The organism is Pseudomonas sp. A1230 (genome assembly GCF_044218825.1).
Classification (GTDB): Bacteria; Pseudomonadota; Gammaproteobacteria; order Pseudomonadales; family Pseudomonadaceae; genus Aquipseudomonas; species Aquipseudomonas iridis.
The window spans coordinates 912475-968629 of record NZ_CP162582.1 but is presented as its reverse complement, the minus strand read 5'-3'; the positions used below and the strand labels follow the sequence as shown (position 1 = coordinate 968629).

Sequence of the window (56155 nt, the reverse complement as noted above, 5' to 3'; positions counted from 1 at the left end):
ATCATGACCGTGCCCGAGCTGATCTACTTCGTGTTCACCTTCCCGGCGATCCTGCTGATTCTGGTGGGCTTCATGCTGGCGATGGGTCGTTATCGCGGTTACCGCCTGACCGAACTGGTGCGTTTCAAGGCGTTCCTGAAGAAGGCTGACAGCTGATGTTCGGTTTCTGGAAGACCTGGAAGGCCCTGGAAGCCCGGGGCATCATGGGCATCAATCGGCGTAACGCCGATTACGTGCTCAAGTACAACAAGCGCAGTCTGTACCCGATCGTCGATGACAAGATCATCACCAAGGAACGCGCAATCAAGGCCGGCATTCACGTACCGGAGTTGTATGGCGTGATTTCCACCGAGAAGGAAATCGACAAGCTCGGCGAGATCATCGGCGGACATAGCGACTTCGTGATCAAACCGGCCCAAGGCGCCGGCGGTGACGGCATCATCGTGGTGGCCGACCGCTTCGAGGGTCGTTATCGCACGGTCTCGGGCAAGATCATTGCCCACGAAGAGCTTGAGCATCACATCTCGAGCATCCTCACTGGCCTGTACTCACTGGGCGGCCACCGTGATCGCGCGCTGATCGAATACCGCGTGACCCCGGACCAGATCTTCAAAAGCATCAGTTATGAAGGGGTGCCGGACATCCGCATCATTGTGTTGATGGGGTATCCGGTAATGGCGATGTTGCGCCTGCCGACCCGTCAATCCGGCGGCAAGGCCAACCTGCATCAGGGCGCCATTGGCGTCGGCGTTGATCTGGCCACAGGCCTGACCCTGCGCGGCACCTGGCTGAACAACATCATCACCAAACACCCGGACACCACCAACGCAGTGGATGGCGTGCAACTGCCCTACTGGGACGGTTTCATGAAACTCGCTGCCGGTTGTTATGAGCTGTGTGGTCTGGGTTACATCGGCGTGGACATGGTGCTGGATCAGGAAAAGGGCCCGCTGATTCTTGAGCTGAATGCGCGGCCGGGGCTGAATATCCAGATCGCCAATGATTGCGGTCTGACGTTGCGTACCCATGCGGTGGAAGCGCGACTGGAAGAGCTCAAGGCACGTGGCGTGACTGAATCGGTTGAAGAGCGGGTGGCGTTTACTCAGGAAATGTTCGGGCATATTCCTGCGGTAGAGGGCTGAGCCGCTTAAGAGCCCCTCTCCCAGAGGGAGAAGGGACTCACCGAGGTGGATGTTCGAGTGACAGCGACCTGAAACACCGAGTCGAACTCAGGCCTTGAAAAGTTTGAAGATCTACTCCCTTTCCCCCTCGCCCCCTTGGGGGGGGTGAGGGGGTAGGCTTTTGACTTTGAACTGGCCGCCGAGAGGACTACAATCCCCACCCCGCTTCAACGGCCGATCTGCCCCGCCCATGTTGACCTGTTCCGTTCACCCGCTGCCCTACCGCGCCAATCCCGCCGACTACTTTGCGGCAATCCGCAACGCCCCCGGCGCTGTGCTGCTCGACAGCGGTCGGCCGAGTGCCGAGCGTGGCCGGTATGACTTGCTCAGCGCCTGGCCGCTGGAACAACTGGCCGTAATGCCGGATGAAAGCGGCAGCCTTTTCCTGCAACGTCTGCGCGATAACCTGAACCGTTTGGGTGAGGCTGATTTGCCAGTGGGCCTCGAGTTACCGTTCGCGGGCGGTCTGATCGGTTACCTGAGCTACGACTTCGGTCGACATCTGGAACACCTGCCAAGTCAGGCGCGGGATGATCTGCAATTGCCCGACGCACGATTTGGCCTGTACGCCTGGGCGCTGATCAGCGATCACCAGACCGCCACCAGCCAACTGGTTTTCCACCCATCCATCGTCGACAGCGAAAAGCAGCGCCTGATTGCGTTGTTCACTCAACTGCCTGCTGACTCGCTGGCCCCGTTCAAACTGAACAATCCGATGAGCGCCGACCTTTCGGCTGACGATTACCGCCAGGCCTTCGAACGCATCCAGCATTACATTCAGGCCGGTGACTGCTATCAGGTCAACTTCGCCCAGCGCTTCCGCGCTACCTGCCAGGGCGATCCATGGCTGGCCTATTGCGCCCTGCGCGAAGCCTGCCCGACGCCGTTTTCCGGATTCCAGAGCTTGCCGGACGGTGGCGCGGTGTTAAGCCTGTCGCCGGAACGCTTCGTCAAAGTCAGCCAGGGTCAGGTGGAAACCCGTCCGATCAAAGGCACCCGCCCGCGCGGCCTGACGCCGGCCGAAGACGCCGCCAATGCCGCAGAACTGCTGGCTAGCCCCAAGGATCGCGCGGAAAACCTGATGATCGTCGATCTGCTGCGCAACGATCTGGGACGCACCTGTCGCATCGGTTCGGTGCGGGTGCCGGAGTTGTTCAGTCTGGAGAGCTATCCCAACGTCCATCATCTGGTCAGCAGCGTGACCGGTGAACTGGCGCAGGATCGCGACGCGTTAGACCTGATCGCCGGCAGCTTCCCCGGCGGCTCGATCACCGGCGCGCCGAAGATTCGCGCGATGCAGATCATCGACGAACTGGAGCCGACGCGGCGCGGCTTGTATTGCGGCTCGTTGCTGTATCTGGACGTGCGCGGCGAGATGGACAGTTCCATCGCGATTCGCAGTCTGTTGGTCAAGGATGGGCAGGTGTGTTGCTGGGGGGGCGGCGGGATTGTTGCCGATTCGCACTGGCAAGCTGAATATCAGGAGTCGATTACCAAAGTGAAAATCCTCCTTCAAACCCTGCAAAATCTCTAAAGGCTTCGCGAGCAGGCTCGCTCCCACAATGGAATGCATTGCACATGTGGGAGCGAGCCTGCTCGCGAAAGCGTCCTTCCAGACGACTACAAACTCAGGTCGCGATTCGAGGCCTTGAGGAATTCCTGTTTCAGTTCAGCAAACGTGTGCACCGCCGGAAACTGCGGAAACTCGCGGATCACATTGTCCGGCGCATGGAACAGAATCCCCGCATCCGCCTCGCCCAGCATCGTCGTGTCGTTGTACGAATCACCCGCCGCAATCACCCGGTAATACAGGCTCTTGAAGGCCAGCACCGACTGACGTTTGGGATCCTTCTGACGCAACTGATAGCTGGTCACCCGACCGGTTTCATCTGTGATCAGGCGATGGCAAAGCAACGTCGGGAATCCCAACTGGCGCATCAAAGGCTGGGAGAATTCGTAGAAGGTGTCCGACAGAATCACCACCTGGAAGCGCTCGCGCAGCCAGTTGACGAATTCCACCGCGCCGTCCAGCGGCTTCAGCGTGGCGATCACTTCCTGAATGTCCGAGAGCTTCAGGCCGTGTTCATCGAGGATGCGCAGACGCTGCTTCATCAACACGTCGTAATCGGGAATGTCCCGGGTGGTGGCCTTGAGGGATTCGATCCCGGTTTTTTCGGCGAAAGCGATCCAGATTTCCGGTACCAACACCCCTTCAAGATCCAGGCAAGCAATTTCCACAAGACACTCCCGTTTGTATTGATTATTGAGTCGAGCGACGCCGAACTCTAGCGGCTCCACCACAGCCGTGCAACGCACAGCACGCGCCAACCGGCGCAGCTTTTTGTTACCATCGCCGCCATATAGAGCGCCCAGCGCCACCGACCTGTAGGAAGCCGCCCTGATGAGCCCAACGTTCGATATCGTGGAACTCGCCACGACCTATGCCAACAAATCCGCTCAGGACATCCTGAAACTCGCGTTCGCCGAGTTTGGCGATGAGTTGTGGATATCTTTCAGCGGCGCCGAGGATGTGGTGCTGGTGGACATGGCCTGGAAGCTGAACAAGAACGTCAAAGTGTTCAGCCTCGACACCGGCCGCCTGCACCCGGAAACCTATCGCTTCATCGAGCAAGTGCGCGAGCACTACAAGATCGACATCGAAATCGTCTCGCCGGATTACACGAAACTGGAACCGTTCGTGAAGGAAAAAGGCCTGTTCAGTTTCTACAAGGACGGCCATGGCGAATGCTGCGGCATCCGCAAGATCGAGCCACTGCGACGCAAACTCTCCAACGTCAAAGCCTGGGCCACCGGCCAGCGCCGCGACCAGAGTCCGGGCACGCGCAGTGCCGTTGCGGTAATGGAAATCGACAGCGCATTCTCGACACCGGAACGCACCCTGTACAAATTCAACCCGCTGGCACAGATGAGCAGTGAAGAGATTTGGGGCTACATCCGCATGCTTGAGCTGCCGTACAACAGCCTGCATGAACGCGGTTTTATCAGCATCGGTTGCGAACCTTGCACCCGCCCTGTCTTGCCGAACCAGCACGAGCGCGAAGGCCGCTGGTGGTGGGAAGAAGCAACCCAGAAGGAATGCGGGTTGCACGCGGGAAATATCATCAGCAAGGCTTGATTCTGCAGGCTAGCTCCCAAACAAGTCTGCGTCGCCCCAATAAAAACGTGTACACACGAATGTCACCATCGGTGCCATTTATGTGTGCACTTTTTTGTTTCTGCGCCCTGAAAAGTTACACGCCCTCCACCCCCTCCTTCTCTCTGGCGTCCGCCAAAATTCCTCAAAAAAAATAAATACCTGTTCGACCGGTCAATTTTTAATCAAATATTTTCAATAACTTAAGAATTTCCCATAACTTTTCGAAATGAGCGGTTCGTTTCATAGATGAGTAACTGGCACAAATCTGGCTTTAGTGCATGCATGTTTTGTATACAAAAACTCAAAACATAAACACACTTTCGATCCGCAAGCCTGAAGCGCCCTATCCCGTACAGGCTGCAGATGCCCCTAACCTGTGATGGTTTCACTGCCGCGACGAAGATTTGTCGAGCCTGACGGCTTATGCACAGTCATCGCGGCCTTGAACATCAGGAGCCTGCCGGAATGCGTACAAGTCTCTCGAATAACATCGCGCTGAATCTGCCCGCCTCTGCACTCGATCACCCCTCCCCCCACGACGGACTGGTCGAACCGCTGCAACTGAGCCCCCGCTTGCACAACAGCGACCTGGCACCGACCAAGGCCGAGGGTCGACGCTGGGGCAAGTACAGCATCTTCGCCCTGTGGACCAACGACGTGCACAACATCGCCAACTACTCGTTCGCCATTGGCTTGTATGCCTTGGGCCTGGGTGGCTGGCAGATTCTGTTGTCGCTGGGGATCGGCGCAGCGCTGGTGTATTTCTTCATGAACCTGTCCGGTTACATGGGGCAGAAAACCGGTGTGCCGTTTCCAGTCATCAGCCGGATCAGTTTCGGTATCCACGGAGCGCAAATTCCTGCGTTGATCCGGGCTGTTATCGCCATCGCCTGGTTCGGTATTCAGACGTATCTGGCGTCGGTGGTGTTTCGCGTTTTGCTCACGGCGGTTCATCCCGGATTCGCCGAGTACGACCACAACTCGATCCTCGGGCTGTCGACGTTGGGTTGGGTGTGTTTCGTGGTGATCTGGCTCGTGCAACTGGCGATTCTCGCCTACGGCATGGAAATGGTGCGCCGCTATGAAGCGTTTGCCGGACCGGTGATTCTGGTGACCGTCGCGGCCCTCGCCGCCTGGATGTACACGCAGGCCAACGCGACCATTGCCTGGTCGACTCGCGACCCGCTCACCGGTGGCGAGATGTGGCGCAACATCTTTGCCGGCGGCGCGTTGTGGCTGGCGATCTACGGCACGCTGATCCTCAATTTCTGCGACTTCGCCCGCTCCTCGCCGTGCCGGAAGACCATCAAGGTAGGAAATTTCTGGGGTTTGCCGGTAAACATTCTGGTATTCGCCGCGATTACCGTCCTGCTGTGTGGCGCGCAGTTTCAGATCAACGGCCGGATCATCGAAAGCCCGACCGAAATCATCGCCTCGATTCCCAATACTTTCTTTCTGGTTCTCGGTTGCCTGGCCTTCCTGATCGTCACGGTGGCGGTGAACATCATGGCCAACTTCGTCGCCCCGGCGTTCGTGCTCAGTAACCTGGCGCCGAAGTACCTGACCTTCCGCCGCGCCGGGCTGATCAGCGCGGCCATCGCCGTGTTGATCCTGCCGTGGAATCTCTACAACAGTCCGTTGGTGATCGTGTATTTCCTCTCCGGTCTCGGTGCTCTGCTCGGGCCGTTGTACGGCGTGATCATGGTCGACTACTGGCTGATCCGCAAAGGCCGGATCAATGTCCCGCAGCTCTACAGCGAGGATCCCAACGGCGCTTATTACTACAGCCACGGCGTCAATTTCCGTGCAGTGGCGGCGTTTATTCCTGCCGCGCTGATTGCCATCGTCCTGGCGCTGGTGCCGGGTTTCCACAGTGTCTCGCCGTTCTCTTGGCTGATTGGTGCCGGGATCGTCGGAATGCTCTATCTGATCATCGCCAAACGCCAGCCGGACTACGCCGACGTCAGCGGCGAATGCATCGCTGTCGACAACGTCTGCCATTAATTCCCTCGCGGCCCGGACTTCGGGCCGCAAACTGCCCGCTATAAGGACTCCCCATGCGCATTCTCGTGGTCAACGTCAACACCACCGAATCCATCACCGATGCCATCGCCCGCTCGGCGCAGGCTGTCGCGTCACCCGGTACGGAAATCGTCGGCCTGACGCCCTACTTCGGCGCCGACTCGATTGAAGGCAACTTCGAAAGCTATCTGGCGGCCATCGCCGTGATGGACCGGGTGATGGCCTACGACCAACCGTTCGACGCGGTGATTCAGGCCGGTTATGGCGAACACGGTCGCGAAGGTTTGCAGGAATTGCTCAACGTGCCGGTGGTGGACATCACCGATGCGGCGGCCAGCACCGCGATGTTTCTCGGCCATGCCTATTCGGTGGTGACCACGCTGGATCGCACCGTGCCGTTGATCGAGGATCGACTGAAACTGTCCGGGCTGTGGGATCGCTGCGCATCGGTGCGGGCCAGTGGCCTGGCCGTTCTGGAGCTGGAACACGAACCGCAACGGGCGCTGGAAGCCATCGTCCATCAGGCTGAACTGGCGGTGACGCAGGACAAGGCCGAGGTAATCTGCCTGGGTTGCGGTGGTATGGCCGGGCTTGATGAGCAGATTCGCCGGCGCACGGGCGTGCCAGTGGTGGATGGGGTCACGGCGGCGGTGACGATTGCGGAATCGCTGGTGCGGTTGCGGTTGTCGACGTCCAAGGTGCGGACGTATGCAACGCCGCGGCCGAAAACGATTATTGGCTGGCCGGGGCGGTTTGCACGCTGAGAACCGAGTCGACTTATTCGCGAGCAGGCTCGCTCACACAGGATCAGTGTTGGTTGCAAATATGTGGTCCGATACAAAATCTGTGGGAGCGAGCCTGCTCGCGAAGGGGGCAACCCGGCCCCAGGCCTTGCTCAAAAAGCACTGAACCGCCGAGCCAGGCCCTGCTCTACAAACTGCTCAATCACAAAATCGACAAACGCCCGAGTCTTGCCCGGCAACAATTTATGCTCGGCGTAGTAGATGGAAATGTTGCCGTCATCGACGAACCACTCCGGCAACACCCGCTGCAACGTGCCCGCCTCCAGATACCCCACCGCGAACGGCATGCTCACCAGTGCAATCCCCAGGCCTTGCGCAGCCGTGGCGCAGGCAGCCTCCGAATCGCTCATGGTCATTCGCGTCTTGAGGGTCAAGGCTCGACAGAGCTGACTGCCACTACTGATCAATTGCCAAGAGCGCACTCGACCGGTTTGTGGCGACCGAATCAGAATGCCATCGTGATATTGCAGGTCGTCCGGCTCGACGATCGCTTCGTGCTTTTGCAGATAGTCAGCAGACGCCACCAACACTCGATGCGCGGGTGCCAATTTGCGTGCGACGACGCCTTGGGGCAATTCAAATCCTCCGCCAATCGCTGCATCGAACCCCTGCCCGATTAGATCGACCTGACGGTTATCAAAATGCCAGTCAGGGTTGATCGCCGGAAACCGACGTAAAAACGCTTCCAGCAACGGCACGACGTACAACCGCCCGAACACGGTGCCCATACTGACTTTCAACGTTCCCGCTGGCAGACCTTCGACACTGGCCAGATTAGCCACCGCGTTCTGGATCGTGGTCAGACTGGCACTGACCTGACTCAAAAACAGCTGGCCCGCCTCGGTCAGCGCCAAGCTGCGGGTGCTGCGCTGGAACAACCGCACGCCCAGCCTCGTCTCAAGTTTCGCGACACTTTTACCGACCGCCGCCGGGGTCAGACTCAAGCGCCTTGCCGCTTCGGCGAAGCTGCCGACTTCGGCGCTGCGCACAAAGCATTCAATACTGCTGAAAGTTTCCATGATCGCCACTATAAACTTCTGGTTTACACAGACTATAGCAATCATGGGCTACACGGTTGTGGATCAGAGGTCGATACTCGGTTCCAACAACAAGGCAGTCCCGCCTTGAATAGTCTGGAGATCGAACATGACCACTCAACACCTCGGCGGCAAAGTCGCTCTGATTCAAGGCGGTTCCCGCGGTATCGGTGCCGCTATCGTCAAACGCCTGGCCGCTGAAGGCGCTGCAGTAGCGTTCACTTACGTGAGCTCCACCGCCAAAGCCGAAGAGCTGCAGAACAGCATCACCGCCAACGGTGGCAAAGCCCTGGCGATCAAAGCCGACAGCGCTGACGCCGCCGCTATCCGCCATGCCGTCAGCGCCACGGTCGAAGCCTTTGGACGTCTGGACATTCTGGTCAACAACGCTGGCGTACTGGCCGTCGCGCCGCTGGAAGACTTCACCCTGGAAGATTTCGACCAGACCCTGGCCATCAACGTGCGCAGCGTATTCATCGCCTCGCAGGAAGCGGCCAAGCACATGGGCGAAGGCGCACGCATCATCAACATCGGCAGCACCAACGCCGATCGCATGCCCTTCGCCGGTGGCGGTGTGTATGCGATGAGCAAATCGGCACTGGTCGGCCTGACCAAAGGCCTGGCACGCGACCTGGGCCCGCGTGGCATCACCATCAACAACGTGCAGCCCGGCCCGGTCGACACCGACATGAACCCGGCGCACGGTGACTTCGCTGATAGCCTGATCCCCCTGATGGCAGTGGGTCGCTACGGTAAAGCCGAAGAAATCGCCAGCTTCGTCGCCTACCTGGCGGGACCGGAAGCCGGCTACATCACCGGTGCCAGCCTGACCATCGACGGTGGTTTCGGCGCCTGATATTTCTCAGTCGACTGTACGAAAAACGCCGCCCCTCCTTTAACAGAGGGGCGGCGTTTTTTGGTTGATCGTGTTATCGCTCGATCAGGTCCATTCCAGTGCCGGCAGGCCACAGGCGCTCGGGACAAACCCTTTCAACGACCGGAGAATCGCGTCGGCGTGTGCGTATTTTTCATCGGCCATGGCCGCGTCGGGAATGGCGATGGCCGTCATGCCCGCCGCTTTCGCTGCGGTCACCCCAAATGGGGAATCCTCGAACACCAGACAATCTTCAGGCGCGACACCCAGACGCCGCGCCGCGGTCAGGAAAATATCCGGCGCGGGCTTGGCTGCGCCGACTTCAGGATCGTCCGCCGTGACAATGAAATCGAACAGCGCAAACCACTCGCGGTGCAACGTGGTCTTCTGACCGAACGACTGTCGTGACGAACTGGTGCCCACGGCGATTGGAATATTGTGGGCCTTGAGGTGACGAATCAGCTCTTCGGCGCCCGGCATCGCCTGCGCGGTGGGGAAACGCTCGCGCATCAACGGTTCGCGAATCACCAGAAACTCTTCGGCTGTGATCGGCAGATCCAGCGCTTGCACCACATAGTTCGCCAGATCGTTGGCACCGCGGCCAATGATGTTCTGCTTGACGCTCCAGTCGAAGGTGCGCCCGTAACGCTCGGCAATCATCGAGGTGACCTCGGTGTAAATGCCTTCGGTGTCCAGCAGCAAACCATCCATATCGAAAATCACGGCCTTGATCGGGCCGAACGCCTTCAGCGGTGCATTCATCATCGGATCCGTTATCAAAGACATCCCAGGCGGCGGGTAGCGCCGCTGCTCGGATCTGATTAATGGGTTCAGCAGCATAACGAGCACAGCCGACATTGAGCAACGGGCAATATTTGTTGAGGCGATGAACTACTCGCAGGCAAATAGCGAAACGCCCTACAGATATTGCCTACCTTCCTGACTTCTTTCCTTTTTGATCCCCCGCAAAGTCCGCGCACCTTTTTCACATGCGCGAGTGACTGCGAATGCTTCCACCCGATCGGCTTCTGCCCCTGAACAACAGCATCGGCCTGCTGGTGGTTGCCGCCCTTAATCCCGAGCACCCGGACTTCGAAACACTGATCCGGGAGTTCCGCCTGTGCCTGAACAATTACGAAGCCTGGGCCGAACAGTTCTGGATGGGCTCGGCGCTGGATATCGAGCAGGTGTTCAAAGTCGGCAACGACGTCAACCTCAGCGCGCCCGTCAACAGCCGTAAACCCATCAGTTCTTCAGTGTTCATGTGTCCGGCCAGCGGCCCCTTGACCCTGGTGCACATGTTCGAAGCCGCTCGTTTTGTACCGATCGGCAACACCCCGCTGACACTCGAGCCGGTGATTGCCGAAGTCGACGGCGTTATGACCTTCGGCGAACCGCAACATTATGAAATCGGCCCGAGCGGCATTCTGGAGTTGAGTGATTGCGACCGGGGCCAGCGTTATCGCATCACCTTCTTTCCTGATGTTTCCACCCGGCATGTCCGGGCGCTGTATGCCTCTTATGAAAGTGTCATCAGCGGCCTGGAAGACTGGTTACGCGATGAATGGGCAGGGTTTCAGCCGCTTTGGACGGAGTTTTCCAGCGCCGGATTTCTCGAGCGTTTCGGTCAACTGCAACAGGCCGATTGGCGCGGGTTCGAAAATGCCTTGCACGGCGTCTGGGATGACATCAAACAACTATTCGCCCTGCTCGCCGACTTGCAGGCCAACAGCGAAAAGCTTCTGGATTATCTGAGCGACATTGAGCTGGACGCTTTGCTGCAGGCTTCCCACGAGGCGATTGCCAACGGCCTGTTGATGCTCAGCGACGAGCCGCTTTTGTTCATTCATCTGGCGGCGTTCACCGGTTGGCTGAAGATGCTGCCGCCGCAATACCTGGCGGAAGTGGTCGCAGAAATCCGTGTCGAGTTGTTGATCAGTTTCCTGTTGATGCGCGTCTCTGGCGGCATGGGCGTGCAGCTGCGGTTGAGCAGCAAAGTGCTGGCGAAAATCAAATCGCCGCGCGCGCGGGAATGGCTGGCAGCTTCTGCTTTGCGCCTGGCTGAACTGAATTCCTCGCCTGATTTGACTCGCCATGCCGGCGCTTTGAAACCGCTGGTGCTCAATGTGCGTGATGTTGAGCTGAAACCGACGCCGTCGATTCCGGTGAACATTCGGCAGGCCGATTCCGTGATTTTGACGGTACCGAATCCGGCCCCACTCGCACGGGACAAGTCGCATGGCATGAGCCGGATGCAGCGTCATGAGACTCACGATGACGCGTCCGATCAGGCAAAAAACCCCAACGGCAACAGCGCCGATTGCGTACCGCAGACCTGTACCAACGGCTGCCCGGTGTCGATGGTTACCGGCGAGGAACTGCTGACCCTGAGCGATGGTGTGCTCGATGGGCTGCTGCCATTCGAGTTCACAAGGCTGTATCGCACCAGTGCCGCCGAAATCGATGTCGGGCTGGGGTTTGGCTGGAGTCATTCGCTGGCGCATCGGCTGGAGTTCGATCGCGACGGTGTTGTTTGGGTTGATCATGAAAACCGGCGTACGCGGTTTCCGTTGCCGAGTGTTGAGCGCCCGGCAATTCATAACAGCCTGTCGCGGGCGGCGATTTTTCTCGGGGATGAACCGGAAGAACTGATCCTCGCGCTGGCGGGGGATGCGGCACGGTTTTATCACTTTCGGGCCGGGCGTCTGACGGCGGTTAGTGATGCGTATGGCAATCGTCTGCGCATTGTTCGGGATCGGCAGGATCGGGTTCAGCGTCTGGACAACGGCGCGGGTCGGTCGCTGTTGTTGCGTTATGACCGCCAGCACTTGGTGGCCGTCGACTATCAGTCGTTTCAGCAGGATGAATGGGCGACTGAGCAAACCCTCGTCAGCTACCGCTACGACGCCTATCAGCGTCTGGTCGAGGCGCGTAACGCGGTTGACGACGGCGAGCGTTACGACTACGACGATCAGCACGTCATCCTCCAGCGGCAGCTCACGGGCGGCGCGAGCTTTTTCTGGGAGTGGGAGCGGTCAGGGAAATCGGCACGTTGCGTCAGACACTGGGCGTCGTTCTCGCAGATGGACACGCGCTACGTCTGGCATGACGACGGCAGTGTCGTCGTGCATTACGTCGATGGCACCGAAGAAACCTACGTCCACGATGACCGCGCACGGCTGGTGCGCAAGGTTGAGGCCGATGGCGGCGAACACCTCAAGGCCTACGACGGTTCGGGCCGCTTGGTGGCCGAGCAGGATCCCTTAGGCGCCGTCACAGAATACCGCTACGACGATGTTGGGCGGCTGATCGCGCTGCTTCCGCCAGACGATGTGCCAACGTCCTACGAGTACCGCAACGGTTTCCTGCACAGCCGTTCCCGTGGCGACGCGGTATGGACCTACCGGCGCAATGCTCAGGGCGATGTCACTGAGGCGGTCGATCCTGATGGTCAGGTCACGCATTACCACTACGACGCTCGCGGGCAGCTGCTGTCGATCCGTTACCCGGACACCAGTCGGCACGTGTTTGTCTGGAACACCCTTGGTCAGCTAGTTGAAGAAACCCTGCCCGATGGCGGTGTGCGACGCTTTTCCTACGATGCACTGGGGCGCAGGACTACCACAGCTGATGAACACGGTGCGGTCACGCGTCAGCATTGGGACGCCATTGGCCGACTGATCCAGACGACTTCTCCTACGGGCGCCACTCGCGCCTACAGTTATGGCGCTTACCACCAGGTCACCGCCGAGCGCGACGAACTCGGGCGCATCACCCGTTTCGAGTATGACGACGACCTGCACCTGGTCTCGCGTCGGATCAACCCCGACGGCACGCGGGTGCAGTACCGCTACGACCATGCGCAACTGCTGCTCACTGAAATCGAGAACGAGTCTGGCGAAAAGTATCGACTGGACTACACGCCGACCGGACTGATCCGACAGGAAACCGGCTTTGACGGGCGGCGTACGGCCTACGCCTATGACCTCAAGGGTCATCTGCTGGAAAAGACCGAATTCGGCGATGACGGCTCGGTGTTGGTCACGCACTACGAGCGCGATGCGGCCGGGCGCTTGCTGATCAAGACCTTGCCTGACGAGGTCAAGGTTATCTATCAGTACGACCGCCTCGGTCGGCTGACTGGCGTCGACGACGGCCAGAAACATCCGTTGGCCTTCGAATACGACCTGCAGGACCGGCTGATCACCGAGCATCAGGGCTGGGGCACGCTGCGTTATACCTACGACGCCTGCGGCCAGCTCAAACGCATGCGCCTGCCGGACAACAGCAAGCTCGATTATCAGTACGCCAAGGGCGGCGCACTGACCGCCATCCACCTCAACGGCGCGCCGCTGACGCAACACGTCTATCAGTCGGGCCGCGAACAACAACGTCAGCAAGGCCTGCTGCTCAGCGAATATGCCTACGACGATCAGGGCAGGCTGCTCGCCCACGCCGTAGGCCATCAGCACGATTCGCTGTACCGCCGCGATTATGCCTACAGCGCCAACGGCAATCTGGAGCACATCGCCGACACCCGTCACGGCCAACGCACCTATGGCTACGACGCTCTCGACCGTCTGATCCGGGTGCGCCACTCACGCGACGAACTGCCGGAATCCTTCGCCCACGATCCGGCCGGCAACCTGCTCATGCAGGAGCGCCCCGGCCCGACACACATCAAGGGCAACCGCCTGCTGATGCAGGGCGATCGCCACTACGACTACGACGCCTTCGGCAACCTGATCCGCGAACGCCGCGGCACCGCGCAGAAACTGGTCACCGAATATCGCTACGACTGCCAGCACCGCCTCATCGGCCTGACCCGTCCCGACGGCAAAACCGCGACCTACCAGTACGACGCCTTCGGCCGGCGGATCAGCAAAACCGTCGACGGCGAAAAAACCGAGTTCTTCTGGCAAGGCGACCACCTCGTCGCCGAAAGCAGCAAAACCCAGCACCGCAGCTACGTCTACGAACCCGGCACCTTCCGCCCGCTGGCACTGCTCGACGGCAAAGGCCCAAAAAAGGCCTGCCCGTTCTACTACCAACTAGACCACCTCGGCACCCCACAAGAACTCACCGACTACAGCGGCGAAATCGTCTGGTCGGCGCAATACGACGCCTACGGCAAAGTAGCCGCAATCACCCTGGCCGGCGAGGAATACCTGGATCAACCGCTGCGCTTTCAGGGGCAGTACTTCGACTCGGAAAGCGGCCTGCATTACAACCGGCATCGGTATTACGACCCAAGGCTTGGACGGTATCTGACGCCGGACCCGATCAAGTTGGCGGGTGGGTTGAATCAGTACCAGTACGTGCCGAGTCCGACGGGGTGGGTTGATCCGTTGGGGTTGAGTTCCAACTGTCCTCCGCCGGGTAAGCCGGGTTGTAAGGTGCCGGGTGCGACAAGTGATTCGGTTGTAGAAGAAGGTAACCCAGAGCTCCCAAAGCCGAAATCTCGCCCTCAAGACTTCGGAAGTGAAGAAAAACTTGTTGGTCATTATGAAAAGCATGGTGCAGAGTTCAAGGCCGTGAGCAAAGAACAATATCTAAATATCGCCAGAGAGGTAGTGAGTCAGGGCACACGTATCGAATATGAATACAAGGGGGAAACCCGATCAGGCTATCTACAACTTATGGGAAACAATCGGAAGGGAGAGGCAAAATTCGCTTTTGTAGGTACAAACCAAAACAATGAAATTACAACGCTTCATGCAAAAAGTGGAAAAGAGTTCTGGCGAACGATAAATGGCGACGGAAAAGACAAAACAGTGAGTCCCGCGGATGACTAAAAAATACCTTGCGCATGTTATTGAAATCGACCCGTACGTCGAAGACCTGATCGTACTTCGCGTGAACGATGTGACATTCAGAGGTTTTGCAAGCTACTGCCCTTTTGTCATTGACGTAGGAAAAACTTATGAAGTCGAGTTGGAAATGGTTTTACCCGAAGAGTTAGCCATCTCAAAGATAGAGAATGAAGAAGAACGCATCGAAATGCTCGGCAATGGTTTTTCGTGTGAAATTCATGGCCGCTTAGAAGGAGATATCTTTAAGTCATTTGTCGAGTTTTCGGATCAGGGGCTTCATTACGATTATCCACACCTCAACGAACAGTTCGTGAAAATAACAGCGGAAAGAATTGACGTGTCGTTCTGATGTAAAAAGATTCAATCATCTTTAGTGCGGTCTTCACCTGATTCATCGCCCTCCTCATCCTCCAGCGGCAAATCATCTCGCCCCAAAGGATCCGTAGGCGAAGGCAACGGATATTCAGGCGTATCATCGACCTCATCGCTCTTCAACTCACCACTCATTTCACACCTCTCAAAGGGCCTGAAAAACACAGGCCCTGAAGATTCGGATTTCACGCTGCCAACACGTTCATCCAACGAACTTCGGTCACTGCTCATCCTCCTCCTCGTCATACTCACCATCCAGTGCATCATCCGAATCATTTAGCGGCACCGTCGCATCGTCCATAACCGACCCCGGATCTTCATTTCCCGGATCGTTAATGAACGGCAGCCCGCTTGAACCTTTTTCTTCCTTGCCTTCAGTTTCGGGAGTCATGGCATACCTCGGAAATTCGGGGGAGTGTATGACGTTCGAAACGCCCTGCCGCCAATCGTTCCCGAGTCCATTCAGCAGAAACGAAAAACCCGGCACATGGCCGGGTTTCTGTTTAAACATCAATCAATGATGTTTGTTTTTATGCTTGTTCTTGTGTTTATGACCACCACCGGAATGAGACTTACCGCCATCGTCACCCAGGTTGTTGCCGACAGCACCACCTGCCGCGCCACCCAAGCCTGCACCGATGGCCGAACCGGTTGAGCCGCCCAGGCTATTGCCGACCACTGAACCGCCGGCGGCGCCGAGGCCGCCGCCAATAGCGGCTTCCGTGCGACTGCGTTTATCCGCCCCAACCGCACTGCCCGCCGCGCCGCCCAAACCGGCACCCACCGCAGCGCCAGTGCTACCACCAAGTTGTCCGCCAACCACATTGCCCAACGCACCACCCAAGCCACCACCGACGGCGGCAGTGCCGTCGCCGGCAGCCATCGCGCCTTGAGCAACCAGTAATCCGAAAAACAGTGCAGATAATGACAATCGCATTTGAACCTCACAGTTCCCGAAGCGGGACAGTCCGCCCGAACAAGGGCTTATAAGCTATTGGAGGCATTAGCGGGAAAAACGTTCAGCAACTGAAAAGCCCGACATCGAGTCGGGCTTTTCTGACACGCAATCAATCTCAGTGACGCTTGTGGCCTTTGGACAGGTTGCTGCCCACCGCACCGCCAGCTGCACCGCCCAAGCCCGCACCGATAGTCGCACCATTTCTGCCGCCGAGGCTGTTGCCAATCACCGAACCACCGGCCGCGCCGACACCGCCGCCAATGGCCGCTTTGGTCCGACTACCCTTGCGTGCCGCCACCGCACTGCCCGCTGCGCCTGCTACGCCCGCGCCAATCGCGGCACCGGTGCTGCCGCCCATTTTCTGACCGACCACATTCCCCAGCGCGCCGCCCAGTCCACCGCCCAATGCCGCAGTGCCATCGCCGGCAGCCATTGCTCCTTGAACAAAGAAGAGGCCAAGAACCAAAGCAGGGAGAGTTAAACGCATGACGAAACCTCAAAAACAGAGATGACAAAAAAGGGCCGGGATCTAATGTCGCCAGAGGGCGAACTTCCAGACGGAACCAAAGCACAGCGAGCACTTGGCGCCGATTTGACCGCGATTCTGAAAAAGGTTTTACGACAGGCAAAAAAAAGCCCGCTGGGGAGACGGGCTGGAGACTTGCTTTCTAACGGATGGCTTCACCCTACGCCGGACAACGTGAAAAGTTTGTGAAAGAAAACGCAATTCTTTAAACCATTTGTAGAACGTATCGGCGATCAGCGATCAGACGTAAAAAACCCCGCTCAATGACGGGGTTATGTCGAGAAAGCTTATTTTCTGGCCCTTGCCATCACCTTGGGAAGGAATTTCGCCTTAGGCCCTTTTGGTGCCGCGGATTTGATCTTGGCGTTCTGAATCGTGTCTTCGCCAAAGCCCGACTGGTACTCGCTCTGTCCGCAGCGTACGCAGTTGTTGAAGGAAAATTCAGCGCCATCGTCTTCAATATACGGTGCAGTCATGCCCTCTCCCCTTCGTAAAAGGTCGACACCGGCAAAACCATCTCGCCTGAAAAGTATCGACCACTCAGAATTTTGAGACTAGCCGGTCATTACTGGACTTGTTGTTCAGATCGGCCGACGCCCGACGAATGGCCTACAAAAATTCAACACCGCGGCCCGCTCAGCGCAACTTCACCGCTGTGCCCGTCACAAACACCACAACCATGCCGCCCTTACCCGCCGGCATGCTGATCTCGAAATCCAGCCCGACCACCGCATCTGCCTGCAAAGCACGCGCTCGTTCCTTGATCTCGTTGGTGGCCTGAATGCGCGCTTCTTTCAATGCTCTTTCCAGCGTTTGCGACCGACCACCAAAAAAGTCGCGCATACCGGCGAACATGTCACGGATCACATTGACGCCTTGCACCGACTCGGCACTGACAATGTCCAGATACGCGGTGATCTGCCGGCCTTCGATGGCGTGAGTGGTGGAGATGATCATGAACGTCGTCCTTTTACTGGCAATAAAACCGCGATTGTAATGCTCAAACCAGAATTCAGCCGACCACATCACCCACGTCGGCAAATTCCAGACACCAGAAACCACAAAACCCCTGACTTCTTTCGAAATCAGGGGTTTGTGTTTACTAATTTGGCGGTGAAGGAGAGATTCGAACTCTCGATACAGTTTCCTGTATACACACTTTCCAGGCGTGCTCCTTAAGCCACTCGGACACTTCACCGTATCTCTTCAAACATGTTCTGTCTGTCGAGGCGCGCTAATGTAGTCGAAAGCTTTTCTGATGGCAAACTTTTTTTCAGAATTTTCATGCGGTTAAGAGAAAAAGTGGTTTTTCCCGTCGGCGGACCATGGCAAAGCGGCCAATCTCCGGTGAGTGCGCGCCTTCTATATAGAAGCAGAATGGCTCACCACGCTGGCTGCACCGGGAAACGGTGACCAGCGGGTCAGTCACGGCGCTTTACCTGGCCTGCGGTGGTGGGTAACGTCTGCCCATCTTTCTTACAAGGAATAGCGTCATGAGTGAGTTGATTTCCTACCACCTCGAAGACGGTATCGCGACCCTGACCTTGAGCAATGGCAAGGTCAATGCCATTTCCCCGGACGTGATTGCGGCGTTCAACGCGGCGCTGGATCAGGCAGTGACTGATCGTGCCATCGTGATCATCACCGGTCAGCCAGGCATTTTGTCCGGCGGCTATGATCTGAAAGTGATGACCGCCGGCCCGAAAGAAGCCGTGGCGCTGGTCACTGCGGGGTCGACATTGGCTCGTCGTCTGCTTTCTCACCCGTTCCCGGTGATCGTTGCTTGCCCGGGTCATGCCGTGGCCAAAGGCGCGTTTATTCTGTTGTCTGCCGATTACCGCATCGGTGTCGATGGCCCGTTCAGCATTGGCCTGAACGAAGTGCAGATCGGCATGACCATGCACCACGCCGGTATCGAACTGGCTCGTGATCGCCTGCGTCGCTCGGCGTTCCACCGTTCGGTGATCAACGGTGAGATGTTCGATCCGCAAAGTGCTGTGGATGCCGGTTTCCTCGACAAGGTGGTTTCCGCCGAGGAACTGCAAGGCGCCGCCCTCGCCGCCGCACGTCAATTGAAGAAGATCAACATGACCGCGCACAAGAACACCAAACTGAAGGTGCGTAAGGCGCTGCTGGAAACCCTGGATAACGCGATCATCCAGGATCAGGAGCATCTGGGTTAAACCCGGCTCACGCGATGAAGAAAAGCCCGACCGTCGTGTCGGGCTTTTTCTTACACGCTGGGTTGAACATGCCTTGGCTGCTCTAGGACGCGTCTGACGACCGGCTTGGAAACATGCGCTTAAACATCGGCTATCTCCGGACTCTATAGTGGCAATTGCCGAAAACAGTGCACATCCGTACACTGCGCCACCTTTTGCGCCGGTGGGGCCTGAAAATGCTGTTTGTGTTTCGTATGTTGTTGATGGGCCTGCACTTTATTCTCGCGGGTGTGCTTGGGGTTATCCTCGGCCTGTGCCGTCCATTCAATCCGGACAACAGCCGTCTGTGCGCCCGCCTCTACGCTCTGCCGGCGATGTGCATTTTGCGTCTGCGAGTGAAGACCGACGTCAGCGGGTTGATGAACAAGCCCGACAGTTGCGTGATTATTGCGAACCACCAGTCCAACTATGATCTGTTCGTGTTCGGCAATGTCGTGCCGCGCCGTACCGTGTGCATCGGCAAGAAGAGCCTGAAATGGGTACCGTTGTTCGGGCAGTTGTTCTGGCTGGCGGGTAACGTGTTGATCGACCGAGGCAATGCGCAAAAAGCTCGCCAGTCGATGGTGACTACCACGAATACGTTGCAGAACGAAAAGACCTCGATCTGGGTGTTCCCCGAAGGCACGCGCAACCTCGGCGAAGATCTGCTGCCGTTCAAGAAAGGCGCGTTCCAGATGGCGATTGCTGCCGGTGTGCCGATCGTTCCGGTGTGTGTCAGCAGCTACGTCAAGCACATGCGTCTGAACCGCTGGCGCAGCGGGAAAATTCTCATACGCTCGCTGCCGGCAATTCCTACTGCCGGGCTGACCATGGACGACATGCCCATGCTCATCGAGCAGTGCCGCGAGCAGATGCGCGAATGCATCGACGCGATGGATCGCCAACTGCAAGCTGCCTGAAAAACAAACCCGCCCTGTGCGGGTTTTCTTTTGCCGGGTGAACTGTGCAGATTTCACTGACTCTCAAGCAGCGACAAGGCTAAGCTGAAGCCTGGTCTCCCAGTCATCTGCCAAGAAGAAGTGAATCACCACCATGGGTCGAGTTGTTGCTGCTGCGGTGTACAGCGAGGGCAAAAAAGTCACCAATATTACCCTTGATGAAGGCGCGGCCTGGGCCGCGAAGACCGGTCACTTTGTGTGGATCGGTCTGGAAGAGCCGGACGCTCAGGAACTGTCCAATTTGCAACGCCAATTCAACCTGCACGAATTGGCCATCGAAGATGCCTTGGAAAAACATAGCCGACCGAAGCTGGAAACCTTTGGCGACGCTTTGTTTATCGTCACCTACTCGCCCATTCGTGAACACGGGATCCTGCAGTTCATCGAAACCCATATCTTCGCCGGCAAGGGCTACATCATTACCGCCCGCAACGGTCACTCGGCGTCCTACGCCCATGTCCGCCAACGTTGTGAGGCGCGTCCGCTGTTGCTGGAGCATGGGGAAGATTTCGTACTTTATGCGCTGCTCGATTTTGTCATCGAAAACTATCAGCCCGTGGGCGAAGCGATCCACGCCGAGATTGATGAGCTGGAGCGCAACGTGCTGTGCAGTGCGTTGAACGAGCACGACATTCAGAAGCTTCACGGATTGCGCCGCGATGTCGTGCGTCTGCGCCGCTACGCCGCGCCGATGGTGGAGATCAGCGAGGAACTGCAAAAACTGAGCTTCCCGTTCATCGACAAGAACATGCGCCCGTATTTCCGCGACGTGCAGATCCATGTGACGCGGCAAATGGAAGACCTGACGACACTGGCGGACATTGCCAGCCAGACCATCGAGATTGGCGTGTTGCTGGAAGCGTCACGGCAGAGTGTGGTGCAGCGCAAGTTTGCCGCATGGGCGGCGATTCTGGCGTTTCCGACGGCGGTGGCGGGGATTTACGGGATGAATTTCCAGAACATGCCGGAGCTGAGCTGGCATTACGGCTATTTTGGCGTGCTGGGGTTTATCACGGTGGGTTGTGTGAGTTTGTGGGCGAGTTTCAAGAAATCGGGGTGGTTGTAACAGCAGAAGATCCCAGCCTTCGGCAGCTCCTACAGGTGTACTTGATCCCAATGTAGGAGCTGCCACAGGCTGCGATCTTTTGATCTGCAGTTAAGCAGTTTCAGGCTTGTGCGCCACAAACCGCATCATCCATTCCGCGACCGTAGCACCATGGTGTTCCTGTGCCAGGCTCGCCACGCCCGTGCTGTAAATCTGCGTACCCAAGGCTTCCTGACGCAAATCCAGCAACGCGCGCGAGTAGTCGTGGATAAATTCCGGATGCCCCTGGAAGCACAGCACCTGGTCATTGATGTGATACGCCGCAAACGGGCAGAAATCACTGGATGCGATCACCGTGGCGTTTTCCGGTAGTGCGGTGACCTGATCCTGATGACTGATCAACAGCGTCAGCTCTTCACGCACCGGGCTCATCCACGGAGCCTTTGCCGCGAGTTTGTAGTTGTGGGTGCCGACGCCCCAACCTTGCGTGGCGCGTTCGCTCTTGCCGCCCAGCAACAGCGCCAGCAGTTGATGGCCAAAGCACACGCCGAGCAGCTTGTCGCCACGCTCGTAGCGGTTCAGCAAGTATTCCCTGAGGGTTTCAATCCACGGGTCAGTGCCGAAGGAATCGGCCTTGCTGCCAGTGACCAGATACGCATCGAACGTCAGGTCGTCGCTCGGGTATTCGCCCTGCATCACGTTGTACACCGTGAACTCGGCGGCAATCGGTTGCTGCGAGAACAGGCGCTGAAACATCTGCCCGTAACCCTGATATTGATCGACCAGTTCTGGACGCAGGATGTCGGTTTCCAGAATGCAGATGCGTAGCGACATAAAAAATACCTGACACGTGATGGGAATAATGAACACCCCAGAGCCTGCCTTGAAACACCCTGGCAAGGCAAGCCCCGGAATGCTCGTCGCCCTTAGAACATCTCACCTTTTGCCGCTTTATCCAGCAGCAGCGCAGGCGGTGCGAAACGCTCGCCATACTGTTCGGCCAGATACTGCGCCCGGGCGACGAAATCCTTTACTCCGTACTGATTGATGTACTGCAACGCGCCGCCAGTCCACGCCGCAAAACCGATGCCGAAGATCGATCCTACGTTGGCATCCGCCGTCGAGGTCAGCACGCCCTCCTCCACACAGCGCACGGTTTCGATGGCCTGCACAAACAGCAACCTGTCACGCACGTCCTTCGGCGAAATCTGCCCGTCAGCCTTCTCGAAGCGCGTCTTCAATTCAGGCCACAAATGTTTCTGCCCACCGGCCGGGTATTCGTAGAAACCGCCACCTGCGGCTTTGCCCGGGCGCTTGTACTCGTTGAGCAGCAAGTCAATCACGGTAAACGCCGGGTGTTCAATCAGCGGTTTCCCTTCTGCCTGTAAGTCCTTGGCGGTTTGCTTACGGATATGGCTCATCAGGCTGAGGGAAACTTCGTCGGAGATTGCCAGAGGCCCGACTGGCATCCCGGCCTTGCGCGCTTCGGTCTCGATCATCGGCGCGCTCACACCTTCACCGAGCATGGCGATGCCTTCATTGGTGAACGTGCCGAACACCCGCGAGGTGAAGAAGCCGCGACTGTCGTTGACCACGATCGGCGTTTTCTTGATTTGCAGGACGAAATCAAACCCGCGAGCGAGGGTCTCGTCGCTGGTCTGCGCGCCTTTGATGATTTCCACCAACGGCATTTTTTCCACAGGGCTGAAGAAATGCAGGCCGATGAATTTGCTTTGATCCGGTACCGCCGTCGCCAGCCCCGTGATCGGCAAGGTCGAAGTGTTGGAGGCAATCACAGCATCGGCGCCGACCACTTTCTGCGCCGCCGAAGAGACCCTCGCCTTGAGTTCGCGATCTTCAAAAACCGCCTCGATGATCAAATCGCAACCGGACAGGTCAGCATCGTTTTCGCTGGTATGAATCCGCGCCAGCACTGCCTCACGCTGCGCGGCATCCATCTGACCACGAGCGACTTTCTTGTCCAGCAACGCCGCTGAATGCGCTTTGCCCTTTTCGGCAGCAGCCAGATTGATGTCCTTGAGCACCACTTCGATACCCGCCGAGGCGCTGACAAAAGCGATCCCCGCGCCCATCATCCCGGCGCCGAGCACACCGACCTTACGCGTAATGACCGGTGCAAAGCCCTGCGGCCGCGAGCCACCGGCATTGATTTCGTTGAGCTGAAACCAGAACGTGCCGATCAGGTTTTTCGAGATCTGGCCGGTGGTCAATTCTGTGAAGTAGCGGGTTTCAATCAAGTGCGCCGTATCGAAATCCACCTGCGCGCCTTCTACCGCCGCGCAGAGAATTTTCTCCGGCGCCGGCAACGTACCTTGGGTCTTGGTGCGCAGGATCGACGGCGCAATGGCCAACATCTGCGCGACTTTCGGATTCGACGGCGTGCCGCCAGGAATTTGATATCCCTTCACATCCCAACGTTGTACCGCCGTCGGATTGGCAACGATCCAGGCACGCGCCTTGGCCAGCAGCTCATCGCGATCGGCCGCCAGCTCATCGATCAATCCGGCCTGCAAAGCCTGTTGCGGACGGACCTTTTTGCCTTCGAGCAAATACGGCAGCGCCTTCTCGATGCCGAGCATGCGCACCATGCGCACCACCCCGCCGCCGCCCGGCAACAAGCCGAGGGTCACCTCCGGCAGACCAAGTTGCACCGACGCATCGTCCAGTGCCACCCGATGATGACACGCCAGACAGATTTCCCATCCGCCGCCGAGTGCCGCGCCGTTGATGGCCGCGACCACCGGCTTACCGAGGGTTTCCAGCGTGCGCAGTTGCCCTTTGAGGGTCAGCACCATGTCGTAGAAGGCTTTGGCTTCAGGCTTGCCAACCTTGATCAACTCATTAAGGTCGCCGCCGGCGAAGAAGGTTTTCTTCGCCGACGTGATGATGACCCCGGCAATGCTTTCTTTTTCAGCCACAAGCCGGGCGACGCAGGCGGCCATTGCCTCGCGGTACGCGGCGTTCATGGTGTTGGCGCTCTGGCCCGGCATGTCTATGGTGAGGACGATAATGCCGTCCTGACCTTTTTCGTAACGAATGGCTTCGCTCATAACAAGGTTCCTTTAATTCGGGGTTCAGAGGCGTTCGATGATGGTGGCAATGCCCATGCCGCCGCCGACGCACAGCGTCGCCAGGCCATAGCGCAGGCGCCGGGTTTCCAGTTCATCGAGCAAGGTGCCGAGGATCGCGCACCCGGTAGCGCCGAGCGGATGGCCCATCGCGATGGAGCCGCCGTTGACGTTGACCTTGTCCGGATCGACGGCCATGTCCTTGATGAACTTCAACACCACCGAAGCAAACGCTTCGTTGACCTCGAACAGGTCGATGTCTTCCACGCGCAGGCCGGCCTTCGCCAGCGCCTTGCGGGTGGCCGGCGCGGGGCCCGTGAGCATGATGGTTGGATCCGTGCTGGTCACCGCCGTGGCGACAATCCGCGCCCGTGGCTGCAAGCCCAGCGCCCGGCCCTTGGCCTCGGAACCGATCAGCATCAGCGCCGCTCCATCGACGATCCCGGAACTGTTGCCAGGTGTATGTACGTGATTGATCCGTTCAACATGGCTGTAAACCCGTAGCGCCGTCGCGTCGAAACCCATCTGCCCCATCATTTCAAAACTCGGCTTGAGCTTGGCCAAACCTTCCAGGGTCGACTCGGCACGAATGAATTCGTCGTGATCGAGCAGGATGATGCCGTTCTGATCCTGCACCGGCACCAGTGATTTGTTGAACGAGCCATCGGCCCGTGCCCGTGCCGCTTTCTGTTGCGAGTGCAGCGCGTAGGCATCGACATCCTGACGGCTGAAGCCTTCAAGGGTGGCGATCAGGTCGGCGCCGATACCTTGCGGAGTGAAGTGACCCTGCAGGTTGGTTTGCGGATCCAGCGCCCAGGCGCCGCCGTCGCTGCCCATCGGCACGCGTGACATCGACTCGACGCCGCCGACCACCACCAGATCTTCAAATCCCGAACGCACTTTCATCGCGCCGAGGTTCACCGCTTCCAGACCCGAGGCGCAGAAACGGTTGATCTGCACGCCCGCCACGCTGACGTCCCAATCGGCCACTTGCACGGCGGTTTTGGCGATGTCCGAGCCTTGATCGCCAATCGGCGTGACGCAGCCCAGTACCACGTCATCGACCTGGCTGGTGTCCAGCGCCGTGCGCTGTTGCAACGCAGTCAGCAGGCCGGCCACCAAAGTGACCGGTTTGACGCTGTGCAGGGCACCATCAGCCTTGCCTTTGCCGCGCGGCGTGCGTAATGCATCGAAAATCAAAGCTTGGGTCATGACGTCCTCGAACCTGTGCGGTGAGTGAATTCTTGTGCTCCCACTCTTGGCCTGCGCGCTCAAGGATTCAATGACCACAGCGCTCAATGGTGTTGACGCACACGCTCAGACGGACGGTCATCAGGCATCGGGTGAACCGGTTCAGGTCGGCGAGTTGTCTAGCAAGCGGGCGGCGACGGAGCTGGCAATACGCCTCATACCTTTTTAATCGCTGATAGCTGCAGCCCCATATTAAATGGATCTAAGCCAAGCGTGACGCGGGCCCTAAGGTAGAACATGTACGTCGTGGTCGTCGGGTTTTGCCGAGGCAGGCGTTCTTTAACAGGAAGTGCATCGCTTGCCGTCATGGATATGCAGGCAGGCATCAGGAAATAACAAAAAGGCGGTCAAGCCATGTTCAAACAACCGAAAGTTCGTCAAGCAGGGCTCATTCTTTTCGCCACGACACTGTTGCTGATTTTGCCGAATCTGACCAAGGTGATCGGCTGAATCAGGCGACAGCTGCTGGTTATCGCCACTGAAAAATGTCCCTGGCCCGCTACCCGGGCCAGCGTGGCTGTGCCAATCTCTGCACATTTGCACGGCATGGACGGCGATTATTTGAAAGCGCTCATTGTGTTTGGGGCCTTGCTGCTAAGCATGCCCTTGTCAGCCGCACAGCTGGATTTACAGCTGGGCGCAAACAGCCGCATCTGGCAGACCGAGGAGCTACTCAAGCATCCTCAGGTACAAACCCTCACGGTAAAAGACGATGTGTCCTACAAGAAGGACATGACGTATCGCGCCGTGCCCGTGGCGGCGTTGCTGGGCGGAATCAAACCTGAGGATCATCTGCAAGCGGTGGCGCTGGATGGCTTTGCCGCCGAGTTGGCAGCTGCGCCGCTGCTCAACACCCAAGGCTCGCGTGCCTGGCTGGCGATTGAAGACCCCGCGCATCCGTGGCCGCCATTGTCGGCGGGCAAGCACAGCGCCGGGCCGTTCTATCTGGTGTGGACCGATCCACAGGCCGGCAACATCAGCCCTGAGCAATGGCCGTTCGAGGTCGCGAGCATCAAGCGCATGGCGCCCGTGGCTGAGCGCTTCCCGGCCCTGTTGCCGGACCCTGCGTTGAAAGCAGATGACCCTGTGAATCAGGGGTTCGCGCTGTTTCAGAAGAACTGCCTGGCCTGCCACCGCTTGAACGGTGCGGGGGATGCGCAGTTTGGGCCGGATCTGAATATTCCGTACAACCCGACCGAGTATTTTGGTGCGGACTTCTTAAAGCGATACATCCGCGATCCGCAGAGTTTGCGCCAGTGGCCTCAGGCGAAGATGCCAGGGTTTTCGGCACAGGTGCTACCAGAGGAGGATTTGCAGATGTTAGTGGGGTATCTGAAACACATGGTGGGGCGCAAGGTTAAGCCTTGATACCTTGATCCTTGGGTGGTTATCACTGACCTCATCGCTGGCAAGCCAGCTCCCACAGGATCACCACTGACTCAAAGTCAGCGCATAACCTGTGGGAGCTGGCTTGCCAGCGATAGCGGTATCCCGAATCTACTGTTGTTGGACAGAGATCACCGGGGTCGGCGATACGAACACCTTCGCATGCATCTGCTCGCACCCGCCGCCCCGGCGCATCCCGCGCACCGGACAGGCATCCAGATAATCCAGACCCACTGCCAGCTTCAGGTGTCGCTCCGGTCGCGCCAGCTCATTGGTCACGTCAAAACTGTACCAGGCGTCATCCAGCCAGGCTTCGGCCCAGGCATGGCTGGCCAGGTGTTCGCAATCCTCGCTGTACAGATACCCCGACACATAACGCGAGGGAATCCCGAGACTGCGTGCGCACGCCAGAAACGCGTGGGTGTGATCCTGGCAGACGCCCGCCCGTCCGGCGAAGGCTTGCATGGCACTGGTGTCGACCGCGGTAGAACCGGGCGTATAGGTCATGTGCTGATTCAGACCGTGCATCAAATCGATGAGTGCCGTGCGGTCGCGGCGTTGCTTGCAGGATTTTTCCGCAAACCCGCGCAGTGCCTCGTCAGCCTCGGTCAACCGGGTAAAGCGCAGAAACGGTAGCGCCGACTGGCTCTCGTGTTCGGCCTCGCGCAATTCGTCGATATCAACCTGACCACGCGCACCGATGATGATCGCTTCATGTGGCTCGTCCATGGTCAGCACATGCAGGATGTTGCCGAACGGATCGAGTTGCGCGCGCACCGGGCGCGGCAGGTCGAGCTGCCAGCTCAGCACGTGTTGACGCTCGCTGTCGTGTGGGGTCAGCCGCAGGTACTGGATGCTCGCCCGCACCTGATCCTCGTAGTGATAGGTGGTCTCGTGGCTAATCGAAAGTCTCATGCAGCCTCCAGATAGGAACTGTGAATGGCGTTACCCAACTGGCGCACCAGCGGGATGAATTCGGTCAGCCAGGCGTGCAGGCCTTCCTCGAGAATTTCGTTGATGCCGGTGTAGCGAAGGCGCGCGTCCATTTCTGCGGCGAGGCGCTGGGCCGGTCGCCCGTTGGCACCGGGCAACTGCGCGAGAATCTGGTCGATCTCCTCGGTGCAGGCACGCAGCGAACGCGGTACGTCAGCACGCAACAGCAGCAGCTCGGCGACATGCCGGGCACCCGGGGCGTCACGATAGATTTCGGTGTAAGCCTCGAATGATGACAACGCTCGCAGCAACGCACTCCACTGGTAATACGCGTGGGCAGTGCCGTCACTGACGGCTTCGGCCTGATCGCCGGCCATTTCGTAGCGCGCATCGAGCAGCCGCAACGTGTTGTCCGCGCGCTCGATAAAGGTGCCCAGACGAATAAAACGAAACGCATCGTTACGCATGATCGTGCCGTAGGACGCACCGCGGAACAGGTGCGAACGCTCCTTGATCCACTCGCAGAAACGACTCATGCCATAACGGCTGAGACCCTGCTCGGCGATCCCGCGAATTTCCAGCCACGTGGCGTTGATGTTTTCCCACATGTCCGCAGTAATGCGCCCACGCACCGCATGAGCACTGGCCCGCGCCGCGCCGAGGCAGCTATAGATGCTCGCCGGATTGGCCGCATCAAGGGCGAAGAAGTGCAGCAGGCGTTCGGCATGCAGCGCGCCGTGACGCTCCAGATAATCGTCAAGCGTGCCGGTGATCAACAGTGGCATCGCCAGTTCGTGCAGACCATCGCCGCGACCGTCCTGCGGCATCAGCGACAGCGAATAACTGATGTCGAGCATCCGTGCGAGGTTTTCCGCCCGCTCCAGGTAACGCGACATCCAATACAGATCCGAGGCAGTTCTACTTAACATGGCAAGCTTCCTTCAATCCTCGACCACCCAGGTGTCCTTGGTTCCGCCGCCCTGGGAGGAATTCACCACCAGAGAGCCTTCACGCAGCGCGACACGGGTCAAACCACCGGGTACGACCCGGGTTTCGCGCCCTGACAAGACAAACGGGCGCAAGTCGATATGACGTGGCGCAATGCCGTTTTCGACAAAAGTCGGGCAAGTCGACAGTGACAGCGTCGGTTGTGCGATATACGCGTGAGGTTTGGCCTTGATCCGCTCACGAAAGGCGTCAATTTCCGCCTTCGTCGACGCCGGCCCCACCAACATCCCGTAACCACCGGAGCCCTGGGTTTCCTTGACCACCAGATCTGGAAGATTGGCCAGCACGTGGGAAAGTTCAGACGGGTTGCGGCATTGCCAGGTCGGCACGTTTTTCAGGATCGGTTCTTCATCGAGATAAAAACGGATCATGTCGGTAACAAACGGGTAGACCGATTTGTCATCCGCCACGCCAGTGCCGATGGCGTTAGCCAGCACCACATTGCCGGAGCGATAGGACGACAGCAGCCCCGGCACACCGAGCATCGAGTCCGGGTTGAACGCCAGCGGATCCAGAAACGCATCGTCGAGACGGCGGTAAATCACGTCCACGGCTTTCGGGCCGTCGGTAGTGCGCATGAAGACCTTGTCGTCACGCACGAACAGATCCGCGCCCTCCACCAGTTCAACACCCATTTCCCTGGCCAGAAACGCATGCTCGAAAAACGCACTGTTGAAGCGCCCGGGCGTCAGCACCACCACGCTGGGGTCGTCGATGGGGCTGGAGCTTTTCAGGGTGTCGAGCAACAGGTTCGGATAATGGTCGATCGGCGCAATGCGCTGAGCGGCGAACAGTTCCGGGAACAGGCGCATCATCATTTTGCGGTCTTCGAGCATGTAGCTCACGCCGCTCGGGGTGCGCAAATTGTCTTCGAGCACGTAATAGGTGCCGTCGCCATCGCGCACCAGATCGACGCCGGAGATATGCGAGTAGATGTCTCGGTGCAGATCCAGCCCCTGCATCGCCAACTGATACTGCTCGTTGGCCAGCACCTGCTCGGCGGGAATGATTCCGGCCTTGATGATGCGCTGCTCGTGATAGAGATCGGCGAGGAACATGTTCAACGCCTTGACCCGCTGAATGCAGCCGCGCTCGACGATCCGCCATTCGCTGGCGGGAATGCTGCGCGGAATGGTGTCGAAAGGAATCAGGCGCTCAGTGCCCTGCTCGTCCCCATAGAGCGTGAAAGTAATCCCGGCGCGATGGAACAGCAGATCGGCCTCGCGTCGCCGTTGTGCCAGCAGCTCATCAGGCGTGTCGGCCAGCCAACGGGCAAATTCCCGGTAATGCGGGCGAACCTGGCCGCCGGCATCGTACATCTCATCAAAATAGGTGCGGATCATGCCGTACTCCTTGTCACCCGGACCTACAGGCCTTCGCAAGGCCCGTGCCATCGGCATAAACGCTTTGATATCAATCGGTTGGATATTCACGTCGCAGGCGCCGCACCATTCCTGTGCGGCAAATGCCCCCACCTGATCGCCCCCGCTTCATTGCGACGCACTGCATCGCCTATCACCAGCATAGTCAGAGTTGATTTCACTGCTCGGCGTCAGCTACGGATAATCCGCGCATTCGCTGAACAAACTTCTACGCAGAAGTCTTCAGCCCCACTGATCCGCACTGCCAACGCAGCCCGCAAAGCCTTAACCCTGACCGGTTTCCTCTCCTTATCGGTCTTCCCTTTAGCCACCCTCTCCGGTGGCTTTTTTTTGCCTGTTTGAAACGTTTTGAAAGCAAAAGCAAAAGATCGCAGCCTTCGGCAGCTCCTACAGGTGATGGGTTGCAGGAGCTGCCGAAGGCTGCGATCTTTTGATTTTCAAAAACAACAACGGCCGACCCAAAGGCCAGCCGTTGCTTACGTTCAGGCAAGAGATCAGTTCAGACGGTAGCGACTGCGCACCTCCTGCTTCACGCCCCAGCCCTCGATGATGCCGCCCAATGGCTCGACCACGGCAGAAAAGCCCTGCTCGAAATCGCCAATATCGTCATAGGTTGCGTACATCACTTTGCTTAACTCCAGAGACCACGCACCGTCGTCGCGCGCGCTGACCTGGGCATTGATGGATTCACCGCGAAATTTTCCTGCTGCCCTGCGCGCCCGCTCCTCGTCCGGGAAAATCGCGTAGAACTCGATGGGATGGAATCGGGAAAAATCGAAACCGCCTTCTTTCATGCGGCGCAGAACATTGCTGCTGATGTCTTCTTGATAGGCTGTGCTCATGAATCGTCCCCCTCGGATAGATGGATAGACTTTCCGTATTCCCGCCCCGGGCCTGACAGGCCAAAGCACTACTGCAACGTGGTTGCTGCGGGAAACAAGCATGTAGCTGACAAGACCAGACCTTAGCGATCCGTTCGCTGATCTCGCTTGCAGAGTAGCCCCAAGATAGAGCCGCTGCCAAGGCCTGGTGATTGAAGTGACAGGAAATTTTCAGACGGGTGTGATGCTGATGATTTCTATACCGTTCTGGGTTTTGAGGCTTTTGACGGCCGCATCGGGCGTACGCCCCTCCAGATCGTTGAGATCCAGTTTGGCGGCGACGGGCAGGAACCGTTCCTTGATGAGCTTGGCGGCGTGCTCGTGATTCGGGCATTCCTCGCACTCGAAGACTTCGTCGACTGATTCACCATGATCATCCACGAAAGTGACTTTCCACTTTTGCATCGGAGCCTCCTCGATCAAACCCGCGAATGGGCTTACCTCTATCTCGACTTTCGGCGTGATTGATCGTTCAAAAGGATGCAGCGCGCGACCATAAAAAAACATCATTGACGGTGCAGATAAGCTGTTGTGGGAGCGAGCCGGCTCGCGAAGGCGATTGTCCATCCAGCAAAAGTGTTGGCTGACAGTGCGCTTTCGCGAGCAGGCTCGCTCCCACAGGGGTTTTGCCGTGTTCTATTAGTCGTTGCTTGGCTTGTTGATCGCCTGCAATACGTATTGAGGCATTGCAAACGCGCCAATGTGGATTTCCGGGTTGTAGTAGCGGGTGACGATGCCGCTGCCGATGAAGCGCTGTTGCAGGGTTTCGCGGCTCAGCTTGCGGTACGACGTGTTGGTCGAGCCCCAGGCGAAGGTCATCGAACCGCCGATGTAGGTCGGCACCGCCGCTTGATAGAAATGCCAGTCCGGGAACAGGCTGCGCAGGCGACCGGCAGTGGTTTTGACTTCTTCGATCTGCATGAACGGCGTGCCGTTCTGGGTCACGAGGATGCCGCCTTCGTTCAGGCAACGGTGGCAGGCCTGGTAGAAGTTTTCCGAGAACAGCACTTCGCCCGGGCCGATCGGGTCGGTGGAGTCGGAAATGATCACGTCGAATTTTTCGGTGGTAGTGGCGACGAAGCGCATGCCGTCATCGATCACCAGGTTCAGCCGAGGATCGTCGTAAGCACCCTTGGAGTGCTCCGGCAGAAACTCTTTGCACATCTCGACCACGGTGCCGTCGATCTCGACCATGGTGATGTGCTCGACGCCAGCGTGCTTGGTCACTTCGCGCAGCATGCCACCGTCACCACCACCGATGATCAGCACGCGCTTGGCGGCGCCGTGGGCGAGGATCGGTACGTGGGTGAGCATTTCGTGGTAGATGAATTCGTCGGCTTCGGTGGTCTGGATCACACCGTCAAGCGCCATGACACGGCCCATGCGCGGGTTCTGGAAGATCACCAGGTGCTGGTGTTCGGTGCGCACTTCGTGCAGCAGTTTTTCCATGCGAAAACGCTGGCCGTAGCCTTCGTACAGGGTTTCCAGGTATTCGCTGGTTTTGGTGACGGTCATGGTCAAGTGCTCCGATGAATGCGCGGGCGTGGATCGTGGAGACGATTGCCCGGGAAAGGCGCGCATTCTACGTTGCCGAAGATGACAGGTCGAACCTCACTTTATCTGCAAACCAAAGAACCCTGTGGGAGCTGGCTTGCCAGCTCCCACAGGGTTCGGGATGGTTTCGAATGTAGCGGTCAGATCCGGACGTTGCCCCGTGGCCCGGCGATTGCCCAGATGATCAGGCCCAGCACTGGCAGGAGGATGATCAGCAGCACCCAGACGATTTTCATCCCGGTGGAGACGCCGCTTTTCAGCACATTGATGATGGCCCAGATATCGAGGGCAAGAATGATCAGGCCAATCAGACCGTTGAACGTGGAACCCATGGTGTCGCTCCAGAATAGTGGCATGCACTTTTAGGATAGACGGTCGCGTGCAGGGTTCCCTTTTATTGTGCTCAAACGTGAACGGCGACCTTCAAGGCTTCCAGCGAAGGCGCAGCGGCGATGCCAATTTGTGCACACAACTCGAGGACTCGCGGCACGTCGTTGCCGTAGACCAGCACCATTTGCAGCTCATCGTCGAGCAACTGGCTGAAGTTCATCAGCGTGTAACCGCCGTTTTCCTTGTTCAGGCTGCTCATCTGCACCTGAATGCGATTAAGGGCGGTCAGCGCTTCGGTTTTGGCCAGTTGCTTGGGCTTGAGGTTGAAGTCCACGGTCGGGCCGAACGAGGCGACGATCTGAGCGAACAGGTCGACGTAGGTGTCAGCCTGGAACAACACGGTCTCCGGCAGGCTGCCGACCACAACCCACTCACCCAGTGTGATCGGGAAAGTGTCGTCGTAGTTGATGTCCGGGTTGGCAGCCAGAAAAGCGTCGGCATCGGCGTAGGCCTGCGCGGCTTCGTCGGCCACCTTCAGGATCTCGTCCTCGCCCATGCAGCCGGAGCTGATTTTGCTGATGAGTTCGACGAGCGCGGCTTTCATGAGGGCGGATCCTGTGGCGAAGATGGTTTTTGAGGGCGCGGAGGATAGCGCACAAAGTAAAAGATCGTCAGCCCAGCAATTTTTCCAGCTGCGCCGTGGTATCCACTGCACCCATGGTCCGGGCAGCGTCGAGCGCAGTAACGCCATTGGCATCCTTGGCTTTCGGGTCGGCGCCCTTGCTGATCAGGTAGTCAACGATTTCAACACGGTTGAACATCGCCGCCATCATCAGTGCAGTCCGGCCATCAAAGGACGAGCCTTCGATTTCAGCGCCCGCTTCAACCAGTGCCTTGACCACCGCAAGATCGCCCTTGAACGCCGCACCGGCAATCGGGCTCTGGCCGTTGGCATTGCGCAACTCGGGATCAGCCTTGTGTTTAAGCAGCACCTGCACGGCATCGACATGGCCGTAATAGCTGGCAAGCATCAGCAAGGTATCGCCCTTGCTGTTTTTCAGGTTCACCGGCAAACCGGCGCTGACCAGTCGATCGAGCATCAGTGCATCACCGTCGCGCGCCTTGTTGAAAACCTGCTCGGTGAATTCGGCAGCTTCCTCAGGGGTCATCTGGCGGCTTTGGTCGGACATGGGGCAACTCCACTTCGGTCTATCGGAAAGTCGACAGTTTCCCGAGCCCGACGATAGCTGTCACCCCCTTTTTCTGAAAATTGCCCATAGCCAGAATCAATAACGGTATTTGCCCTGATGGATTTCAGCCAACACTTCATCGGTAACCTGCACGTAGGTTTGCGTGCCGGGTAGCCAGGCGAAAATCGGATCGTCGCCTGTCTGGCCTGGGTCGAAGCCTTCGTTTTTCAGGCGCGTTTTCTGATATTTGAACGTGCCGGTGGTTTCCATTTTCACCTTCACCCGCAAAAACAACGGCACCGCATAGGCCGGCAGGCGTTGCCGTGCGAATGCCAGCAATTCGGCGAAATCCAGTGTCGCCAAGGATTCAGCCGGGGTAATCGCCGCCATTCCGGCGCGGCCGTTGGTGTTGTGGATTTCCACGCCATACGCCACAGCTTCGCAAATCTGCGGATGTTGCAGCAGCAGGTTTTCGACTTCTGTGGTCGAGACGTTTTCGCCCTTCCAGCGGTAGGTGTCGCCCAGGCGATCAACAAACTGGGCATGACCGAAACCGATGTTGCGCAGCAGGTCGCCGGTGTTGAAAAAACGATCGCCTTTGCTAAACACATCGTGCAGCACAACCTTGGCGGTCTTCTGTGGATCGGTATAACCGTCCAGTGGCGCCTTTTCGTCGATCCGCGCCAACAACAAGCCCTGCTCGCCCTTGCCGACCTTGCGCATGAAACCGTCAGCACTGCGCACCGGCTGGCCGCTGTCATGGTCGTAAGCCACCAGTTCCCAGGCCATCAGCGAAAAACCGATGGTGTTGTCGAAGTTGAGAATATTGGTGAAACCGATATTGCCGTCGCTCGCCGCATACAGCTCGCAGATGTGCTCGACGGCAAAGCGTGTCTTGAACTCGGCCCATGCGCCGGGGCGCAAGCCGTTGCCGATCATCTTGCGCACGCCGTGACGGTTGTCGTCGGCGCTGGCCGGTTGATCGACCAGATAGCGGCACAACTCACCGACGTAACCAATGGTGGTCGCGCGATAGCGGCGCACGTCGCTCCAAAACTGACTGGCGCTGAATTTACGGCGTATCGCAAAACCCGATGCGCCGTTGATCGCCGAGCCCCAGCACACACACAGGCCCGTGGCGTGGTACAGCGGCAAGGTGCAGTAGACGACATCGTCGGGGCGCATGTTCAGCGCGATCATGCCGAAGCTGGTCGAACTGCGCATCCAGCGACCATGCTTGAACACCCCGGCCTTGGGCAGGCCGGTGGTGCCGGAGGTGTAGATGTAGAAACACGGGTCGTCGAAAAATACCTGTTGGCTGCTTGGCGGATTTTCACTGGAGGCATCGACACTGGCGCTGATCAGGTTGACGTAGCCTTCGGGCGCAATGCCCGGATGGTTGCAGGTGTCCTGATCGGCAACAAACCAGCTGCGTTGCGGCGCAATCGAGACCTGATCGCGCACCGCAGCGAACGCCGGCAGCAGTTCTTCGCCGACCACAATCGCCACCGGCGCGACCAGATTCACGCTGTGAATCAGCGTGTCACGGGTCAGCGAAGTATTGAGCAGCGCGCTGACGGCACCGAGCTTGGCCAGTGCCAGAATCGTCACCAGCAACTCCGGGCGATTCTCGATAAAAACCGCGACCACATCGCCCTTGCCGATGCCCTGCTCGCTCAGATAGTGGGCGATGCGATTGGCCCACTGGTTGACCTGCGAATAGCTCAACGAAACCTCGCCCTGCAATAGCGCCGGGCCATCGGGGTTGCGCAGAGTCGCTTGTTCGAACGTCCAGCCAAGGCCACAGCTTTGGGTCGGATCCGTGACGTTGGCGACCTTCATGCCCTTGACCACTCGGGGAATGGCCTTGGCAATCATCGGCAGCTTGCGGAGCATCATGCCCCAGGTAATCGTGTCGCTTGGCGCGTGACTCATGGAAGCTCCCCGTTCGACCTTGGCGTGGTGGCCGATGTTTTTTTATTGTCGGGCTAATGCAACCGTCGCATTCGAGCGAGGGTCGAGACTGAAAGTACGTCAGCGCTTCTCAGGCTGTACACGCGGTTTTTGCAATGTTTTGTATCCGCCCGGGCGGCGGCGATGTCGATGATTCAGAAAAGCCCGATTGGTTCCGTTAATTGCTCAATGATCCCGCAAAATGCAGGATGCACGATGGCCATTCATGCAGTTTGCACGACATCTCAAAATCATCTTATTTTTAAGCTATTGATTTATAACGATTTTATTTTTATCCGGTGCTGGCACAATCACTGCAACCTCCTATGCATGCTTGCCATTCAAGTGCATACGGAGCTGAAAAACATGAGCCTGATTCAAGAAAAATTTACCTCCCTGTTCTCCAACTTCGACGTCACCACCTCGCCGCGTCCCGATGGCGGGATTTTGCTGACCCTGCGTAGTGCCGACGGCAAAGTGTTCAAACGTGCACTGTCGTATCAGCAACTGCATGCCGGCGACCAACTGTCTTGGGCAATCAGTGCGATTCGCCGTGACCTGGCCGAACAGGCCAGCGAGTTGCCGCAAATTGCGATGCTGCAGAGCCAGCAGCGCTTTGCCCTGCCTACGTATCACTCGCTGTAAACGCTTAAGAACTCGTTAAACAAAACAGGCCGTGGAGCTTTCGCTTCACGGCCTGTTTTTTTGTGCCCGGATCTATGCAGGGTTTTGCGTAAAAGTTAGAACGCTTCCGGTTCGATGCCGGTGAAGCTGTCGACGGTAACGTGGCCCGCCAGTTCTCCGCCATCGCGGGCCAGACCGCAGGTTTTCAGGCCCGCTGACTGAGCGGCATCGAGCTCTTCGACGATGTCCGACAGAAACAGGATCTGCGCAGGTTCAACCGCGATCGCCTGTTGAATGTTCGTGTAAGACTGCGCCTCTCGTTTTGGTCCCGACGTGGTGTCGAAATAGCCGCTGAACAGCGGCGTCAGATCCCCAGCTTCCGAGCAGCCGAAGATCAGCTTCTGTGCCTGGATCGAGCCCGACGAGTACACAAACAGTTGATAACCCGCCGCGTGCCAGCGTTGAAGTGCTTCAACAGCATCCGGATAAACATGCCCCTTCAACTGCCCGGCCTGATAACCCTGCTCCCAGACCATGCCTTGCAACGCTTTAAGCGGCGTGGCTTTACGGTCTTCGGCAATCCAGCTCAAAAGGATTTCAACAACCCGTTCAACGTCGGCCTGCGGCTCGTTGCTGTCACGGCGTACGGCGTCGAGCTGCTCTGCGACATCGGCACGCTCAGCGTTCTGGCGTACGAAATCCGGCAGGTGTCTGGCCGCGTAAGGAAACAGTACGTCGAAGACGAAACTGACGGCGCTGGTGGTGCCTTCGATGTCGGTGAGGATGACTTTGATCGACATGGGCTCAGTCCTCCAGACGCGGGAATCGGCCGGCGATGTCTTCGCCGGTGAAATTGGCAACCCAGCCGTCCGGGTTGTTAAACAGACGGATCGCGACAAAGTGCGGATGCTCACCCATGTCGAACCAGTGCTTGGTGCCAGCCGGAACGGAGATCAGATCGTTCTTCTCGCAGAGTACGGCGTACACGTAATCGTCGATGTGCAGGGTAAACAGCCCACGACCGGCGACGAAAAATCTGACTTCGTCTTCGCCGTGGCGGTGTTCTTCGAGGAACTTGGCGCGCAGTTCGGCTTTTTGCGGGTGGTCGCTGTTAAGGCTGATGACGTCGACGGTGACGTAACCGCGCTCGGTCATCAGTTTGTCGATCTGCTCCTGGTAAGCGCTGATCACCTCTTCCTGCGTGGCGCCGGGCTGGATCTTCGCGGTGGCTTGCCAGCGGTCGAAGCGCACACCTTGCTCGGCCAGAGTCGAGGCGATGTCTTCGAAATGGGTCAGCACCTTGTTCGGAATGTCAGGGCTGGAAACGTGATAGACGGACAGGCTGCTCATTGGGGCAATTCCTCGGTATCGGCCTTGCCGTCCGGTTCTTGCAGACCGGTCGGGCACAGCATTTCATCAGGCAAATGGGCGACTTCGGGTGAAGTCAGCCCTGGCGGTTCATGACGCTGCGGGTTTTCAACTCGCATTCAAACAGGAATTCAAAGGCTTCGATCTGGCGCAACGCGTCGTTCATCTGCGCGCCCCAGGTGTAGAGGCCGTGACCGCGAATCAGATAACCGACGCAATCGGGATGGGCGTCGAGCCAAGGCTGCACCTTGGCGGCGAGCCGCGCAATATCCTGGTCGTTGTCGAAAATCGGCACGCGCACCCGGGATTCATGGGTCGAGATGCCGCTGAAGGCTTTTTGCAGTTCGTAGTCTTCGAACTCGATAAAGTCTTGCGGCGTCAGCCGCGACAGCACCGTGGCATTGACCGAGTGAGTGTGCAGCACCGCACCGATCTCCGGGCGCCAACTGTAGAGCTGGGTGTGCAGCAGAGTTTCGGCGGACGGCTTTTTGCCCGGTTCCAGGCTGTTACCGGCAAGGTCGGTGGCGAGCACATCGTCCACACCCAACTGGCCCTTGTGCTTGCCGGACACGGTCAACAACGCTTCGCTGGCCGACAGGCGCGTCGAATAATTGCTGCTGGTGGCCGGCGACCAGCCGCGACCATAAAGGAAACGCCCGGCGTCGACGATTTGCTGGGCGAGTTGTTCACGCGTAAGGCTCATGGCCTGTCCTCTTGCATACGTGTGGCAATGATAACGGCAGCAGCAAGCGCCGCGAGACTGGCAATACTAAAGGTCAATGTCGCGCCGAGGGCATTCCAGCTGTAGCCGGAATACAACGCGCCCAGCGCGCCGCCGGTGCCGGCCAGTGCCGCATACAGCGCCTGGCCCTGCCCCTGTTGGCGCGCACCGAAGCTACGTTGCACGAACTGGATGGCAGCGGCGTGAAAACTGCCGAAAGTCGCCGCATGGAGAATCTGTGCGAACAGCAGCACCCAGAGAAACTCGGCGAACGAACCTAGCAGCAACCAGCGCAGGGCCGCCAGCAGAAAACTGGCCAGCAGCACCCGGCGTACTGAGAACCGCGCCAGAATCCGGCTCATGGCCATGAACATCAGCACTTCGGCGACCACACCGACCGCCCAGAGCATGCCGATCACGCCTCGTGTGTAACCGAGTTTTTCCAGGTGCAAAGTCAAAAACGTGTAATACGGGCCGTGGCTCATTTGCATCAGCGCCACGCAGCCGTAAAACGCCAACACACCGGGGCTGCGCAATTGCTTGAGAAAGCCCTCCCCGCCCGGTCGGTTGCCCAGCGCCGGTTGCGCGTTCGGCACCCACAAGCTGCTGACGACAATGCCGGCCATGATCAACACCAGCGCCGCTGGGTAGATGTCGAGGCTGAGCCATTCGAACAGGCGCCCCAAAGCGACCACAGTGATGATGAAACCAATCGAGCCCCACAGGCGGATCTGGCTGTAACGCGAAGTCTGGCCCTGCAGATGCGCCAGCGTAATGACTTCGAACTGCGGCAACACCGCGTGCCAGAAGAACGCATGCAGCGCCATGACCATCGCCAACCAGGCGTAGCTCTTGCTGACGAAAATCAACGAGAACGTGAGCAACGTGCACACCGCGCCGAAACGTACGATGGCCAGGCGTTTGCCGGTGTAGTCGCCCAGCCAGCCCCAGATGTTCGGCGCCATACAGCGCATCAACATCGGGATTGCCACCAGTTCGCCGATGCGCGCGGCGCTGAATCCGAGGTGATCGAAGTACAGCGCCAGAAACGGCGCCGTCGAACCGAGCAAGGCGAAATAGAACAGATAAAAACTGGACAGCCGCCAGTAAGGAAGCGCCGCCACGCCCGTCAAGCCGCAGCGGCTTTGATATCTGCCATCAAAGCTGACGCAGCACCGGCGTGCTCACGCGCACATCGGCGTTCTGCCCACGGTGACGCAACAGGTGATCCATCAGCACGATGGCCATCATCGCCTCGGCAATCGGTGTGGCGCGGATTCCCACGCACGGGTCGTGACGGCCCTTGGTGATGACATCGACCGGGTTGCCATCGACATCAATCGAACGGCCCGGGGTGGTGATGCTCGACGTTGGCTTCAACGCCAGATGCGCAACGATCGGCTGACCGGACGAGATACCGCCAAGGATGCCGCCAGCGTTGTTGCTGAGGAAACCTAGCGGTGTCATTTCATCACGATGCTCGGTGCCGCGCTGGGCAACGCAGGCAAAACCGGCGCCGATTTCCACGCCTTTGACCGCATTGATGCTCATCAGCGCGTGGGCCAGTTCGGCGTCGAGACGATCGAAAATCGGCTCGCCCAGACCCGGCATCACACCTTCAGCGACCACGGTGATTTTCGCTCCGACCGAGTCCTGATCACGGCGCAGCTGGTCCATGTAGGCTTCCAGCTCGGGGACTTTGTCCGGGTCGGGGCTGAAGAAAGCGTTCTCCTCAACCGAATCCCAGGTCTTGAACGGGATTTCGATCGGGCCGAGCTGGCTCATGTAGCCACGAATGACGATGCCCTGAGTGGCGAGGAATTTCTTCGCAATCGCCCCCGCCGCCACACGCATCGCGGTCTCGCGTGCCGAGCTGCGGCCACCGCCACGGTAGTCGCGCTCGCCGTATTTGTGGTGGTAGGTGTAGTCGGCGTGGGCCGGGCGGAACAGATCCTTGATCGCCGAGTAGTCCTTGGACTTCTGGTCAGTGTTGCGGATCAGCAGGCCAATCGAGCAACCGGTGGTGCGCCCCTCGAACACGCCGGAAAGGATTTCGACTTCGTCGGGCTCTTGGCGCTGGGTGGTGTGGCGGCTGGTGCCGGGCTTGCGGCGATCAAGGTCGCGCTGCAAGTCTTCGACAGAAATCTCCAGGCCCGGCGGGCAGCCGTCGACAATGGCGACCAACGCCGGACCATGGCTTTCGCCAGCGGTGGTGACAGAGAACAACTTGCCGTAGGTATTGCCGGACATGCAGGACGCTCCGTGAAATCAAACCCAAATTCGTGATGCGCGCCAGTATACGCAGGCTAACCGAGTAGTTCATCCTCGAACCTTAGTGGTGCTGGCGAGTCCAACCGGCATCTTGGCGAATGATGGCGTGATGATGCTGCGAGTTCTGATCTTGAGTCTTACCCTATTTACTGGCTTTGCCCAGGCGACTGTCCTACAGCGCCCGATGTCTCTGGACACCGGCAGCGGCGAACTTTTCGGCTCGCTGTTGCTGCCAAAATCCGACAAGCCTGTACCGGTTGTCCTGATCATTTCTGGCTCAGGTCCTACGGATCGTGACGGAAACAACCCCGACGGCGGGCGCAACGACAGTCTCAAACGGCTGGCATGGGTGCTGGCCAAACACAACATCGCCAGCGTGCGTTACGACAAGCGCGGCGTGGCCGCGAGCCTGGCCGCGACCCCGGATGAGCGCAATCTGTCAGTCGAGGCCTACGCGGCCGACGCGGTGGCGTGGGGACAAAAGCTCAAGGCGGATCCGCGTTTCGGTCAACTGATACTGCTCGGTCACAGTGAAGGCGCGCTGATCGCCACCCTCGCTGCGCCAAAGGTAGACGCGGCAGCGGTGATTTCCTTGTCCGGCAGTGCCCGCCCGGTCGATCAGGTAATTCGTGAGCAACTGGCCCGCAGCCTGCCGCCGCCCCTGATGCTGCGCAGCAATGAACTGCTCGACAGCCTCAAGGCCGGTCACGTCGATGACAACGTACCGGCGCAGCTGCAAGTGATATTCCGTCCGAGCGTGCAGCCGTATCTGATTTCGCTGTTCCGTCAGGATCCCGCGAAAGCGTTCGCGCAATTGCCAATGCCGGCGCTGATTGTCCAGGGCAGCAATGACATGCAGGTCGGTACCGAAGACGCGAAATTGCTCAAGGCTGCCAAACCGGACGCCAAACTGGTGGTGATCGAAGGCATGAACCATGTCTTGCGCATCGTGCACAACGACATGAAGCGGCAACTGGCCTCCTACAAGGACCCGAATTTGCCACTGGCGGCAGAACTCGGTTCGCAAATCATCGACTTTATTGACGGACTTCGCGCCCGTTAAGCCTCAACTGGGGGCGTTTCAGGCAGTTTTCCAGCCTGATACCCCTCCAGTCCTGAAGAAAACGGCCGATAAGCCTTTGTCGCCAGCGCAATCGCTGGGGCAAGCAGGGCTTGGACAGGATCTCGCCGTTATGACAGATACGCAGACTTCACCCGACACCACCGCTGAAAAAGACGTACCGCCAGCGGTCGAGCTGCCGTGGGCGGATGTCCACGCCGAGCACCACAAGATGCTCCGCCTGGCCCCGCTACAGACTGATCGCCACACCGGTGGCCGGCCGCTGCGCTTTGTCGAATTCGGTTACGCCGAGCGCAACAGCAAAGAGCAAAGCCTGATGCGCATGGCGATCAAACTGCCTGGCCAGCGCGTGCGCAAAGAACAGAATCACCTCGACGTATGGGTCAATCACACCACCAAGCGTGTGCATTTTGGCCCGGACAGCGGCTTGCAGATCGAACCGTTGAACCGTGGCATCGGCCGTTTCGTCGCTGCGCAAGGCATCAACTGGGCGAAAAAACGCTGGCCCACCTACACCGTCGACGGCATGGACTTGAACAACAAGGACGCGTTGAACGAGGACACTCGCCTGCGTCGCGATCATTTCCTGCGCGTGCATGGTTTTGACGTGGCGTACGCCGATGCGCAGCATTTGAAGGGCAGCGTCAAGGAGGTGCAGGTCGCAGACTTGCTCGGTGACTGGAACAGCGAAAAGCTGCAAGTCGTCGAAATTCTTGAAGCGGCGCAGATGCTTCAGCAGGCTGAGCAGAATCTGGCCGAGCAGGAAGTGAAGCTCAAAAAGCAGGAAGACAAGGTCAGCAAGTTCAAGCGCGAAGACGCCGGGCTGCGGTTCACCATTACTTGCCTGGTGGCGTTTGCGGTGTTTCAGGCGGGGTTGTTGATCTGGATTGCGACACACCGCTGATGGCTTGATACCGCAGTGCGGCCTTTCGCGAGCAGGCTCGCTCCCACAGGAAAATGCATTCCAAAGGTGGGAGCGAGCCTGCTCCGGACGGCGTTCCGACGAAGCTTTTAGCGGGTTAAACGCGGGATGCGAACAGCGCCTGATGATCGCGGCACTGCTCCGCGGTCAGCATGAACACGCCATGCCCGCCGCGCGCGAATTCCAGCCAGGCAAAATCGACTTCCGGGTACAGCGCCTCAACGTGCACCTGGCTATTGCCGACTTCAACAATCAGCAAACCCTTCTCGGTCAAATGATCCGCCGCTTCGGCGAGCATCCGTCGTACCAGGTTCAGACCGTCATCACCGCAGGCCAGGCCCAACTCCGGTTCGTGTTGATATTCGTCCGGCATGTCGGCGAAATCTTCGGCATCCACGTAAGGCGGGTTCGACACGATCAGGTCGAAACGCTGACCCGGCAATCCATCAAAGCCATCGCCCTGCACCGTGTACACACGCTCATCGACGCCGTGACGCTCGATATTCTGATTGGCCACCTCTAGCGCTTCAAACGACAGATCCGCCAGCACGACTTCAGCGTTCTGGAACTCGTAAGCGCAAGCGATACCGATGCAACCGGAGCCGGTGCACAGGTCAAGAATTCGCGCCGGCTCGTCGCCGAACCACGGCGCAAAACGGTTTTCGATCAGCTCGCCAATCGGCGAACGCGGAATCAACACACGCTCATCGACAATGAAGGACATGCCGCAGAACCACGCTTCACCCAACAGGTATGCGGTTGGAATGCGCTCTTCGATGCGGCGTTTGAGCATGCGTTGCAGATTAACCAGTTCATCGTCTTCCAGCGCACAGTCCAGATAGCTGTCGGCGATCTCCCACGGCAGGTGCAGAGCGCCCAACACCAACTGGCGGGCTTCATCCCACGCGTTGTCGGTGCCATGGCCGAAAAACAGATCCTCCCCATGGAAGCGGCTGACGGCCCAACGGATATGGTCGCGCAGGGTACGAAGTCGGGAAGTGATCACGGGGCAGAACTCCAGAAAAAACGACTGGGGATTCTACCAGCCAAAACGCCTCGCGACGACGCAGGAAAAACACCGGGCCGACCGTAGGACTGTTCTGTTTTTCTTATCAGCTATTGAACAGAACGTGTAACTTGACAAGGCTGCAGGCCAATAACGACGGTGCCTACGATGGTAGCGATTCACAGAACCGCTCAGCCAGAGGACAATGCCGCAAAAGCCCCACCCCAAGGAGCCCCAGAATGTCCGTTCCAAAAACGATGTTTCAACTCAGCGGTCGCGGTTACGCAGCGGCCACACTGAGCCATGCGACCGTGGTCATCATCGATGCCCAGAAAGAATATCTCAGTGGCCCGTTGGCCCTGAGCGGCATGGACGCGGCCGTCGCAAACATCAAACAAGTGGTCGCCGCCGCCCGTGCCGCCGGTCGGCCTATCGTGCATGTGCGTCACCTCGGCACCGTCGGTGGCCTGTTCGACCCGCAAGGCGAACGTGGCGAATTCATCCCCGGCCTCGAGCCGCAGGGTGACGAAACCATCATCGGCAAACTGCTGCCGAGCGCATTTCACGGCACCGAATTGCTCGATCGCCTGCAAAACCTTGGCTCGCTGGATCTGATCGTTTGCGGCTTCATGAGCCATTCCAGCGTCAGTACCACCGTGCGTGCAGCGAAGAACCTGGGTTTCCGCTGCACCCTGGTTGAAGATGCCTGCGCCACCCGTGACTTGCCCTTCAAGGGCCGTGTACTGAGCGCCGAACGCGTGCAGGAGGCGGAAATGGCGATCATGGCCGACAACTTCGCCACCCTCGCCTTGACTCAAGACCTGATCTGATCGCCGCTTGATGAGCGGCTCATGCCGCCGCTCATCCGCAAAAGCCTCTCATTTGCCGCAAATGCCATAGCCTCCGGAACAACCCGGTCAACTCCCGGTCGAAGGGCCGATACCCATTGAGGAAGGTCGGAATGAAGTTATCCGATGGATTTGACGCACGCCGCTTGCGGCCCAAAGGCCAAAGCAACTGGCGTTTTCGTTTTGGTGCAGCGTTCGCCGCCATTCTGGCGACGTTTGGCGTGCTGCTGGCGATGGCCGGTGCTGCCAGCCTGCTGGGACGCCCGCCGGCGCTCGGTGACTTGAACGCAACGCCCATGGGCTCGGCGATCATTCTGGCGGTCGGTTTGCTGTTTCTGTATTTCGGTGTCGCCCTGTGGCGTCGCTGCCGCCGTCGCGCACGGCAATCGAGGGAACTGAACATGTCCCCGCACCTGATGAAAAAACACGACTGATCGACGGCCTGGCTTTTTGCCGGGCCGTTTTGTTTCGACTTGGGTAAACTGGCCGCCCTTCGCGGAGGCTGACATGCAAGACGACGATTTTTCCCTGTTCAAAAACGAGCTGCGCGGCGTCAAGCCGATCAAGCACGATCGCGCCGACACCGGCAAACCCAAGACTGACCGCGCACAGATCGCCAAGCTGCGCCAATCGGCCACCGTGCGCACCGACCAGGCGACCGTTGACGGTCTGTCGGATCAGTTCGTGATCGATGTAGGTCCGGAAGACGAGTTGATGTGGTCCCGGGACGGGGTTCAGGAAAGTCAGATGCGTAAGCTCAAGGTCGGGCAGATCCCGTTCGAAGGCAGCCTCGACCTGCACGGCATGAACGTGGAAAAGGCCCGGGAAACGCTATGGGCGTTTCTCGCCGAAGCGACCAAATTCGAAATTCGCTGCGTGCGCGTCACCCACGGCAAGGCTGTGCGGCTGGACGGCAAGCGGCCGATGATCAAAAGCCACGTCAACACCTGGTTGCGCCAGCACGCGCAAGTGCTGGGTTTCTGCTCGTGCCAGGCCAAACATGGCGGCGCCGGCGCGGTTTACGTGATGCTCAAACGCACCATGATGGAAGGCCGCGACGAATAATCGCGTTACACCGAACTTGCAGGGGCGTGTCCGCCACCGCACCCTTGCTCTTTGCGAAAATCCCCACAGGTAGTTTCATGTCCCTGGAACAGATTTACACCGCGATGTTTAGGGTTTTAAACAGGGTCTCAGGGTCAATGAAATCAGAGGCTTAGCACCGAAGAAAACTCTGGATTCCATGCTAATACACGGTTATTGCTACAGAAATTGGTAAGGGATCACTGTCCCAAATATATCGAAAAAGCCCCGTATCGCTTAAAACGATGCGGGGCTTTTTTCATTGTTGAATGATGGTTTGACAGTAAGCGGCTTCCTGGCAGGGGCGCAGTGGCCGAAAGCCGACTGACCAGGCGCCCTACTGCTGTGTGCGCTGCCATCCAGACGGAGGAGTTCCGTTCCCAGTCGCAACGAAAATCTTCAAAGGGCGATAGATTTGCCCACTGGTACTGGCCAGCAGAGCTTCAAACCAGATCAACTTGCAATCCGATATGAAGATGCCGGCCAGACGTCGTAGAGTGGCTAACTCAGACTTTTCTTGTATGGATCGTCACCTGCAATCCCAGCGGACCGGGCCTGTCGCAGACCAATGTCATCGTCTCGATGGGGTGATGCTCCAACAATTGAAGCAGTTGAGTCGGGCGCAGACCCACTCGCACATGCGCCAGCAATTCGCGAGTCTGGCGACCCAGCGCTTGCAGTATCGACGCGGGATCATCGACCTGAAGATGCAGCCATTTACGTGGTGCCGCCGTGTCCGGCAAGTCGAACCCATCGATGCCTGCCTGGACCAGTTCCCCATTTTCGATTTGCACGGTTGAAGCAGCAGGCGTAATACCCAGGCCCTGTAGCAGCAATTTCAGTTGGGCCGCCCCACCGCTGGCGCTAACGGCATTCATGGCAGAGAACGCGTATTTGACGTGATTACCCGAAGTCTGCAATACCACTTGCTCAAGGAAGGCCGTGCGCTTGGGTGCGATTTCCCACGCCTGCGTTGCTTCGTTCTCGCAGGGCTGCATGGAGTGCCTTTGAGCGGCAGTCTGATAAAACGGATGCTCGCAAAGTGGCTGCATGGCTTCGGACAGACGTGTGGTCAACCCGGTATCGAGAAAACTTAAATACGCCTCAAAGGTCTGGTTGGACAGCGCGTCCGGCCAAAGTCCGCGATAAGCCCTGAGCGCGTCACAGGCTTTCGGGTCGAACGCCTGCGGCAGGATCATCGGTCCCAGATCCCGGGATTGTCCGCTTTGGCTCAATGTAGCGGCGTAGTCCATCAGCAACTCGCCCTGGTCGACCCATTGAATGCCATAGTCTCGCCCGCGGCGCTGCCAAAGACTGCGTTGCTGCTCATCATGGGAAAACAACATGGCCGTCGTCTGTCCCGGGATGCATTGCGCCAGAAAGTCTTCAGTGGTCATCAACTTGATGTCATCAACGGCATCCATCAGTACCTTGTCATGTACCAGTGCCACCGGTTCCCAAGGGAAGTTCCGATCTTGCAGAGCGCGTTTGAAAGGCACCGAACGCGGCGTAGCGTAATCCCAACCGATAAAGTAGAGTTTTTTACGAACAGTCATGCCGGGCTCACTGTGGTTTTTGAAAGTAAAAGGTTTGTGTATCGCCAATACGGCCTGCGACCAAAGCGCCGCTATGCGGGCTGAAATAATTGCCCGCGACCACCTTCCCACTCGGGTTGACCAACGTGCAGTCGGCGCCCAACCATGTCATCAACTTCAATCCATGCCGCTCGCCCAGGCTCAGAAACTCTTCCACCGTGTAATGCTTGTAGTGCCATGCGTAAGGGTTTTTGGTCAGGTCGACAACCTGCGAGTTGGGCGCAGAGATAATCAATCGGCCACCCGGTTTTAATGCGTGGACCAACAGCCCAAAGAATGCTTCACCTTGCTCAACGTGTTCAATGGACTCGATCGACACGATGAAATCAAAATGGTTGGCCGGAAGCGAAAACGGGAAAAACTTCTGGCTGAACAGCGTATTCACGTCAACGTAATTGCGATTGGCCAAGTCAATTGACTCTGCCGAGCCGTCGATACCGTGTATGAAGCACGGCAACGATTGCGCCAGCAGGTGGGTGCCATAACCATTGCCGCAAAAAATATCGGCACCAATGAGCGGTCCCGGCAAATCGGCGAGGACCTCGCATGCGAACTCATAGCGAGCGATAGCATCGGGTGGGAGTGCATCTACATGCAGCGCGGTGAGTCGCTCACCACTGTTCAAATTAAAATCTCTATCAAGCAATCCCATAAACACCTCGGCACCCAGTGCCCAGACTCCAGACACCATGAATAAATGATTAGTACTTGAACACCCTGGGGTATCAGCTCGTCATAAAACTGTTGTCAGGTGCCTGCCGCGCAGGTGCAGTAGCCAGGGCGCAAGGTCAAAAAGAAAGAGGTCCGCCGATACCAGGCTCGATTCGATGGCGATCGGGCCTACAGATCATCTTGTTCGGCTTCTCGCGAGTAATACATCTTGCGGCTCGTCCACCAAGACTCCGTAATCGTATCGGTCAATTGAGTGATTTCTTGAGGCGCGTTCAGTTCGCCGCGAAGCGCGAGCCATCCCGCCGTCTGCCCTCCCCTCAGCCCCTTTAGCCCCGTTCCCTTTGCCCCTTGGTTCGGTATGAGCCGTAGGCAAGATGAGGGATTAGTTAACCATCACGTCATCCAGAGCCTGCTCGAGGGTTCTGACCGTGCGCTCGAAAGCCGTTTTTTTTCATCGGATCAAATCGTTGCCTTGGGGATACGCAGGCGGCGTTGTTATCAGCATTCACAATTTCGCATTGATGTCTGGTGTCATGCCCAGTGACCTGGATCAGACCACGCCCGCGATAGCTGGCTATCACTATCCGCCTTCGAGGTGTTGCCCAGCTTCGCGGCAACATTCCCGGTGTCGTATTTGTTGATTTTTGGATTGAAGAAGGCGATCCCAATCGGGTGAGTCAAGGCCGACCTTGAAGCACTAGGCATTGATCGAGCGCTCGGCGAGCAAATCAGCGCGCCCTACAGCCTCCAGGCCGGACTGACCGAATTAGACATTCGCGTCAGCGGGCAATACAACTGCCGACACACTTACGCTACCATGTGCCTTATGGCGGGTATGATCCCTGCGTTCATTGCCATTCAGCTCGGTCATAGCGTTCAGATGTTGCTATCGACCTACGCCCGATGGATAAACTCCAGCACCGACTGGGGTGAGCTCGGGAAGCTCGAAAACAGCTTGATTGGTACAAAATTGGTACAGGCAGAAACAGTACCCCTCTGAAACCCTTATGGAATCAGCCCCTGTGACACTGGAACAGAACTACACCGCGATTCTCGGCCAATTGGGCGAAGACGTCTCCCGCGAGGGCCTGCTCGACACGCCAAAGCGTGCCGCCAAAGCCATGCAGTACCTCTGCCGCGGTTACGAACAGACGCTTGAAGAGGTCACCAACGGTGCTCTCTTCAGCTCCGACAACAGCGAAATGGTGCTGGTCAAGGACATCGAGTTGTACTCGCTGTGCGAACATCACTTGCTGCCGTTTATCGGCAAGGCTCACGTCGCGTATATCCCGAGCGGCAAAGTGCTGGGCCTGTCGAAGGTTGCGCGCATTGTCGACATGTACGCCCGTCGCCTGCAGATTCAGGAAAACCTCAGCCGCCAGATCGCCGACGCGGTGCAGCAAGTCACAGGCGCCCTAGGCGTTGCAGTGGTGATCGAGGCCAAGCACATGTGCATGATGATGCGCGGTGTCGAGAAACAGAATTCGTCGATGATCACTTCGGTGATGCTCGGTGAGTTCCGTGAAAACGCAGCGACTCGCAGCGAATTCCTCAGCCTGATCAAGTAACTCGTCACACAAAAAAACCGGCGTTGATCGCCGGTTTTTTTTCGGCCGTGAAAAATCGGGTAAGCTGCGCGCCTTTCTCTAAGTGCACCGTGAGGCTTTCAACGTGTTCGTCAAAGCGCTTCGTGTCGGCCTCGGCCAACTGGTTATTTTCGTCGACTTCATCACCCGTCCGGGCAAGAAACAGCGCCCTGCCGCTGCTCAGGCGCAAGTCGATGCGGCTGCCAAAGACCTGACCCTGTACCAATTCCACGCCTGCCCGTTCTGTGTAAAAACCCGTCGCACCCTGCGTCGTTTGAACGTGCCGGTGGCGTTGAAGGATGCGAAGAACAACGAGCAGGATCGCCAGACGCTGCTGGAACAGGGCGGCCGGATCAAAGTGCCGTGCCTGCGCATTGAAGAGAATGGGCAGACGACCTGGATGTATGAGTCCAAGGTGATTATTGATTATCTGGACAAGCGGTTTGCAGCGGTCTGATGGATTTTGGTGTCGCTGATGGCCTCATCGCTGGCAAGCCAGCTCCCACAGGTTCTGTGAACGCCACATATCACTGTGGGAGCTGGCTTGCCAGCGATGGGGCAAGTTAAGACACCGCAAACTTCAGACAAAAATAAACCGGCCCTCGAGCCGGTTTATTTGTTTTTCAGGCCGCTTTTTCTATCTGCGCCTGGCGCACCACCGCCGCCAATCGCTTCAGCCCTTCATCCAGTCGCGCCGGATCGATGTGGCTGAAATTCAAACGCAAATGCCCATGATGATTGTCCGGCTCCGGGAAGAACGGCTCGCCCGGCATAAACGCCACGTCATTGGCTAACGCTTGGTTGAGCAACGTGCGCGTGTCCAGCGGTTGTTTCAACGTCAGCCAGAAAAACAGCCCACCCTGGGGCACATCCCAGTCGGCCAGATCGGCAAAGTGCCTTTGCAGCGCCGCTTGAAAGCCATCGCGACGCTCACGGTAGAAGCCACGCAACTCACTTAAATGCTGCTGATATTTCTCGCTGCCGATCCACTGCAACGCCTGCCACTGGCCGATGCGATTGGTGTGCAGGTCCGCTGATTGCTTGAGCTTGAGCAGATGCGGGAACAGGTCGGGGCTGGCGATCAGGTAGCCCACGCGCAAACCCGGCAGGAGCGTTTTCGACACGGTGCCGGTGTAAATCCAGCTGGAGGTCTTCAGGCGTGCGGCGATCGGCTTGGCGCTGCCGCCGTCGAACGTCAGTTCGCGGTAAGGCTCGTCTTCGATCAGGGTCACGCCGAATTCGTCGAGCAAAGCGGCGACCGCTGCGCGTTTGGCTTCGCTGTAGCGCACGGCAGACGGGTTCTGGAACGTCGGGATCAGGTAGATGAACGCCGGACGATGCTGTTCCAGGCGAGTGCGCAGTTGCGCAAGGTTCGGACCGTCGGCCTCCTGCTGCACAGTCAGGCAATCAGCGCCGAACAGCTGGAAGATCTGCAATGCCGCCAGGTAAGTCGGCGCCTCCAGCAGAATCTCGGTGCCTTTGTCGATGTACAGCTTTGCCGCCAGATCCAGCGTTTGCTGAGAGCCGCTGACCACCAGCACCTGACTTGCGTCGCAGGCCAATCCCAACGCCCTCGCCTCTGCCGCCAAGGCTTCACGCAATGCTGGCTCGCCCTCGCTCATACCGTACTGACCGAGCGACAGGGGCATGTCGGCCCATTCGACTTTCGGCAACATCGCTTCTGCCGGCAGGCCGCCGGCGAACGACATCACTTCCGGGCGCTGGGCTGCGGCGAGGATTTCACGGATCAGAGAACTTTTAAGGCGCGAGACACGTTCGGAAAAAGCCATGGAGGTCACCGGTAGCAAGGCGTGTGAAAAATGAGTCAAACTTGTTGACTGAAACTACGACAGCTTGAGCGAGTACGTCAACATGCTTGACCTTAAAAACCCCAGCAGTCAGCAGCAGGCCATGGAAGCGTTTTTCTTCGGTTATCAGGCGTTCACCGCCAAGGCTGACGAAATGCTCGAGCGCCGAGGCTTGTCACGGGTGCATCAGCGCATTGTGTTTTTCATCGCCCGCTACCCGAATTTGAGCGTCAAGGAACTGCTGGCCTTGCTGGGCGTGAGCAAGCAGGCGCTGAACATGCCGTTGCGCCAGTTGCAGGAAATGCATCTGGTGGACAGCGTCGCATCAGAGACGGATAAGCGTAAGCGCCTGCTGGCGTTGACCGCCGAAGGCGCGAAGTTTGAACAGGCGTTACGGCGAGAGCAGGTGAAGTTGCTGGAGCGGGTGTTTGCCGAGGCTGGGGAGGCTGCGGTGAATGGCTGGTTGGCGGTGAATCTGGCGTTGGGGGACAGTCGGGCGGCTTTTGATTGACTGTCCTGGCCTCATCGCTGGCAAGCCAGCTCCCACAGGGTTCGAGTCGTTTGCACATTTGTGTAAACCCCGATCATCGCGGGAGCTGACTTGCCTGCGATGAGGTCGAAAAAGTCGATATATCCCTATCGACGGACTTCTCGCAAACAAAATCAAAAACAATATTTGCTTTATTTGTACACAAAAGCATAATCCACAGCGTGCGAGTTCCTGACCGCATGGTCAACAAATTCGCGTATGCCTCAAAGGGCCGCTGCCACCCCTCATGGGTCCGGCTCTGGAAATAACAATAAAACTCTTGAGGAGTACTCGCTGTGGAAAGCCGCAAATCCGAAGCATCGACGCTGGATCTCTCGCCGCCGTTACGCAATGGCTTGCTTGAGCGCCTGTTTAAACTCAGCTTGCATGGCACCACGGTGAAGACCGAGCTGATTGCCGGTCTGACAACCTTCATCACCATGGCTTACATCATCTTCGTCAACCCCAACATCATGGCCGATGCCGGGATTGACCACGGTGCAGCCTTCGTCGCCACCTGTATCGCCGCTGCACTGGGCTGCCTGCTGATGGGCCTGTATGCCAACTGGCCGGTGGGTCTGGCACCGGGCATGGGCCTCAACGCGTTTTTCACTTACACCGTGGTCGGCACCATGGGCTACAACTGGGAAACCGCCCTCGGTGCGGTGTTTGTCTCGGGTGTGTTGTTCATGATTCTGACCTTCTCGCGGATTCGCGAATGGCTGCTCAACAGCATTCCGGTCAGCCTGCGCCACGCGATGGGTGCCGGTGTCGGTTTGTTTCTCGGGCTGATCGGTTTGAAAACCGCTGGCATCGTTGTCGATAGCCCGGCGACTCTGCTCAAACTGGGCTCCCTGCATGAAGCTGGCCCACTGCTCGCCGCGGTCTGCTTCCTGATGATCGCAATTCTCAGCTACCACCGCGTATTTGGCGCGATCCTCATCAGCATCATCACCGTCACCTTGGCCGGCTGGGGTCTGGGCCTTGTGCACTATCAAGGCATCATGTCCGCCCCTCCAAGCCTGGCACCGACCTGGATGGCGATGAATGTGGCCGGTGTATTCAACGTCAGCATGATCAGCGTGGTCCTCGCTTTCCTCTTCGTGCACATGTTTGACACCGCCGGCACCCTGATGGGTGTTGCCCAGCGTGCCAATCTGGTGAACGCTGACGGCCGCATCGAAAACCTCTCCCGTGCCATGAAAGCCGACAGTGCTTCCAGTGTATTCGGCGCAGTGGTGGGTGTTCCGCCCGTCACCAGTTATGTGGAAAGTGCCGCTGGCGTGGCCGCTGGTGGTCGGACTGGTCTTACCGCCGTCACCGTAGGTATGCTATTTATAGCGGCGATGTTTTTTGCACCGCTGGCCGGCATGATTCCCGCCTACGCCACCGCTGGTGCACTGATCTACGTTGCAATGCTGATGATGGGCAGCATGGCCCACATCGAGTGGGACGAAGCCACCGATGCCATTCCGGCCATCGTCACCGCGATCATGATGCCGCTGACGTTTTCGGTCGCCGACGGTATCGCGCTGGGCTTCATCACCTATGTGGCGCTGAAGGCCGGCACCGGCAAGTTCAAGGAAATCTCCGTGAGCCTGTGGGTGCTCTGCGCGATCTTCTTCGCCAAGTTCATCTTCCTGTAAGCGGCACGCGGTTCAAGCTTCAAAACGGCCTCACCCTCGCGGGTGGGGCTTTTGCACATTCGTGAATACAACAAAAAGGAGCAAATGATGAGTCTGGAAACCTGGCTGCTGTTCAGCGGCGCGGCGCTGGTGGTGATCCTTATTCCGGGGCCACTGTCGTTGCTGATGATCAGCAACAGCCTGAATTACGGTTTGCGTCGTTCCTACCCGGCGTTTCTCGGCGGCGTGTTTGCCTCGATCTGTTTGCTCAGTGCTTCTGCGCTGGGTCTGGGCGCCCTGCTGCTGGCATCGGAAAAACTTTTCAGCGCGCTGAAAATCGTCGGCGCGATCTATCTGTTCTACCTCGCCTGGCAGAGCTGGCAGCAATCGCGTCAGCCCTCGGTGGCCACCGAAGTGCCGCAAGCCGCGCCGGTTCCCAGATTCCGCGCCTTGTTCGGTCGCGCCTTCGTACTGGGCGCCAGCAACCCGAAAGACATTCTGTTCTTTGCCGCCTTCCTCCCGCAGTTCCTCAGCGCCGAGCAAGCGTTTCTCCCGCAACTGCTGGTCATGATCGCGACCTGGACGGTGCTGGATCTGCTGTGCAAATTGGCCTACGGATTGAGTGCCCACGGTGCAGCTCGATACCTGCGCAGCGGCAAGGGACAGAGCTGGTTCAACCGGATCAGCGCAGGATTGTTCGGCGGAGCGGGCGCGGCGTCCCTGCTTGGCAGCCATTCCTGAGAACGGCAATCGGGTGACGGGTTTGGCACTGCTGTTGATCCGTGTGCACGGATTGCAGCAGTGACAACCGTGAATGAATCAAACTAAATCAGTTTAAAAAGTTACATCATTTCATCCCGCACAATTCGCAACACCAGGCAACAACACTTCGATATACACCCATCAAACTCCCTCTCTAATATAGCCGCGCAACTGACCATCAACGCCAGAACAAGGAAGTTCTATATGGCCCAGCGTCTACACATCCGCACGATTAAAACCGACTCCGAAATCCCGGCAACCAACGCTTGTTTGGCCGCCGACATTTGCTCGCCCCTATTCCTCTGTCCCTAGCGCTCTCGGCCGGCCTGTATTCCAGCGCAGCCCGACCGATCGCCGCTACCAAACCGCATAACACCCGACGCACGCCCGTTGCGATGTGTCGTGGTCGCCCTGCGCGCCAAACACTACAAACCTGTTTATCAACCAACATTAATAATTAAACCCGAAGTGTATAAATGTTAAAGCCGACGAAAAAAATCAACACCTCAAACATCGACAATACTTCCAGCGCAAGTAAAGCGGCGAACAGTTCAAACGCCGCTACCCGCGCTCACAATCAGCTTGCGGACTTATCTATCAATACTCCCGATGCTGATGCTGCCCGACGCGCCAGCCCTGACACTCTGATTGAAACACCACACTCTTCAGCGGTCATCATCACGGACATTCCGGGATCGCCTGCGCGAGCTGCGACCCTCACCGTCGAATCGGCAATCAATATGATCACGTGGCCGAAAGAGCGCCTCGACGAACTGGTTCCATTCAGAGGCAATTCAGGGTTGTTCACCAGCAACGACGGCACCCTGTTTGCCGATTTGAAAGGCCTGGGCAAGACAATGGTCGAGCGCAACAGCCAAGGCGAATATCAGGTGCCCTTCCCCTTCGTGCCCGGCGTGCCAGGGCCGATTCTGGCCAGGATCGACGGTGAACCGCATTGGCGCATCGAGCGTCCTGGCTGGGTAAGAAAAGCCGCGCAGACACCGCCTCGCGAAATTGCGCCAGCGTTCGAATTTCTATCCCCCGAACTGGCGAAACTGCTGGAGCCCGCACGGCCGCAGGATGGCCTTCGTTACGACAAAACCGGCAGGACCTACGCAGATATTGCGGACGAAGGTACGGTGCTGATCCGCAAGAACAGCGACGGTGAATATCAGGCCAGCGACTTCAACGAGCGGTTTGCCTCAGGCCCGTCGGTGGAGCGCATCCCCGGCACGGATCTTTGGCGGCGAATCCCCGAACGGCAATCGTCCCCGCAGAGCCCGCGACTGTATATCCACGAGTCGCCCGACACCGATACAGACACCGGCACCCGCCCGGCCAAACGTCCCCGGCTGGAGGAGAGTGCCGAGCCATCCGGACCGGCTGAAGGCTTGGACACCGCACCGCGAGTGTCCCGAGAGACCGTTGAAAGTCCTTATTACTGGATGCAGTGGGGACATTACGACGGCCCGCCTCCAGGCCCGTCCACAAAGCTGGGCGGATTTGACTACGCGATCGTGCCACCAGGCTCGGCTGCCGATCGCTTGCCCCGAATGATTTTTTTGCAAAACCCCGAATCTCCAATCAGCCGATTCGACGAATTCGAACGCGTGATGCGAGCGACGCCGGCCCTCCAGCCGGCAGCCATCTACCGCTACAGCAACGACCCGCTGGAAGTGCGACCGGCGCAGAAGCTCTTCCACAAACCCTTGTCGCAATCAGTCGCCGAGCGCTTCACAGATTTTTCCG

Annotated in this window: 56 protein-coding genes, 1 tRNA gene and 2 pseudogenes (2 of these 59 running past the window's edge); 26 read left to right on the top strand and 33 right to left on the bottom strand. The window is 58.2% G+C overall.

Translation table 11 applies throughout. The annotated features are described in order from the left end of the window. The 3 genes from AB4P97_RS04585 to pabB all read left to right on the top strand — a co-directional run. Positions 1–156 carry the end of an inactive transglutaminase family protein gene (locus tag AB4P97_RS04585; RefSeq protein ID WP_042558486.1) on the top strand. 1380 nt of this gene lie to the left of the window's left edge, so the window shows 156 of its 1536 coding nt (coding positions 1381–1536); the start codon falls outside the window, past its left edge; its stop codon occupies positions 154–156. After that, positions 156–1142: an alpha-L-glutamate ligase-like protein gene (locus AB4P97_RS04580; protein WP_042558485.1), complete on the top strand. Its 987-nt coding sequence runs from the start codon at positions 156–158 to the stop codon at positions 1140–1142. The genes AB4P97_RS04585 and AB4P97_RS04580 overlap by 1 nt, the downstream gene beginning before the upstream one ends. Before the next feature lie 229 nt (positions 1143–1371). Then, positions 1372–2715, top strand: a complete 1344-nt coding sequence (pabB, locus tag AB4P97_RS04575) for an aminodeoxychorismate synthase component I (RefSeq protein WP_200610588.1) — start codon at positions 1372–1374, stop codon at positions 2713–2715. 86 nt (positions 2716–2801) lie between these two features. Here pabB and thrH read toward each other — a convergent pair whose 3' ends face one another. Next, positions 2802–3419: a bifunctional phosphoserine phosphatase/homoserine phosphotransferase ThrH gene (thrH, locus tag AB4P97_RS04570; RefSeq protein ID WP_042558482.1), complete on the bottom strand. Its 618-nt coding sequence runs from the start codon at positions 3417–3419 to the stop codon at positions 2802–2804. A gap of 163 nt (positions 3420–3582) precedes the next feature. Here thrH and AB4P97_RS04565 point away from each other — a divergent pair, with 163 nt between their 5' ends. The 3 genes from AB4P97_RS04565 (at position 3583) to AB4P97_RS04555 (ending at position 7124) form a co-directional block, all read left to right on the top strand. Beyond that, the gene (locus AB4P97_RS04565; protein WP_395602106.1) at positions 3583–4317 is read left to right on the top strand and encodes a phosphoadenylyl-sulfate reductase; all 735 of its coding nucleotides are present in this window, start codon (positions 3583–3585) and stop codon (positions 4315–4317) included. A 486-nt stretch (positions 4318–4803) separates the two neighbouring features. Further along, positions 4804–6342: an NCS1 family nucleobase:cation symporter-1 gene (locus AB4P97_RS04560; protein ID WP_395602105.1), complete on the top strand. Its 1539-nt coding sequence runs from the start codon at positions 4804–4806 to the stop codon at positions 6340–6342. A 53-nt stretch (positions 6343–6395) separates the two neighbouring features. Continuing rightward, a complete protein-coding gene (locus tag AB4P97_RS04555; RefSeq protein WP_042558479.1) occupies positions 6396–7124 on the top strand; it encodes an aspartate/glutamate racemase family protein in 729 nt (242 codons plus the stop codon). A gap of 131 nt (positions 7125–7255) precedes the next feature. On the opposite strand, the gene AB4P97_RS04550 is transcribed toward AB4P97_RS04555, so the two are convergent. Then, positions 7256–8182 carry a LysR family transcriptional regulator gene (locus tag AB4P97_RS04550; RefSeq protein WP_042562009.1) on the bottom strand — a complete coding sequence of 309 codons (927 nt, stop codon included), beginning with the start codon at positions 8180–8182 and terminating at the stop codon, positions 7256–7258. Between the two features lie 127 nt (positions 8183–8309). Here AB4P97_RS04550 and AB4P97_RS04545 point away from each other — a divergent pair, with 127 nt between their 5' ends. Continuing rightward, positions 8310–9056, top strand: coding sequence for a 3-oxoacyl-ACP reductase family protein (locus AB4P97_RS04545; protein ID WP_042558478.1), 747 nt, complete (start codon positions 8310–8312; stop codon positions 9054–9056). 84 nt (positions 9057–9140) lie between these two features. Here AB4P97_RS04545 and AB4P97_RS04540 read toward each other — a convergent pair whose 3' ends face one another. Continuing rightward, complete coding sequence (locus tag AB4P97_RS04540; RefSeq protein ID WP_395602104.1) at positions 9141–9836, bottom strand: HAD-IA family hydrolase; 696 nt, start codon at positions 9834–9836, stop codon at positions 9141–9143. 245 nt (positions 9837–10081) lie between these two features. On the opposite strand from AB4P97_RS04540, the gene AB4P97_RS04535 reads away from it, so the two are divergent. Both AB4P97_RS04535 and AB4P97_RS04530 read left to right on the top strand, forming a co-directional pair. Next, on the top strand, positions 10082–14869 hold the full coding sequence (locus tag AB4P97_RS04535; RefSeq protein WP_395602103.1) for an RHS repeat-associated core domain-containing protein: 4788 nt from the start codon (positions 10082–10084) through the stop codon (positions 14867–14869). Then, complete coding sequence (locus AB4P97_RS04530; protein ID WP_042558475.1) at positions 14862–15236, top strand: hypothetical protein; 375 nt, start codon at positions 14862–14864, stop codon at positions 15234–15236. The genes AB4P97_RS04535 and AB4P97_RS04530 overlap by 8 nt, the downstream gene beginning before the upstream one ends. Before the next feature lie 11 nt (positions 15237–15247). On the opposite strand, the gene AB4P97_RS04525 is transcribed toward AB4P97_RS04530, so the two are convergent. The 7 genes from AB4P97_RS04525 to AB4P97_RS04495 form a co-directional block, all read right to left on the bottom strand. Next, complete coding sequence (locus tag AB4P97_RS04525; RefSeq protein WP_042558474.1) at positions 15248–15490, bottom strand: hypothetical protein; 243 nt, start codon at positions 15488–15490, stop codon at positions 15248–15250. Continuing rightward, a complete protein-coding gene (locus AB4P97_RS04520) occupies positions 15480–15650 on the bottom strand; it encodes a hypothetical protein (RefSeq protein ID WP_164488108.1) in 171 nt (56 codons plus the stop codon). The genes AB4P97_RS04525 and AB4P97_RS04520 overlap by 11 nt, the downstream gene beginning before the upstream one ends. A gap of 123 nt (positions 15651–15773) precedes the next feature. After that, positions 15774–16196: a YMGG-like glycine zipper-containing protein gene (locus AB4P97_RS04515; RefSeq protein WP_042558472.1), complete on the bottom strand. Its 423-nt coding sequence runs from the start codon at positions 16194–16196 to the stop codon at positions 15774–15776. A gap of 136 nt (positions 16197–16332) precedes the next feature. Further along, on the bottom strand, positions 16333–16704 hold the full coding sequence (locus AB4P97_RS04510; RefSeq protein WP_042558471.1) for a glycine zipper domain-containing protein: 372 nt from the start codon (positions 16702–16704) through the stop codon (positions 16333–16335). Positions 16705–17030: 326 nt separating this feature from the next. Then, the gene (locus tag AB4P97_RS04505; RefSeq protein ID WP_042558470.1) at positions 17031–17219 is read right to left on the bottom strand and encodes a hypothetical protein; all 189 of its coding nucleotides are present in this window, start codon (positions 17217–17219) and stop codon (positions 17031–17033) included. 160 nt (positions 17220–17379) lie between these two features. After that, positions 17380–17700, bottom strand: a complete 321-nt coding sequence (locus AB4P97_RS04500; protein WP_042562008.1) for a YbjQ family protein — start codon at positions 17698–17700, stop codon at positions 17380–17382. Between the two features lie 151 nt (positions 17701–17851). Beyond that, positions 17852–17941: transfer RNA gene (locus AB4P97_RS04495), tRNA-Ser, on the bottom strand. A 295-nt stretch (positions 17942–18236) separates the two neighbouring features. Here AB4P97_RS04495 and AB4P97_RS04490 point away from each other — a divergent pair. The 3 genes from AB4P97_RS04490 (at position 18237) to AB4P97_RS04480 (ending at position 20969) form a co-directional block, all read left to right on the top strand. Beyond that, positions 18237–18926, top strand: coding sequence for a crotonase/enoyl-CoA hydratase family protein (locus tag AB4P97_RS04490; RefSeq protein ID WP_042558469.1), 690 nt, complete (start codon positions 18237–18239; stop codon positions 18924–18926). Between the two features lie 215 nt (positions 18927–19141). Further along, the gene (locus AB4P97_RS04485) at positions 19142–19864 is read left to right on the top strand and encodes a 1-acylglycerol-3-phosphate O-acyltransferase (protein WP_042558468.1); all 723 of its coding nucleotides are present in this window, start codon (positions 19142–19144) and stop codon (positions 19862–19864) included. Between the two features lie 133 nt (positions 19865–19997). Next, positions 19998–20969, top strand: a complete 972-nt coding sequence (locus tag AB4P97_RS04480; protein WP_042558467.1) for a magnesium and cobalt transport protein CorA — start codon at positions 19998–20000, stop codon at positions 20967–20969. A 90-nt stretch (positions 20970–21059) separates the two neighbouring features. On the opposite strand, the gene AB4P97_RS04475 is transcribed toward AB4P97_RS04480, so the two are convergent. From AB4P97_RS04475 to AB4P97_RS04465, 3 genes are all read right to left on the bottom strand, one after another. After that, entirely contained in the window at positions 21060–21782 is a 723-nt protein-coding gene (locus AB4P97_RS04475; protein WP_042558466.1) for an amidotransferase, read from the bottom strand. 92 nt (positions 21783–21874) lie between these two features. Further along, positions 21875–24019, bottom strand: a complete 2145-nt coding sequence (locus AB4P97_RS04470) for a 3-hydroxyacyl-CoA dehydrogenase NAD-binding domain-containing protein (protein WP_395602102.1) — start codon at positions 24017–24019, stop codon at positions 21875–21877. A gap of 24 nt (positions 24020–24043) precedes the next feature. Next, positions 24044–25249 carry an acetyl-CoA C-acetyltransferase gene (locus AB4P97_RS04465; protein WP_261737258.1) on the bottom strand — a complete coding sequence of 402 codons (1206 nt, stop codon included), beginning with the start codon at positions 25247–25249 and terminating at the stop codon, positions 24044–24046. A 585-nt stretch (positions 25250–25834) separates the two neighbouring features. On the opposite strand from AB4P97_RS04465, the gene AB4P97_RS04460 reads away from it, so the two are divergent. Continuing rightward, the gene (locus AB4P97_RS04460) at positions 25835–26656 is read left to right on the top strand and encodes a cytochrome c (protein ID WP_042558463.1); all 822 of its coding nucleotides are present in this window, start codon (positions 25835–25837) and stop codon (positions 26654–26656) included. 129 nt (positions 26657–26785) lie between these two features. Here AB4P97_RS04460 and AB4P97_RS04455 read toward each other — a convergent pair whose 3' ends face one another. The 10 genes from AB4P97_RS04455 to AB4P97_RS04410 form a co-directional block, all read right to left on the bottom strand. Beyond that, positions 26786–27589 carry a transglutaminase family protein gene (locus AB4P97_RS04455; protein ID WP_042558462.1) on the bottom strand — a complete coding sequence of 268 codons (804 nt, stop codon included), beginning with the start codon at positions 27587–27589 and terminating at the stop codon, positions 26786–26788. Beyond that, positions 27586–28536, bottom strand: a complete 951-nt coding sequence (locus AB4P97_RS04450; protein ID WP_007914063.1) for an alpha-E domain-containing protein — start codon at positions 28534–28536, stop codon at positions 27586–27588. The genes AB4P97_RS04455 and AB4P97_RS04450 overlap by 4 nt, the downstream gene beginning before the upstream one ends. A gap of 12 nt (positions 28537–28548) precedes the next feature. Then, positions 28549–29958, bottom strand: coding sequence for a circularly permuted type 2 ATP-grasp protein (locus AB4P97_RS04445; RefSeq protein WP_007914061.1), 1410 nt, complete (start codon positions 29956–29958; stop codon positions 28549–28551). A 533-nt stretch (positions 29959–30491) separates the two neighbouring features. Continuing rightward, positions 30492–30839, bottom strand: coding sequence for a ribonuclease E inhibitor RraB (locus tag AB4P97_RS04440; protein WP_042558460.1), 348 nt, complete (start codon positions 30837–30839; stop codon positions 30492–30494). Between the two features lie 210 nt (positions 30840–31049). Next, positions 31050–31283 (bottom strand): hypothetical protein, encoded by a 234-nt coding sequence (locus AB4P97_RS04435; protein ID WP_200610606.1) that lies wholly within the window; start codon positions 31281–31283, stop codon positions 31050–31052. A 234-nt stretch (positions 31284–31517) separates the two neighbouring features. After that, positions 31518–32393: a polyamine aminopropyltransferase gene (gene speE / locus AB4P97_RS04430; protein ID WP_042558458.1), complete on the bottom strand. Its 876-nt coding sequence runs from the start codon at positions 32391–32393 to the stop codon at positions 31518–31520. Between the two features lie 179 nt (positions 32394–32572). After that, complete coding sequence (locus AB4P97_RS04425; RefSeq protein ID WP_042558457.1) at positions 32573–32764, bottom strand: PLDc N-terminal domain-containing protein; 192 nt, start codon at positions 32762–32764, stop codon at positions 32573–32575. Between the two features lie 71 nt (positions 32765–32835). Continuing rightward, positions 32836–33366, bottom strand: a complete 531-nt coding sequence (locus tag AB4P97_RS04420; protein ID WP_047300368.1) for a hypothetical protein — start codon at positions 33364–33366, stop codon at positions 32836–32838. Positions 33367–33433: 67 nt separating this feature from the next. Next, positions 33434–33952, bottom strand: a complete 519-nt coding sequence (locus tag AB4P97_RS04415; protein WP_042558455.1) for an ankyrin repeat domain-containing protein — start codon at positions 33950–33952, stop codon at positions 33434–33436. Between the two features lie 96 nt (positions 33953–34048). After that, positions 34049–35887 carry a long-chain-acyl-CoA synthetase gene (locus AB4P97_RS04410; protein ID WP_047300367.1) on the bottom strand — a complete coding sequence of 613 codons (1839 nt, stop codon included), beginning with the start codon at positions 35885–35887 and terminating at the stop codon, positions 34049–34051. 384 nt (positions 35888–36271) lie between these two features. Here AB4P97_RS04410 and AB4P97_RS04405 point away from each other — a divergent pair, with 384 nt between their 5' ends. Further along, positions 36272–36550: a DUF3509 domain-containing protein gene (locus AB4P97_RS04405; protein WP_042558453.1), complete on the top strand. Its 279-nt coding sequence runs from the start codon at positions 36272–36274 to the stop codon at positions 36548–36550. A gap of 95 nt (positions 36551–36645) precedes the next feature. Here the strand turns inward: AB4P97_RS04405 and mtnC are convergent, their stop codons facing one another. The 5 genes from mtnC to aroC all read right to left on the bottom strand — a co-directional run bounded on the left by mtnC (position 36646) and on the right by aroC (position 40868). After that, positions 36646–37329 carry an acireductone synthase gene (gene mtnC, locus AB4P97_RS04400; protein WP_115148205.1) on the bottom strand — a complete coding sequence of 228 codons (684 nt, stop codon included), beginning with the start codon at positions 37327–37329 and terminating at the stop codon, positions 36646–36648. Positions 37330–37333: 4 nt separating this feature from the next. Further along, entirely contained in the window at positions 37334–37879 is a 546-nt protein-coding gene (locus AB4P97_RS04395; RefSeq protein WP_042558451.1) for an acireductone dioxygenase, read from the bottom strand. 94 nt (positions 37880–37973) lie between these two features. Next, a complete protein-coding gene (locus AB4P97_RS04390; RefSeq protein WP_042558450.1) occupies positions 37974–38600 on the bottom strand; it encodes a methylthioribulose 1-phosphate dehydratase in 627 nt (208 codons plus the stop codon). Continuing rightward, complete coding sequence (locus tag AB4P97_RS04385) at positions 38597–39742, bottom strand: MFS transporter (RefSeq protein WP_395602101.1); 1146 nt, start codon at positions 39740–39742, stop codon at positions 38597–38599. Before AB4P97_RS04385 ends, AB4P97_RS04390 begins: the two co-directional genes overlap by 4 nt. Before the next feature lie 34 nt (positions 39743–39776). Beyond that, positions 39777–40868 carry a chorismate synthase gene (gene aroC, locus AB4P97_RS04380; RefSeq protein WP_042558448.1) on the bottom strand — a complete coding sequence of 364 codons (1092 nt, stop codon included), beginning with the start codon at positions 40866–40868 and terminating at the stop codon, positions 39777–39779. A gap of 130 nt (positions 40869–40998) precedes the next feature. On the opposite strand from aroC, the gene AB4P97_RS04375 reads away from it, so the two are divergent. Next, positions 40999–41952 carry an alpha/beta hydrolase gene (locus AB4P97_RS04375; protein ID WP_395602100.1) on the top strand — a complete coding sequence of 318 codons (954 nt, stop codon included), beginning with the start codon at positions 40999–41001 and terminating at the stop codon, positions 41950–41952. A gap of 130 nt (positions 41953–42082) precedes the next feature. Beyond that, positions 42083–42874 (top strand): hypothetical protein, encoded by a 792-nt coding sequence (locus AB4P97_RS04370; RefSeq protein WP_042558447.1) that lies wholly within the window; start codon positions 42083–42085, stop codon positions 42872–42874. A gap of 115 nt (positions 42875–42989) precedes the next feature. On the opposite strand, the gene prmB is transcribed toward AB4P97_RS04370, so the two are convergent. Further along, positions 42990–43898, bottom strand: coding sequence for a 50S ribosomal protein L3 N(5)-glutamine methyltransferase (gene prmB, locus AB4P97_RS04365; RefSeq protein ID WP_042558446.1), 909 nt, complete (start codon positions 43896–43898; stop codon positions 42990–42992). A gap of 239 nt (positions 43899–44137) precedes the next feature. Between prmB and AB4P97_RS04360 the strand changes: the two genes are divergently transcribed. The 3 genes from AB4P97_RS04360 to AB4P97_RS04350 all read left to right on the top strand — a co-directional run bounded on the left by AB4P97_RS04360 (position 44138) and on the right by AB4P97_RS04350 (position 45811). Then, positions 44138–44728 carry a cysteine hydrolase family protein gene (locus AB4P97_RS04360; RefSeq protein ID WP_008080919.1) on the top strand — a complete coding sequence of 197 codons (591 nt, stop codon included), beginning with the start codon at positions 44138–44140 and terminating at the stop codon, positions 44726–44728. 131 nt (positions 44729–44859) lie between these two features. Beyond that, a complete protein-coding gene (locus tag AB4P97_RS04355; RefSeq protein WP_042558444.1) occupies positions 44860–45180 on the top strand; it encodes a hypothetical protein in 321 nt (106 codons plus the stop codon). A gap of 73 nt (positions 45181–45253) precedes the next feature. Continuing rightward, entirely contained in the window at positions 45254–45811 is a 558-nt protein-coding gene (locus AB4P97_RS04350) for a Smr/MutS family protein (protein WP_042558443.1), read from the top strand. A 524-nt stretch (positions 45812–46335) separates the two neighbouring features. Here the strand turns inward: AB4P97_RS04350 and AB4P97_RS04345 are convergent. The 3 genes and pseudogenes from AB4P97_RS04345 to AB4P97_RS04335 all read right to left on the bottom strand — a co-directional run. Continuing rightward, on the bottom strand, positions 46336–47385 hold the full coding sequence (locus AB4P97_RS04345; protein ID WP_273878247.1) for a hypothetical protein: 1050 nt from the start codon (positions 47383–47385) through the stop codon (positions 46336–46338). A 7-nt stretch (positions 47386–47392) separates the two neighbouring features. Further along, positions 47393–48076: a bifunctional 2-polyprenyl-6-hydroxyphenol methylase/3-demethylubiquinol 3-O-methyltransferase UbiG gene (locus AB4P97_RS04340; protein WP_115148209.1), complete on the bottom strand. Its 684-nt coding sequence runs from the start codon at positions 48074–48076 to the stop codon at positions 47393–47395. A gap of 535 nt (positions 48077–48611) precedes the next feature. Next, positions 48612–48738: pseudogene (locus AB4P97_RS04335) on the bottom strand (glycoside hydrolase family 19 protein); the annotation flags it as partial. A 115-nt stretch (positions 48739–48853) separates the two neighbouring features. On the opposite strand from AB4P97_RS04335, the pseudogene AB4P97_RS04330 reads away from it, so the two are divergent. From AB4P97_RS04330 to AB4P97_RS04320, 3 genes and pseudogenes are all read left to right on the top strand, one after another. Continuing rightward, positions 48854–49096: pseudogene (locus AB4P97_RS04330) on the top strand (site-specific integrase); the annotation flags it as partial. A gap of 22 nt (positions 49097–49118) precedes the next feature. Beyond that, on the top strand, positions 49119–49664 hold the full coding sequence (gene folE / locus AB4P97_RS04325; RefSeq protein ID WP_010456659.1) for a GTP cyclohydrolase I FolE: 546 nt from the start codon (positions 49119–49121) through the stop codon (positions 49662–49664). Positions 49665–49767: 103 nt separating this feature from the next. Continuing rightward, positions 49768–50139 carry a glutathione S-transferase N-terminal domain-containing protein gene (locus AB4P97_RS04320; RefSeq protein WP_115148227.1) on the top strand — a complete coding sequence of 124 codons (372 nt, stop codon included), beginning with the start codon at positions 49768–49770 and terminating at the stop codon, positions 50137–50139. A gap of 166 nt (positions 50140–50305) precedes the next feature. Here AB4P97_RS04320 and AB4P97_RS04315 read toward each other — a convergent pair whose 3' ends face one another. Further along, positions 50306–51472, bottom strand: coding sequence for a PLP-dependent aminotransferase family protein (locus AB4P97_RS04315; RefSeq protein WP_273878248.1), 1167 nt, complete (start codon positions 51470–51472; stop codon positions 50306–50308). Between the two features lie 82 nt (positions 51473–51554). On the opposite strand from AB4P97_RS04315, the gene AB4P97_RS04310 reads away from it, so the two are divergent. The 4 genes from AB4P97_RS04310 to AB4P97_RS04295 all read left to right on the top strand — a co-directional run. Next, positions 51555–52001: a MarR family winged helix-turn-helix transcriptional regulator gene (locus tag AB4P97_RS04310; RefSeq protein WP_042558437.1), complete on the top strand. Its 447-nt coding sequence runs from the start codon at positions 51555–51557 to the stop codon at positions 51999–52001. A 314-nt stretch (positions 52002–52315) separates the two neighbouring features. After that, positions 52316–53665, top strand: a complete 1350-nt coding sequence (locus AB4P97_RS04305) for an NCS2 family permease (RefSeq protein ID WP_395602099.1) — start codon at positions 52316–52318, stop codon at positions 53663–53665. An 87-nt stretch (positions 53666–53752) separates the two neighbouring features. Beyond that, positions 53753–54385 (top strand): LysE family translocator, encoded by a 633-nt coding sequence (locus tag AB4P97_RS04300; RefSeq protein ID WP_042558435.1) that lies wholly within the window; start codon positions 53753–53755, stop codon positions 54383–54385. A gap of 497 nt (positions 54386–54882) precedes the next feature. Beyond that, positions 54883–56155 carry the 5' portion of a hypothetical protein gene (locus AB4P97_RS04295; RefSeq protein WP_395602098.1) on the top strand. The gene runs 641 nt beyond the window's last position, so 1273 of the gene's 1914 nt are visible here — the first part of the coding sequence; it begins with the start codon at positions 54883–54885; its stop codon lies beyond the right edge, outside the window.

Excerpts from the sequence above, each read along its gene's own strand:
- AB4P97_RS04580 (WP_042558485.1), top strand. The coding sequence starts at position 156 with ATGTTCGGTTTCTGGAAGACCTGGAAGGCCCTGGAAGCCCGGGGCATC.
- pabB (WP_200610588.1), top strand. The coding sequence starts at position 1,372 with ATGTTGACCTGTTCCGTTCACCCGCTGCCCTACCGCGCCAATCCCGCC.
- AB4P97_RS04565 (WP_395602106.1), top strand. The coding sequence starts at position 3,583 with ATGAGCCCAACGTTCGATATCGTGGAACTCGCCACGACCTATGCCAAC.
- AB4P97_RS04560 (WP_395602105.1), top strand. The coding sequence starts at position 4,804 with ATGCGTACAAGTCTCTCGAATAACATCGCGCTGAATCTGCCCGCCTCT.
- AB4P97_RS04555 (WP_042558479.1), top strand. The coding sequence starts at position 6,396 with ATGCGCATTCTCGTGGTCAACGTCAACACCACCGAATCCATCACCGAT.
- AB4P97_RS04550 (WP_042562009.1), bottom strand. The coding sequence starts at position 8,182 with ATGGAAACTTTCAGCAGTATTGAATGCTTTGTGCGCAGCGCCGAAGTC.
- AB4P97_RS04545 (WP_042558478.1), top strand. The coding sequence starts at position 8,310 with ATGACCACTCAACACCTCGGCGGCAAAGTCGCTCTGATTCAAGGCGGT.
- AB4P97_RS04540 (WP_395602104.1), bottom strand. The coding sequence starts at position 9,836 with ATGAATGCACCGCTGAAGGCGTTCGGCCCGATCAAGGCCGTGATTTTC.
- AB4P97_RS04535 (WP_395602103.1), top strand. The coding sequence starts at position 10,082 with ATGCTTCCACCCGATCGGCTTCTGCCCCTGAACAACAGCATCGGCCTG.
- AB4P97_RS04530 (WP_042558475.1), top strand. The coding sequence starts at position 14,862 with ATGACTAAAAAATACCTTGCGCATGTTATTGAAATCGACCCGTACGTC.
- AB4P97_RS04525 (WP_042558474.1), bottom strand. The coding sequence starts at position 15,490 with ATGAGCAGTGACCGAAGTTCGTTGGATGAACGTGTTGGCAGCGTGAAA.
- AB4P97_RS04520 (WP_164488108.1), bottom strand. The coding sequence starts at position 15,650 with ATGACTCCCGAAACTGAAGGCAAGGAAGAAAAAGGTTCAAGCGGGCTG.
- AB4P97_RS04515 (WP_042558472.1), bottom strand. The coding sequence starts at position 16,196 with ATGCGATTGTCATTATCTGCACTGTTTTTCGGATTACTGGTTGCTCAA.
- AB4P97_RS04510 (WP_042558471.1), bottom strand. The coding sequence starts at position 16,704 with ATGCGTTTAACTCTCCCTGCTTTGGTTCTTGGCCTCTTCTTTGTTCAA.
- AB4P97_RS04505 (WP_042558470.1), bottom strand. The coding sequence starts at position 17,219 with ATGACTGCACCGTATATTGAAGACGATGGCGCTGAATTTTCCTTCAAC.
- AB4P97_RS04500 (WP_042562008.1), bottom strand. The coding sequence starts at position 17,700 with ATGATCATCTCCACCACTCACGCCATCGAAGGCCGGCAGATCACCGCG.
- AB4P97_RS04490 (WP_042558469.1), top strand. The coding sequence starts at position 18,237 with ATGAGTGAGTTGATTTCCTACCACCTCGAAGACGGTATCGCGACCCTG.
- AB4P97_RS04485 (WP_042558468.1), top strand. The coding sequence starts at position 19,142 with ATGCTGTTTGTGTTTCGTATGTTGTTGATGGGCCTGCACTTTATTCTC.
- AB4P97_RS04480 (WP_042558467.1), top strand. The coding sequence starts at position 19,998 with ATGGGTCGAGTTGTTGCTGCTGCGGTGTACAGCGAGGGCAAAAAAGTC.
- AB4P97_RS04475 (WP_042558466.1), bottom strand. The coding sequence starts at position 21,782 with ATGTCGCTACGCATCTGCATTCTGGAAACCGACATCCTGCGTCCAGAA.
- AB4P97_RS04470 (WP_395602102.1), bottom strand. The coding sequence starts at position 24,019 with ATGAGCGAAGCCATTCGTTACGAAAAAGGTCAGGACGGCATTATCGTC.
- AB4P97_RS04465 (WP_261737258.1), bottom strand. The coding sequence starts at position 25,249 with ATGACCCAAGCTTTGATTTTCGATGCATTACGCACGCCGCGCGGCAAA.
- AB4P97_RS04460 (WP_042558463.1), top strand. The coding sequence starts at position 25,835 with ATGGACGGCGATTATTTGAAAGCGCTCATTGTGTTTGGGGCCTTGCTG.
- AB4P97_RS04455 (WP_042558462.1), bottom strand. The coding sequence starts at position 27,589 with ATGAGACTTTCGATTAGCCACGAGACCACCTATCACTACGAGGATCAG.
- AB4P97_RS04450 (WP_007914063.1), bottom strand. The coding sequence starts at position 28,536 with ATGTTAAGTAGAACTGCCTCGGATCTGTATTGGATGTCGCGTTACCTG.
- AB4P97_RS04445 (WP_007914061.1), bottom strand. The coding sequence starts at position 29,958 with ATGATCCGCACCTATTTTGATGAGATGTACGATGCCGGCGGCCAGGTT.
- AB4P97_RS04440 (WP_042558460.1), bottom strand. The coding sequence starts at position 30,839 with ATGAGCACAGCCTATCAAGAAGACATCAGCAGCAATGTTCTGCGCCGC.
- AB4P97_RS04435 (WP_200610606.1), bottom strand. The coding sequence starts at position 31,283 with ATGCAAAAGTGGAAAGTCACTTTCGTGGATGATCATGGTGAATCAGTC.
- speE (WP_042558458.1), bottom strand. The coding sequence starts at position 32,393 with ATGACCGTCACCAAAACCAGCGAATACCTGGAAACCCTGTACGAAGGC.
- AB4P97_RS04425 (WP_042558457.1), bottom strand. The coding sequence starts at position 32,764 with ATGGGTTCCACGTTCAACGGTCTGATTGGCCTGATCATTCTTGCCCTC.
- AB4P97_RS04420 (WP_047300368.1), bottom strand. The coding sequence starts at position 33,366 with ATGAAAGCCGCGCTCGTCGAACTCATCAGCAAAATCAGCTCCGGCTGC.
- AB4P97_RS04415 (WP_042558455.1), bottom strand. The coding sequence starts at position 33,952 with ATGTCCGACCAAAGCCGCCAGATGACCCCTGAGGAAGCTGCCGAATTC.
- AB4P97_RS04410 (WP_047300367.1), bottom strand. The coding sequence starts at position 35,887 with ATGAGTCACGCGCCAAGCGACACGATTACCTGGGGCATGATGCTCCGC.
- AB4P97_RS04405 (WP_042558453.1), top strand. The coding sequence starts at position 36,272 with ATGAGCCTGATTCAAGAAAAATTTACCTCCCTGTTCTCCAACTTCGAC.
- mtnC (WP_115148205.1), bottom strand. The coding sequence starts at position 37,329 with ATGTCGATCAAAGTCATCCTCACCGACATCGAAGGCACCACCAGCGCC.
- AB4P97_RS04395 (WP_042558451.1), bottom strand. The coding sequence starts at position 37,879 with ATGAGCAGCCTGTCCGTCTATCACGTTTCCAGCCCTGACATTCCGAAC.
- AB4P97_RS04390 (WP_042558450.1), bottom strand. The coding sequence starts at position 38,600 with ATGAGCCTTACGCGTGAACAACTCGCCCAGCAAATCGTCGACGCCGGG.
- aroC (WP_042558448.1), bottom strand. The coding sequence starts at position 40,868 with ATGTCCGGCAATACCTACGGCAAGTTGTTCTCTGTCACCACCGCTGGC.
- AB4P97_RS04375 (WP_395602100.1), top strand. The coding sequence starts at position 40,999 with ATGATGCTGCGAGTTCTGATCTTGAGTCTTACCCTATTTACTGGCTTT.
- AB4P97_RS04370 (WP_042558447.1), top strand. The coding sequence starts at position 42,083 with ATGACAGATACGCAGACTTCACCCGACACCACCGCTGAAAAAGACGTA.
- AB4P97_RS04360 (WP_008080919.1), top strand. The coding sequence starts at position 44,138 with ATGTCCGTTCCAAAAACGATGTTTCAACTCAGCGGTCGCGGTTACGCA.
- AB4P97_RS04355 (WP_042558444.1), top strand. The coding sequence starts at position 44,860 with ATGAAGTTATCCGATGGATTTGACGCACGCCGCTTGCGGCCCAAAGGC.
- AB4P97_RS04350 (WP_042558443.1), top strand. The coding sequence starts at position 45,254 with ATGCAAGACGACGATTTTTCCCTGTTCAAAAACGAGCTGCGCGGCGTC.
- AB4P97_RS04345 (WP_273878247.1), bottom strand. The coding sequence starts at position 47,385 with ATGACTGTTCGTAAAAAACTCTACTTTATCGGTTGGGATTACGCTACG.
- AB4P97_RS04340 (WP_115148209.1), bottom strand. The coding sequence starts at position 48,076 with ATGGGATTGCTTGATAGAGATTTTAATTTGAACAGTGGTGAGCGACTC.
- AB4P97_RS04315 (WP_273878248.1), bottom strand. The coding sequence starts at position 51,472 with ATGGCTTTTTCCGAACGTGTCTCGCGCCTTAAAAGTTCTCTGATCCGT.
- AB4P97_RS04310 (WP_042558437.1), top strand. The coding sequence starts at position 51,555 with ATGCTTGACCTTAAAAACCCCAGCAGTCAGCAGCAGGCCATGGAAGCG.
- AB4P97_RS04300 (WP_042558435.1), top strand. The coding sequence starts at position 53,753 with ATGAGTCTGGAAACCTGGCTGCTGTTCAGCGGCGCGGCGCTGGTGGTG.